This is a genomic window from Salinicola sp. MH3R3-1 (assembly GCF_001937155.1).
In the GTDB taxonomy this organism is placed as follows: domain Bacteria; phylum Pseudomonadota; class Gammaproteobacteria; order Pseudomonadales; family Halomonadaceae; genus Salinicola; species Salinicola halophyticus.
This window is the reverse complement of sequence record NZ_MSDP01000034.1, coordinates 1-53241: the sequence shown is the minus strand read 5'-3', so window position 1 is coordinate 53241 and position 53241 is coordinate 1. Positions and strand designations below refer to the sequence as shown.

Here is a 53241-nt window from a genome sequence, read left to right as displayed (position 1 = left end):
GGTTCATTCGTTTAGGGTTCTCTCCATGAGTTTAGGGGCTCCCCATGAAGAGTCCCGGTGTGCCGGCCAGATCATCGTCAGGCATCTATCCCAAACCCCAGCCAACAGGCCGGGGTTTTTTTATGGCTGATGAAAGCTCTCGAGTGAGTCGGCGGGATCGCTCCTTACACCAAGCGCCATCCAGGTCGTAATGTAGAACAGAGTATGGCGTTCATGGCGTCGAGCGTGGCGGTAGCTCGCGAAGTTACGAGGCAGGCGGGATTTCGCTAGAATGTGGCTTTTATTGGCAGGCGTTCCTAGATGAGTATCGGTGACCTGATTCGTTTGCTCGGCGACGGCAATTACCACTCCGGTCAGCAGCTGGGCCAGCACCTGGGCGTGACACGTACCGCAGTCTGGAAGCAGCTCAAGAAGCTGGAAGCGATGGGGCTACCGCTAGAGGCGGTCAAGGGGCGCGGCTATCGGCTGGTCAACGCGTTGGAATCTCTGGATGGGGCAGGTATCGTCTCACAGCTCTCTGCCGGACCCCGCCACCACCTCAAGCGCCTTTATGTAGAGGATGTGCTGGATTCCACCAATACCTTCCTGCGCGATCGCTTTCGGCACGGTGCGGGGCACGGGGAAGTCTGTCTGGCCGAAAGCCAGACGGCAGGACGAGGACGACGAGGAAAGGTCTGGAGCACCAGCTGGGGCGGAAGCCTGATTCTTTCTCTGGGTTGGCGGTTCGAGGCGGGCGTGGCTGCGCTCGAGGGGCTGAGCCTCGCGGTCGGCGTGGTGTTGGCCGAGGTCATCGAGGCCATGGGGGGTGAAGTCGCCCTGAAATGGCCTAATGACGTGCTGCTGCTCGTTGACGGCGACTGGCGTAAGCTCGCAGGCATTCTGCTCGAGGTGACGGGGGATGTCGAAGGGCCCTGCGAGGTGGTCATTGGCATTGGCGTGAATGTCTTTCTCGATGAAGCCGTTCGCCAGGCGGCAGGGCAACCTATCGCCGCGCTCTCGGAAGTTGTCGAAGGTGTCTCCCGAAACGCGCTGGCAGCCTCGTTGATCGAATCGTTACTGACGATGCTGCCGTTGTTCGAACAGCATGGTTTCAGCGCCTGGCGGGATCGATGGAACGCCCGACATGCCTATGCCGGGCGATCGATTCGAATCCATCAGGGCAACACTTCTTATGCGGCCAGGGCGAACGACGTCGACAAGAATGGTAATTTGAGAGTGGAGACTGCAAGCGGTGAGCATGCGTTGACGGGCGGTGAGATCAGCGTCCGCCCGGTGTAAGGGCCAGCCTGACGAGGAGTGCACATGGTCAGGCGATGGAGGAAATCTGTTTTTAGACTTGCATTTATAGGCCTGCTTTGAAACAATGCGCCCCGCTTTGAGCGCAAGGCCATTGGTCGATAGTTCTGTAAGTTGAGTAAAAACAGAGGCTTGACATCAATGTGTGGCAGTGTAAAATCTGCCGCCGGTATGGAGAGGTTCCCGAGTGGCCAAAGGGAGCAGACTGTAAATCTGCCGCGAAAGCTTCGAAGGTTCGAATCCTTCCCTCTCCACCAGATTTTGATGAAAACCCCGGTTTTCGTAAAGAAGAGTTGTAACGGTCTGCTTCGGCAAGCCGGAGTCAGAGCGGGTAGGCGGGTATAGTTCAATGGTAGAACCTCAGCCTTCCAAGCTGATGGTGTGGGTTCGATTCCCACTACCCGCTCCATCGATGTGGTGATGTGCAGGCTCATGTAGCTCAGGGGTAGAGCACACCCTTGGTAAGGGTGAGGTCGACGGTTCAATTCCGTCCATGAGCTCCATTTTCAGTCATCGAACTTGATGCGTGGAAAGCGAGCGTTGGCTCGCTTTTTTGGTGGTAAAAGAAAAAATGCCGGATGGGATTGCTTTTTCCGGTATCTCTTCGCTATCATAGCGCCCTCCTAATTTCCGGGTGCTTCTCGGATGTGTAGTTGCAGGCCAGTAGCTCAATTGGCAGAGCAGCGGTCTCCAAAACCGCAGGTTGGGGGTTCGATTCCCTCCTGGCCTGCCAGTCTTCCCCAGGCTGGCTTGTATTGCTATCTTGTCTTGTTTGGTTACCGCGCCTTGAGTTGAGGAGTTTTCATGAAGCACAACGCCGAGGTGCAGGAGTCACGCTACGATACCCCCAAGTGGATCGTCGTGGTGTTGCTGCTGGCAGTCGCGATCGGCGGTAACGCCTGGTTCGCGGATCAGGCTCTGCTGTATCGCGTGCTGGGCGTCGTCGTCCTCTGTGGTATCGCCGCCGCCATCGCGTTGACCACGGCAAAAGGGCAGGCGTTGATGGAGCTCGCGCGCGGATCCAAGCGCGAAATTCAGCGCGTCGTCTGGCCGACTCGACAGGAAACCATTCAAACGACGCTGATCGTGTTGGCGGCCGTTCTGGTTGTGGGTCTGTTGCTGTGGCTTATCGATACCGTCCTTGGTTGGGCGATGTCCGGAATCATTGGCTAGGAGTTTTCATGTCCAAGCGTTGGTATGTCGTTCACGCTTATTCCGGCTTTGAAAAGCAGGTGATGCGTTCGCTGCTCGAGCGCGTCAAGCTATACGGTGTCGAAGATCAGTTCGGTGACATCCTGGTTCCGACCGAGGAAGTCGTCGAAATGCGTGACGGCAAGCGTCGCAAGAGCGAGCGCAAGTTCTATCCCGGCTACGTGCTGGTCGAGATGGAAATGAACGAACAGACCTGGCACTTGGTCAAAGAGACCCCGCGCGTGATGGGTTTCATCGGCGGAACGCCGGAGAAGCCAGCTGCGATCACCCAGAAAGAAGCCGATGCGATCCTGCGCCGTGTGCAGGATGGTACCGACAAGCCGCGTCCCAAGACTCTCTTCGAGCCGGGCGAAGCCGTTCGCGTCGTCGACGGTCCGTTTGCCGATTTCAACGGCGTCGTGGAAGAAGTCAATTACGAGAAGAGCCGCTTGCAGGTCAGTGTGCTGATCTTCGGGCGCTCGACGCCGGTCGAGCTCGAATTTGCCCAGGTGGTCAAGGACTGAGCGTCGTCCAGAATCGAGTCACCGCGACGCCCGAGGGTGTCGCGATGTTAACGTTGGCAGTTTGCCAATCAACCGGGGAGCCGCAAGGCGTTCGTACCCGAAGGGAGTAAATCATGGCTAAGAAAGTTCAGGCCTACATCAAGCTGCAGGTCGCAGCTGGTAAGGCCAATCCGAGTCCGCCCGTGGGCCCTGCGCTGGGTCAGCATGGCGTCAATATCATGGAATTCTGCAAGTCGTTCAATGCCGCGACCCAAGAGATCGAGCCGGGCTTGCCGACGCCGGTCGTGATCACGGTTTATAGCGACCGCAGCTTTACCTTTGTCACCAAGACGCCGCCGGCCGCCGTGCTGCTGAAGAAAGCCGCGGGTATTAAATCCGGTTCCGGCGTGCCGAACAAGACCAAGGTCGGCACCGTGACTCGTGAGCAGCTCGAAGATATCGCCAAGGCCAAAGAGCCGGATCTGACGGCTGCCGATCTCGACGCCGCCGTTCGCACCATTGCTGGCAGCGCCCGCAGCATGGGCCTCAACGTGGAGGGCCTCTGATCATGGCAAAACTGACAAAACGCGCTCAGATGATTCGCGAGAAGGTCGAGCTGGGTAAGGTCTACTCGCTGGAAGAAGCCGTCGCGCTGCTGTCTGAAGTGTCGACCGTCAAGTTCAAGGAAGCTGTCGAAGTTTCCATCAACTTGGGTGTCGATCCGCGTAAATCCGACCAGGTCGTACGTGGCGCTACCGTGCTGCCGAATGGTACCGGTCGTGACGTCCGCGTCGCCGTATTTGCCCAGGGCGCCGCAGCGGAAGCGGCCAAAGAAGCTGGCGCCGATATCGTGGGTATGGAAGACCTCGCCGACGACGTCAAGAAAGGCAACATGAACTTTGACGTTGTCGTCGCAGCGCCGGACGCCATGCGCGTCGTTGGTCAGCTGGGTCAGATTCTCGGCCCGCGTGGCCTGATGCCGAACCCGAAAGTCGGCACCGTGACGCCCGACGTGGCGACTGCGGTCAAGAACGCCAAGGCGGGCCAGGTCCGTTTCCGTACCGACAAGAACGGCATCATTCATGCCTCTATCGGCAAGGTGGATTTTCCGGCCGAAGCACTCAAGGGCAATCTCGAAGCGCTGGTCAACGACCTCAAGCGCCTCAAGCCGAGTACTTCCAAGGGCATCTATCTCAAGAAAGTGACCCTGTCCAGCACCATGGGCCCGGGTCTGACCGTCGATCACAGCGCTTACGCGTGATCGGTGATCACCAGGCAGTAACTTTGCGGTCCCCGTGCACCGTTGTCACAGCTCCAGGGCTGTTTCGGCGGGGTGGGGCGGGGCACCGTCAAAGACCGCAGGTGTCGGCAGTCGAGCCGGCTTAATCTTCCTGGGGTTCGTCCTCAAGGGATGCCTGCGCAGATGGTGTTGCTCGCCGATTCAGGTGTGCAGCCATCGTCCAAGACTTTCGCCGAGGCAAGGCGGAAGAGATGGTAACCACCGGGTCGCGACATTGTCGCCCCCGGCATGAAGGAGTAACCACTGTGCCACTAGCACTCGAAGGCAAGAAAGCAATTGTTGCCGAGGTCAGTGAAGCCGCTAAGGACGCTCTTTCCGTCGTAGTTGCCGACTCTCGCGGTGTGACCGTTAGCGCAATGACCAACTTGCGCAAACAGGCTCGCGAGAATGGCGTCCAGATTCGTGTTGTCCGCAACACGCTGGCACGTCGCGCGCTGTCAGGGACTTCATGGGAGTGCCTGAACGAGACTTTCTCAGGCCCCACGCTGCTGGCCTTCTCCTACGAACATCCCGGCGCTGCGGCGCGGCTGTTCAAGGAGTTCGGTAAGTCGCAGAAGGAATTTGAAGTCAAGGCGCTGGCTTACGAAGGGGAGATGATCCCGGCTGCTGATATCGACCGTCTGGCGACGTTGCCGACTTACGATGAAGCGATTGCCAAGCTGATGTCCGTCATGAAGGAAGCTTCTGCCGGCAAGCTGGTTCGTACTCTTGCAGCTGTTCGCGATCAAAAGCAGGAAGAAGCCGCCTGATAGGTGGCCTGCTCGCGCAGACTGAGTCGACTATTGAATCAACGAGCACTTGGCCGACGCCGGCTGGGGCTCCGCAAAGTTTAGGAATCTGAAACATGGCACTTTCTCAAGAAGACATCATCAACGCTGTTGCCGAAATGTCCGTGATGGAAGTTGCGGAACTGGTTTCTGCAATGGAAGAAAAATTCGGCGTTTCTGCCGCTGCTGCCGTTGTCGCTGGCCCGGGTGGCGGTGATGCGGCTGCTGAAGAAGAGCAGACCGAGTTCTCCGTGGTTCTGACCGCTGCCGGTGACAAGAAAGTCAACGTCATCAAGGTCGTCCGCGAAATCACCGGTCTGGGCCTGAAAGAAGCCAAGGGTGCCGTCGACGGCGCACCGGCGACTATCAAGGAAGGTCTGTCCAAGGACGACGCTGAAGAAGCCAAGAAGAAACTGGAAGAAGCCGGCGCCTCTGTGGAGCTCAAGTAACTCCGTGCTCAAGGCTTCACGCGCTGTGTAAGCGCCACGGCTGGTGGCGGGCATGCCCGCTGCCGGCCTTTTTCTGTTTTTGCTAGCCTGGCGTTAGTACGCCTGATCGAGGGGCTTCCCCAAGATCAGGATTGTAGCCACTAGACGAATTCCGACGGCGAGCTCCCTCATTCGGGAGGCTTGCCGTCAGCGCCTAACGGGGTCAGCCCCGCTAGGGAGCGCCGAACACGCACCGGTCACCCATGGTGAACAAGCTGGGGAATACAGATGGCTTACTCATACACTGAGAAAAAACGCATCCGCAAGGATTTCGGCAAACTGCCTCAAGTAATGGATGTGCCCTACCTGCTGGCCATCCAGCTTGATTCCTATTACGACTTTCTCCAGCAGGACCGGGCGCCGGAAGAGCGTCTCGAGACCGGTCTCAATGCGGCCTTCAAGTCCGTATTCCCGATCGAGAGTTTTTCAGGCAACGCGGCGCTCGAGTATGTCAGTTATCGCTTTGGCACACCGGGCTTCGACGTCAAGGAGTGCCAGCTTCGCGGGGTGACCTATTCGGCACCGCTGCGCGTCAAGGTGCGCCTGATCATCTACGACAAAGAGTCGTCGAACAAGGCCATCAAGGACATCAAGGAGCAGGAAGTCTACATGGGGGAAATCCCCCTGATGACCGAGAACGGTACCTTCGTCGTCAACGGTACCGAGCGCGTCATCGTCTCCCAGCTTCACCGCTCGCCGGGCGTGTTCTTCGATCACGACAAGGGCAAGAGCCACTCCTCCGGGAAGCTGCTTTATTCCGCGCGGATCATTCCTTACCGCGGCTCCTGGCTGGATTTCGAGTTCGATCCGAAAGACAACGTCTTCGTGCGTATCGACCGTCGCCGCAAGTTGCCGGCCACCGTCCTGATGCGCGCGCTGGGCATGAATGCCGAGCAGATCCTCGAGACTTTCTTCGACACCAGCACGTTCCACATCGAGGCGGATGGCGTCTACGTGGAGCTGGTGCCGTCGCGCCTGCGTGGTGAAACCGCGACGTTCGAGATCAAGGACGGCGACGGTAACGTCATCGTCGAAGAAGGTCGTCGTGTTACCCAGAAGCATATTCGCCAGCTGGAAAAGGCCGGGCTCGAGCGTCTTCAGGTGCCGATGGACTATCTGTTCGGCAAGACGCTGGCCAAGGATCAGGTCGACACCAAGACCGGCGAACTGATCTGCGAATGCAACACCGAACTGACGCCGGAACTGCTCGAGAAGCTGGGACAGGGCGGTGTTACCCAGTTGGAAACGCTCTACACCAACGATCTCGACGCCGGCTCGTTCATCTCCGATACGCTGAAGGTGGATACCACCCGCTCCGCACTGGAAGCGCTGGTCGAGATCTATCGCATGATGCGTCCCGGCGAGCCGCCGACCAAGGAAGCGGCCGAGACGCTGTTCCACAACCTGTTCTTCTCCGAAGACCGCTACGACCTGTCGGGCGTCGGTCGAATGAAGTTCAACCGTCGTCTGCGTCGTGAAGGCGATACCGGATCCGGCGTGCTTGCCAACCAGGACATTCTCGATGTCCTGAAAGAGTTGATCAGCATTCGTAACGGCTTCGGTGAAGTCGACGATATCGATCACCTGGGCAACCGCCGCATCCGTTGTGTCGGCGAAATGGCCGAGAACCAGTTCCGCGTCGGCCTGGTGCGCGTCGAGCGTGCGGTCAAGGAGCGTCTCTCCATGGCGGAGAGCGAAGGCCTGATGCCGCAGGATCTGATCAACGCCAAGCCGGTGGCGGCGGCGGTGAAGGAGTTCTTCGGTTCTTCGCAGCTGTCCCAGTTCATGGACCAGAACAACCCGCTCTCCGAGGTCACGCACAAGCGTCGTGTTTCCGCGCTCGGGCCGGGTGGTCTGACCCGCGAGCGTGCCGGCTTCGAAGTGCGCGACGTTCACGCCACGCACTACGGTCGCCTGTGCCCGATCGAGACGCCGGAAGGTCCGAACATCGGTCTGATCAACTCGTTGGCGACCTATTCCAAGACCAACAGCTACGGTTTCCTCGAGACGCCGTACCGTAAGGTCGTGGATCGTCAGCTGACCGACGAGATCGTGCATCTGTCGGCGATCGAAGAGGGCGACTTCATCATTGCCCAGGCTTCGGCGACGGTCGATGAAGGCAATAAGCTGATCGACGATCTCGTCCAGGTCCGTCACAAGGGTGAAACCACCTTTATGGCGCCGGACAAGGTCACGTTGATGGACGTGTCGCCGCGCCAGGTCGTTTCCGTGGCCGCCGCGCTGATTCCGTTCCTCGAGCACGATGACGCTAACCGCGCCCTGATGGGCTCGAACATGCAGCGTCAGGCAGTGCCGACCCTGCGTGCCGACAAGCCGCTGGTGGGTACCGGCATGGAGCGCTTCGTCGCCCGTGACTCCGGCGTCTGCGCCGTGGCCCGTCGCGGTGGCGTGATCGACTCGGTCGATGCCAAGCGTGTCGTTGTGCGTGTCAGCGAAGATGAGATCATCGGCGGTGAAGCCGGGGTCGACATCTACAACCTGACCAAGTACGTGCGCTCGAACCAGAACACCTGCCAGAACCAGCGTCCGATCGTGCGCCCGGGCGACGAGGTCGCGCGTGGCGATATCCTCGCCGACGGCCCGTCCGTCGACATGGGTGACCTGGCGCTGGGCCAGAACATGCGTCTCGCGTTCATGCCGTGGAACGGCTACAACTTCGAGGATTCCATCCTCGTCTCCGAGCGCGTGGTCGAGGACGATCGTTTCACCACGATCCACATCCAGGAACTGACCTGCGTCTCTCGCGATACCAAGCTGGGCGCTGAGGAAATCACCTCCGACATTCCCAACGTGGGCGAGTCGGCGCTGGGCAAGCTGGATGAAGCCGGGGTTGTCTATATCGGTGCCGAAGTCGGCGCCGGCGACATTCTGGTCGGCAAGGTCACGCCCAAGGGCGAGACCCAGCTGACGCCGGAGGAAAAGCTCCTGCGTGCGATCTTCGGTGAGAAGGCGTCCGACGTTAAGGACACCTCGCTGCGTGCGCCGACCGGCATGCGCGGTACCGTCATCGACGTCCAGGTGTTCACCCGCGACGGCGTCGAGAAGGATTCCCGAGCACTGTCCATCGAGCAGCAGCAGCTCGACGAAGTGCGCAAGGACCTTCAGGAGACCTACCGTATCGCCGAAGACGCCACGTTCGAGCGTCTCCAGCGCACGCTGGAAGGCGAAGCTGTCAACGGTGGCCCGACGCTGAAGAAAGGCGACGTGCTCAGCAAGGACTATCTCGATGAGCTGCCGCGTCAGCAGTGGTTCAAGCTGCGCATGCAGAACGAGACCCTCAACGAGCTGCTGGCCCAGGCCGACGAACAGCTGGAAAATCGTCGCAAGGAGATGGACGAGCGTTTCGAAGACAAGAAACGCAAGCTGACCCAGGGCGACGACCTCGCGCCGGGCGTGCTCAAGATCGTCAAGGTCTACCTGGCGGTCAAGCGTCGCATCCAGCCGGGCGACAAGATGGCCGGTCGTCACGGTAACAAGGGTGTCATCTCCGCGATCATGCCGATCGAGGACATGCCGTTCGACGACAACGGTCAGCCGGTCGACGTGGTGCTCAACCCGTTGGGCGTGCCTTCACGCATGAACGTCGGTCAGATTCTCGAGACTCACCTGGGCATGGCGGCTCACGGTCTCGGCGTCAAGATCGACCGGATGTTGCGTGATGCCCGCGAGCAGCAGGTCGGCGAGATCCGCGAGTTTCTCAAGCAGGTCTACAACACTGAGGGTGCGCGTCAGGAAGATATCGACTCTCTGACCGACGACGAGATCATCACCCTGGCCAAGAACCTGCGCGGTGGCGTGCCGATCGCGACGCCGGTGTTCGACGGTGCCAAGGAGCACGAGATCAAGCATCTGCTGAAGCTTGCCGATCTGCCGGAATCCGGTCAGATGACGCTCTACGACGGGCGTACCGGTGAGTCGTTCGATCGTCCGGTGACCGTGGGCTACATGTACATGCTGAAGCTCAACCACCTGGTCGACGACAAGATGCACGCGCGCTCCACCGGTTCCTACTCGCTGGTCACGCAGCAGCCGCTGGGTGGCAAGGCGCAGTTCGGCGGTCAGCGCTTCGGTGAGATGGAAGTGTGGGCACTCGAGGCGTACGGCGCCGCCTACACCCTGCAGGAGATGCTCACCGTGAAATCGGATGACGTCGAAGGTCGTACCAAGATGTACAAGAGCATCGTGGATGGCGACCACACCATGCAGGCCGGTATGCCGGAATCCTTCAATGTGCTGGTGAAGGAAATCCGCTCGCTGGGTATCGATATCGAATTGGAAAGCTAAGACCGGCACAGTCGATCGATAGCGACGGTTTGCGGGGCGAGCGAGTGATTCGCGGCCCCGCTCATGACAACTCCGCAACGGAGCGATCCCATGAAAGATTTGGTGAAAGTCCTCAAGTCACAGGCGCAATCTGACGAGTTCGAGGCGATCAAGATCACGCTTGCCTCGCCGGAAATGATTCGCTCCTGGTCATACGGCGAAGTCAAGAAGCCGGAGACCATCAACTACCGTACGTTCAAGCCTGAACGCGACGGGCTTTTCTGCGCCAAGATCTTCGGGCCGGTCAAGGATTACGAGTGCTTGTGCGGCAAGTACAAGCGCATGAAACATCGCGGCATCATCTGCGAGAAGTGCGGCGTCGAAGTGACCAAGGCCGCGGTTCGCCGCGAGCGCATGGGTCATATCGAGCTGGCCTCGCCGGTCGCCCACATCTGGTTTCTGAAGTCGCTGCCGTCACGCATCGGCATGTTCCTGGACATGACCCTGCGTGACATCGAGCGCGTGCTCTATTTCGAATCGTTCGTCGTGATCGATCCGGGCATGACCACGCTCGAGCGCGGTCAGCTGCTCAACGACGAGCAGTATTTCGAGGCGCTCGAAGAGTTCGGCGACGATTTCGATGCTCGCATGGGCGCCGAAGCCGTTCAGGCACTGCTCAAGGACATCGATCTGGAAGAAGAGATCGATCGTCTTCGCGAGGAGATTCCGCAGACCAACTCCGAGACCAAGATCAAGAAGCTTTCCAAGCGCCTCAAGCTGCTGGAAGCCTTCTACAAGTCCGGCAACGCGCCGGCCTGGATGGTCATGGAAGTGCTGCCGGTGCTGCCGCCGGATCTGCGTCCGCTGGTCCCGCTGGACGGCGGCCGTTTCGCGACCTCGGATCTCAACGATCTGTATCGTCGCGTGATCAACCGCAACAACCGCCTCAAGCGCCTGCTCGATCTCAATGCGCCGGATATCATCGTGCGTAACGAGAAGCGCATGCTGCAGGAATCGGTCGATGCGCTGCTCGACAACGGCCGTCGCGGTCGTGCCATCACCGGCTCCAACAAGCGTCCGCTGAAGTCGCTGGCCGACATGATCAAGGGCAAGCAGGGGCGTTTCCGTCAGAACCTGCTGGGCAAGCGTGTCGACTACTCAGGCCGTTCCGTCATCACCGTCGGTCCGACCCTGCGTCTGCATCAGTGCGGTCTGCCCAAGAAGATGGCACTCGAGCTGTTCAAGCCGTTCATCTATTCCAAGCTGCAGGGCAGCGGGCAGGCGTCCACGATCAAGGCCGCCAAGAAGATGGTCGAGCGCGAGCTGCCGGAAGTGTGGGACATCCTCGCCGACGTCATCCGCGAGCACCCGGTCCTGCTCAACCGGGCGCCGACGCTGCACCGTCTCGGCATCCAGGCGTTCGAGCCGCTGCTGATCGAAGGCAAGGCGATTCAGCTGCACCCGCTGGTCTGTGCGGCCTACAACGCCGACTTCGACGGTGACCAGATGGCCGTTCACGTGCCGCTGACGCTGGAATCCCAGCTCGAAGCGCGTGCGCTGATGATGTCGACCAACAACGTGCTGTCGCCGGCCAACGGTGAGCCGATCATCGTGCCGTCCCAGGACGTCGTGCTCGGCCTCTATTACATGACCCGCGAGCGCATCAACGCCAAGGGCGAAGGCAAGGTATTTGCCAACCTCAACGAGCTGGATCGTGCTTTCGCGACCCACAACGTCTCGATGCACGCTCGGGTCAGGGTGCGTCTGACCGAGTGGCTGTCCGACGAGAAAGATGGCGAGGTCACCGAACTGACCGAAACCACCTCGATCAAGGACACCACCGTCGGCCGTGCACTGCTGTTCCGTATCCTGCCGAAGGGGATGCCGTTCGAGCTCGTCGACCGTCCGATGAAGAAGAAGGCGATCTCCGGGCTGATCAACGAGGTCTACCGGCGTACCGGGTTGAAAGACGCGGTCATCTTTGCCGACCAGCTGATGTACACCGGTTTCCGTCTGGCGACGTGGTCCGGCGCCTCCATCGGCGTCAACGACTTCGTCATTCCGGATGCCAAGGCCGAGATCGTCGATGCGGCCGAGGACGAGGTCAAGGAGATCGAAGACCAGTTCTCCTCCGGTCTGGTGACCGCGGGCGAGAAGTACAACAAGGTCATCGATATCTGGTCCAAGGCCAACGACAAGGTCGCCAAGGCGATGATGGCCGTGATCTCGAAAGAGACCGTGACCGATCGCGACGGCAACGAAGTCGAACAGGACTCGTTCAACAGCGTCTTCATCATGGCCGACTCCGGTGCCCGTGGTAGTGCGGCCCAGATTCGTCAGCTGGCCGGTATGCGAGGCCTGATGGCGAAGCCGGACGGCTCGATCATCGAGACGCCGATCACCGCCAACTTCCGTGAAGGTTTGAACGTACTCCAGTACTTCATCTCCACGCACGGCGCGCGTAAGGGTCTGGCGGACACGGCACTCAAGACCGCCAACTCCGGTTACCTGACGCGCCGTCTGGTCGACGTGGCCCAGGATCTGGTGATCACCGAAGAAGATTGCGGCACCGAGAAGGGGCTGACACTGCACCCGGTGATCGAAGGCGGCGACGTCATCGTGTCACTGGCACAGCGTGTACTGGGCCGAGTCGTGGCACAGGACGTCATCGACCCGCAGACCGACGAAGTGCTGATCGCCAAAGGGACGCTGCTCGACGAAGCCTGGTGTCAGGAACTCGACACCATGGGTGTCGACGAGATCATCGTGCGTAGCCCGATCAGCTGTGAAACGTCTCACGGCGTCTGCTCGTCCTGCTACGGCCGCGATCTTGCCCGCGGGCATCAGGTCAACATCGGGGAAGCGGTCGGCGTCATTGCTGCCCAGTCCATCGGTGAGCCGGGTACCCAGCTGACCATGCGTACGTTCCACATCGGTGGTGCGGCCTCGCGTGCTTCGGCGGTCGACAGCGTCCAGGTCAAGCATGGCGGCAGTGTCCGACTGCACAACATCAAGTCGGTCGAACGTGCCGATGGCAAGCTGATCGTGGTGTCTCGCTCGAGCGCCCTGGCCGTCGCCGACGACCACGGCCGCGAGCGCGAGTACTACAAGCTGCCCTACGGTGCCGAGCTGTCGGTCAAGGACGGCGATCACGTCGAAGGCGGTCAGGTGGTGGCGAAGTGGGATCCGCACACCCACCCGGTCGTTGCCGAAGTACAGGGCAAGGCGCAGTTCACGGACATGACCGAAGGTCTGACCATGACGCGCACGGTCGACGAGATGACCGGCCTGTCGAACATCGAAGTGATCGAGGCGGCTGCCCGTCCGGCTTCCGGCCGCGACAAGCGTCCGATGATCATGCTGGTGGGCGAAGACGGCGAGCACGTGACCCTGCCGGGTTCCAACACGCCGGTGCAGTATCTGCTGCCGGGCCGTGCCATCGTCGCGGCGGAGAACGGTACCGAGATCGGTGTGGGCGAGGTCATCGCGCGTATTCCGCTGGAAGCGTCCGGTAACAAGGACATCACCGGTGGTCTGCCGCGTGTCGCCGACCTGTTCGAGGCGCGCAAGCCGAAGGAGCCGTCCATCCTCGCCGAGATCAACGGTACGATCAGCTTCGGCAAGGAAACCAAGGGCAAGCGTCGTCTGACGATCACGCCGAAGGAAGGTGATCCGTTGGAGATGCTGATCCCGAAATGGCGTCAGATCGGGGTGTTCGAAGGCGAGACGGTCGAGAAGGGCGAGGTCATCTCCGATGGCCCGAGCAATCCGCACGATATTCTGCGGCTGCTGGGTGTGGCGGAGCTGGCCAAGTACATCACCGTCGAGATCCAGGATGTCTATCGTCTGCAGGGCGTGAGCATCAACGACAAGCATATCGAAGTCATCGTGCGTCAGATGCTGCGCAAGGTCGAGATCACCGATTCCGGCGATTCCACCTTTATCCCTGGCGATCAGGTCGAACTGGTACGCGTCCTCGAAGAGAACGCGCGTCTCGAGACGACCGAGAAATTCCCGGCCAAGTACGAGCGTCTGCTGCTGGGTATCACCAAGGCGTCGTTGGCGACCGAGTCGTTCATCTCCGCGGCATCGTTCCAGGAGACGACGCGGGTGCTGACCGAGGCGGCGGTGACCGGAAAGCGCGATTATTTGCGCGGCCTGAAGGAAAACGTGGTGGTGGGACGTCTGATTCCGGCGGGTACGGGTCTGGCTCATCACGACGAGCGGCGTCGCAAGCGCGAAGAGTCCGGGCGCACGCTGCAGCCGTCGGCATTCGATGTCGAGCAGGAGCTGGGTGCACAGCTCACCGCGCTCGATGCCGATGACGACGATCTCTAGGTCATGACCTCGGACCGCTCGTCCCACGGGGCGAGCGGTCTTGACGGGTCTCATGACAACTGATTAGAATGCGCAGCCTTTATGCAGGGGTAGTGCAACCGGCCGATGCAAAGGCCGTGCGCCAAGACCCGGGCATAAGGCAAGGCAACCCATTGGAGTCAGCTAAACACTATGGCAACGATCAACCAGCTCGTGCGCAAGCCGCGCAAGCGCCCCGTCGCCACCAGCGACGTGCCGGCGCTGCAGGCCTGCCCGCAACGCCGTGGGGTCTGTACCCGCGTCTACACCACTACGCCCAAGAAGCCGAACTCGGCCCTGCGTAAGGTGTGTCGTGTGCGTCTGACCAACGGTTTTGAAGTCAGTTCTTATATCGGCGGTGAAGGCCACAACCTGCAGGAACACTCCGTGGTCCTGATTCGTGGCGGCCGCGTCAAGGATTTGCCGGGTGTGCGTTATCACACCGTCCGCGGCGCCCTCGACACCTCCGGTGTGCAGAATCGTCGGCAGGGCCGTTCCAAATACGGCACCAAGCGTCCCAAGTCCTGATTTCGGACGCTATCACCATCCATCATCGGTCAGATAAGAGTAAGGTCGGCCGCTTTCGCTAACCAGCGATGCGCATGCCGGGTTTACCTGAACGACCCTTAACGAGAGGGCTTATCATGCCAAGAAGAAGAGTTGTCGCTAAGCGCGAGATCCTTCCGGATCCCAAGTTCGGAAGTGAGCGCCTGGCCAAGTTCATGAACCATCTGATGATCAGCGGCAAGAAGTCCGTAGCTGAGCGCATCGTCTATGGTGCGCTGGACAGGGTTGCCGAGCGTAGTAGCGAAGCGCCGCTGGACATCTTTGAAAAGGCGCTGGAAGCCATCCAGCCGATGGTCGAGGTCAAATCTCGCCGCGTTGGCGGCGCGACCTACCAGGTGCCTGTGGAAGTTCGCCCGTCACGCCGTCACGCGCTGGCCATGCGCTGGCTGGCCGATGCGGCCCGTAGCCGCGGCGAAAAGACCATGGCCCAACGTCTTGCTGGCGAAATGCTGGACGCCGCAGAAGGCAAGGGTGCTGCTGTGAAGAAGCGTGAAGACGTGCACCGCATGGCAGATGCCAACAAGGCCTTCTCCCACTACCGCTTCTAAACAACGGGGACTTCCATCGTGGCACGAAAGACACCACTCAAGCGTTATCGCAATATCGGTATCGTTGCCCACGTCGACGCCGGCAAGACTACGACCACCGAGCGTGTTCTGTTCTATACCGGCCTGTCCCACAAGGTGGGTGAGGTTCATGAGGGCGCTGCCGTCATGGACTGGATGGAGCAGGAGCAGGAGCGTGGCATCACGATCACCTCCGCGGCGACGACCTGTTTCTGGCAGGGCATGAGCAAGCAGTTCGACGAGCATCGGATCAACATCATCGATACGCCGGGACACGTCGACTTCACCATCGAAGTCGAGCGTTCGCTGCGCGTGCTGGATGGTGCGGTCGTCGTGCTGTGCGGCTCTTCCGGTGTGCAGCCGCAGACGGAAACCGTCTGGCGTCAGGCCAACAAGTACGAAGTTCCGCGCATGGTGTTCGTCAACAAGATGGACCGTGCCGGCGCCGACTACTTCATGGTCATCGACCAGCTCAAGGACCGCCTGGGTGCCAACGTCGTTCCGATCCAGATCAACTGGGGTGCGGAAGACGAGTTCAAGGGCGTGGTCGACCTCATCAAGATGAAGGCCATCCTCTGGGACGAAGACAACTTCGGCATGAACTACGAGTTGGTCGACATTCCGGCCGACCTGCAGGAAACCGCCGAGAAGTATCGCGAGCAGATGGTCGAAGCCGCGGCTGAAGCCAACGAAGAGCTGATGGACAAGTACCTCGAAGGGGTCGAGCTCTCCGAAGCGGAAATCAAGGCGGGTCTGCGGGCGCGTACCCTGGCCAACGAGATCGTTCTCGTGACCTGTGGTTCGGCGTTCAAGAACAAGGGCGTTCAGGCCGTCCTGGACTGCGTCATCGAGTACCTGCCGTCGCCGACCGAGGTCAAGGCGATCGAAGGTGAGCTGGATGACAAGGACGGTACCGTCGCGACGCGTGAAGCCGACGACAGTGCACCGTTCTCGGCGCTGGCGTTCAAGATCGCGACCGACCCGTTCGTGGGCACCCTGACCTTCATGCGCGTCTACTCGGGCGTCCTGAAGTCCGGCGACAGCATCTTCAACTCCGTGAAGTCGAAGAAAGAGCGTGTCGGCCGTATCGTTCAGATGCACGCCAACTCGCGTGAAGAGATCAAGGAAGTCTACGCCGGCGACATCGCCGCGTGTATCGGCCTGAAAGACGTCACGACTGGCGACACGCTGTGCGACCTGAACGACAAGATCGTTCTCGAGCGCATGGAGTTTCCGGAGCCGGTTATCTCCGTCGCCGTCGAGCCGAAGTCCAAGCCGGACCAGGAAAAGATGGGCGTAGCTCTGGGTAAGCTGGCACAGGAAGATCCGTCTTTCCGTGTCCAGACCGACGAAGAGACCGGTCAGACCATCATCTCGGGCATGGGCGAGTTGCACCTCGATATCCTCGTCGACCGTATGCGTCGCGAGTTCAAGGTCGAGGCCAACATCGGCAAGCCGCAGGTTGCCTACCGTGAAACCATCCGCCAGTCGGTGGAGCAGGAAGGCAAGTTCGTTCGTCAGTCAGGTGGTCGCGGCCAGTACGGTCACGTCTGGTTGCGCATCGAGCCGCTGACGGCCGAAGACAAGGGCGAGGACGAGGAGATGACCTTCAAGTTCGCGTCCGCCATTGTCGGTGGTGCGGTACCGAAAGAGTACGTGCCGGCCGTCGAAAAAGGGGCTTACGAACAGCTCAAGAACGGCGTGATCGCGGGCTACCCGATGATCGACGTCAAAGTGACGCTGTTCGACGGTTCCTATCATGACGTGGACTCCAACGAGACTGCGTTCAAGGTCGCCTCTTCCATGGCGATCAAAGAAGGTGCTCGTAAGGCTAAGGCCGTGTTGCTCGAGCCGGTGATGAAGGTCGAAGTCGTTACCCCTGAGGATTTCATGGGTGATGTGATGGGTGACCTCAACCGCCGTCGTGGCCTTGTGCAGGGCATGGATGACTCCTCTTCTGGCAAGGTCATTCGCGCCACGGTTCCGTTGGCTGAGATGTTCGGTTACGCGACCGATCTGCGTTCTCAGACCCAGGGACGCGCAAGCTACACCATGGAGTTTGCGAATTACGAAGAGGCGCCATCCAGCGTAGTTGATGCCGTCATCAATCAGAACGGTTAACCGTTAGCTAACGTAAAGAGGTTATAGCAGTGGCTAAGGAAAAATTTGAACGCTCCAAACCGCACGTCAACGTCGGCACCATCGGTCACGTCGACCATGGTAAGACGACCCTGACAGCGGCACTGACTCGTGTTTCCGCCGAAGTCTTCGGTGGCGAGTGGCGTCAGTTCGACTCTATCGACAACGCTCCGGAAGAGCGCGAGCGTGGTATCACCATCGCCACCGCTCACGTCGAATATCAGTCCGAAGTTCGCCATTACGCGCACGTCGACTGCCCGGGACACGCTGACTACGTCAAGAACATGATCACCGGTGCTGCCCAGATGGACGGCGCGATCCTGGTCTGTTCCGCTGCCGACGGCCCGATGCCGCAGACTCGCGAGCACATCCTGCTTTCGCGTCAGGTTGGTGTTCCGTACATCGTCGTGTTCCTGAACAAGGCCGACATGGTCGATGACGAAGAGCTGCTCGAGCTGGTCGAGATGGAAGTTCGTGAGCTGCTGGCCGAGTACGACTTCCCGGGCGACGACACGCCGATCATCATCGGTTCTGCACTGATGGCGCTGGAAGGCAAGGATGACAACGGCATGGGTACCACCGCCGTTGCCAACCTGATCAAGTCTCTTGACGAGTACATTCCGGAGCCGGAGCGTGCCATCGATCAGCCGTTCCTGATGCCGATCGAAGACGTGTTCTCCATCTCGGGTCGCGGTACCGTTGTGACCGGTCGTGTCGAGCGCGGCATCGTCAAGACTGGCGACGAAGTCGAAATCGTCGGTATCCATGACACCACCAAGACGATTGTCACCGGCGTCGAAATGTTCCGTAAGCTTCTCGACGAAGGTCGTGCTGGCGAGAACGTGGGTGCGCTGCTGCGTGGTACCAAGCGTGATGACGTCGAGCGTGGTCAGGTTCTGGCCAAGCCGGGCACCATCAAGCCGCATACCAAGTTCGAAGCCGAAGTCTACGTCCTGTCCAAGGAAGAAGGCGGTCGTCACACGCCGTTCTTCAAGGGCTACCGTCCGCAGTTCTACTTCCGTACCACCGACGTTACCGGTACCTGTGAACTGCCGGAAGGCGTCGAGATGGTCATGCCGGGCGACAACGTCCAGATGGTCGTGACGCTGATCGCTCCGATCGCCATGGAAGACGGCCTGCGCTTCGCGATTCGCGAAGGTGGTCGTACCGTCGGCGCCGGCGTGGTAGCCAAGATCATCGAGTAAGCGTTTCGATGATGGTTAAAGAAGGGGCGCTCACGCGCCCCTTTTTCTGTATGGGTTTGACGGTCTTCGATAGAGAGGGTGTTTGACTCTCGATCGGGGCTCTCCTATAATGCGCGTCCTTTGAACGCGTGGGTCGACGGCTCGCGCCGTCAGCATCCAGTGGAGCATAAGGTAAATGCAGAACCAGAAGATTCGCATTCGGCTGAAAGCGTTTGACCATCGGCTGATCGATCAGTCGGCTCAGGAGATCGTGGATACGGCCAAGCGCACTGGCGCTCAGGTGCGTGGCCCGATTCCGTTGCCGACGAATCGCGAGCGTTACACCATCCTGATCTCTCCGCACGTCAACAAGGACGCGCGCGATCAGTATGAGATTCGCACGCACAAGCGCGTTCTCGACATCGTCGAGCCGACGGAAAAGACCGTCGATGCGCTGATGAAGCTCGATCTCGCCGCTGGTGTAGACGTGCAGATTAAACTCGACTGAAACCAACACTAGTCACTAGCGGGCGCTGAGTTCAACAGCACCGCCGCGTCGTGAGACGCCATACAATGTGCTAGTGGAATGCTCTGGAAAGGGCAGCCATAGCGGGTGACAGCCCCGTACACTATAGGAGACTGAACATGACTATCGGTTTAGTCGGTAAAAAGGCGGGCATGACCCGTGTTTTCACCGAAGACGGTGCTTCCGTGCCCGTAACCGTTATCGAGGTTGAGCCCAACCGCATCGCCAGCGTCAAGACCGTCGAGTCTGACGGCTATCGTGCGGTGCAGGTCACGACCGGCTCCCGCAAGGCCAAACACCTCACCAAGGCGATTGCTGGTCAATACGCCAAGGCAGGTATCGAGGCCGGCCGTTCGCTGATGGAGTTCCGTCTGACAGAAGACGATGAGACTCCGGAAGTGGGTGGTTCCTTCACCGTATCCCTCTTTGAAGCTGGTCAGAAAGTCGATGTGACCGGTACGTCCAAGGGCAAGGGCTTTCAGGGCGCCGTCAAGCGCTGGAATTTCCGTACCCAGGACAATACCCACGGCAACTCGCTTTCTCACCGTGCGCCAGGTTCCATCGGTCAGTGCCAGACCCCAGGTCGTGTTTTCAAAGGCAAGAAGATGGCCGGTCAGATGGGTAACGAGCGTGTCACCGTCCAGACGCTGGAAGTGGTGCGCATCGATACCGAGCGCAATCTGCTTTTGATCAAGGGCGCCGTGCCAGGTGCACCCGGCAGTGATGTCGTTGTGCGCAGTGCCGTGAAAGCTCGCTGAGGGGACTGAGACCGATGAATCTGAATCTCGTAGGTGCCGCTGGCACCGTCGAAGTGTCCGAAGCGACCTTCGGCAAAGACTTCAACGAAGCGTTGGTGCACCAGGTCGTTACCGCCTATCTGGCGGCTGGCCGCCAGGGCACCCGTGCTCAGAAGAACCGCTCCGACGTACGTGGCGGCGGCAAGAAGCCGTGGCGCCAGAAAGGCACCGGCCGCGCGCGTGCCGGCACCATCCGTTCGCCGATCTGGCGCAGCGGTGGTGTGACGTTCGCCGCTCGTCCGCAGGATTACACGCAGAAGGTCAACCGCAAGATGTATCGTGCGGCCATGCGTTCGATCCTGTCCGAACTGATCCGTCAGGACCGTCTGGTGCTGGTCGAAGAGTTCGCCGTCGAAGCACCCAGAACCAAAGAGCTGGTCGGTAAGCTCAAGGATCTTGAGCTCGAGAAAGTGCTGATCGTCACCGAAGATATCGACGAGAAGCTCTACCTGGCCGCCCGCAACATCCCCAACGTCGATGTCGTCGATGCTGCGGCCGCCGATCCGGTCAGTCTGATTGCCTTCGACAAGGTGCTGATGACCGTCTCCGCTCTGCGTAAATTCGAGGAGAAGCTGGGATGAACCAGGAACGCGTATACAAGGTTCTGCTCGGACCTCACATGACCGAGAAGGCCGCGCTTGCCGCCGAGAACAATCAGTACGTGTTCCGGGTGGCCCAGGACGCGACCAAGCCTGAGATCAAGAAAGCCGTCGAGGCGCTGTTCGGCAAGAAAGTTGCCGGCGTCCAGGTGCTCAACGTCAAGGGCAAGACCAAACGCACTCGCTTCGGCACTGGTCTGCGCAAGGGTTACCGCAAGGCGTACGTAACCTTGGCTGCGGGCGAAACGCTCGAAGACTTCTCTGGCGCCGAGTAAGGCAGGAGTACGGATCATGGCAGTAGTCAAGACAAAACCCACCTCCGCCGGCCGTCGTCACGTCGTCAAAGTCGTCAACGACGAGCTCTTCAAGGGCCGCGCCTACGGTGCGCTGGTCGAGAAGCAGTCGAAGTCGGGTGGGCGTAACAACAATGGCCGCATCACCACGCGTCACGTGGGCGGTGGTCATCGTCAGCATTATCGTTTGATCGATTTCAAGCGCATCAAGGATGGCATCAAGGCCTCCGTCGAGCGCATCGAATACGATCCGAACCGTAGCGCCAACATCGCGCTGCTGAAGTACATGGACGGCGAGCGTCGTTACATCATCGCGCCCAAGACCGTCAAGGTCGGCGACGTGGTGGAGTCCGGTGTCAACGCCGCCATCAAGCGCGGCAACGCGCTGCCGCTGCGTAACATCCCGGTCGGCTCGACGGTGCACTGCATCGAATTGAAGCCGGGCAAGGGTGCGCAGATTGCTCGTAGCGCCGGTGCCAGCGCTCAGCTGGTCGCCCGTGAAGGCAACTACGCCACGCTGCGTCTTCGCTCCGGCGAGATGCGTCGCGTACTGTCCGAGTGCCGTGCGACATTGGGCGAAGTCGGTAACTCTGAGCACAGCCTGCGTCAATTGGGCAAGGCCGGTGCGAAACGTTGGAGAGGGGTGCGCCCGACTGTTCGCGGTGTCGCAATGAACCCGGTGGATCACCCGCACGGCGGCGGTGAAGGCCGCACCAGCGGTGGTCGTCATCCGGTCAGCCCGTGGGGTATCCCCACCAAGGGCCACAAGACCCGCAAGAACAAGCGTACCGACAAGCTCATCGTTCGTCGCCGCAAGTCCAAGTAACAGACATTAAGAGGTAACGGCTGTGCCACGTTCACTGAAGAAAGGTCCTTTCATTGACCTTCATCTGTTGAAGAAGGTCGACGTCGCAACGGAAAAGAACGATCGCAAACCGATCAAGACCTGGTCGCGTCGTTCGATGATCCTGCCGAATATGGTCGGGCTCACCATTGCGGTACATAACGGTCGCCAGCATGTCCCGGTGCATGTCTCCGAGGAAATGGTCGGCCACAAGTTGGGCGAGTTCGCTGCTACCCGCACTTATCGCGGTCATGCGGCGGACAAGAAAGCCAAACGGTAAGCCAAGAGGAATAAGAGATGGAAGTCGCTGCTAAGTTGCGTGGCGCGAGCTTATCCGCCCAGAAGGCCCGTTTGGTGGCTGACCAGGTGCGCGGTAAGCCGGTCGCCGAAGCGCTCGACGTGCTGACCTTCTCACCGAAGAAGGCCGCCAAGTTGGTCAAGAAGGTGTTGCAGTCCGCGATCGCCAATGCGGAAGAAAACAACGGCATGGACATCGACGAGCTGCGTGTCTCGACCATCTGTGTCGATGAGGGCATGACGCTCAAGCGCATTCAACCGCGCGCCAAAGGCCGTGCGGATCGCATTCTGAAGCGCACCTGCCACATCACCGTCAAGGTAGCCGAGAAGTAGGAGTCGACCAGATGGGTCAGAAAGTCAATCCAGTCGGAATCCGACTGGGCATCGTCAAGGATCACACCTCGGTATGGTATGCCGAGCGTGGTGCCTATGCCGACAAGCTGAACAGCGATCTGGAAGTGCGTCGCTACCTCGAGGAGCGTTTGAAGAACGCTTCCGTGAGCCGCATCACCATCGAGCGTCCGGCCAACAACGCCCGTATTACCATTCACACCGCCCGTCCGGGCATCGTGATTGGCAAGAAGGGTGAGGACGTCGATCGTCTGCGTCAGGAAGTCACCCGCATGATGGGTGTGCCGGTACACGTCAACATCGAAGAAGTCCGCAAGCCGGAACTCGACGCCGCTCTGGTCGCGCAGAACATCGCCGGTCAGCTCGAACGTCGTGTGATGTTCCGTCGCGCCATGAAACGAGCCGTTCAGAACGCCATGCGTCTGGGCGCCGGCGGTTTCAAGGTGCAGCTCTCCGGTCGTCTGGGTGGTGCCGAAATCGCACGTACCGAATGGTATCGCGAAGGTCGCGTGCCGCTTCATACGCTGCGTGCCGATATCGATTACGCCACTTACGAAGCCCACACAACCTACGGCGTCATCGGCGTCAAGGTCTGGGTCTTCAAGGGCGAAATCCTCGGGGGCATCGAAGAGGTGCGTGCCAAGCAGAAGCAACAGGCTCAGGCACCCGCATCGAAGAAGAAAGGTTCCAGGTAAGGGGAGACTGATCGATGTTGCAACCCAAGCGTACAAAGTTTCGCAAGGTGCAGAAAGGTCGTAACCGCGGCCTGGCGCATCGCGGCAGCAAGGTGAGTTTCGGGGACTTCGGTCTCAAGGCCACCGATCGCGGCCGCATCACCGCACGTCAGATCGAGGCGGGTCGTCGTGCCATTACCCGTCACGTCAAACGTGGTGGCAAGATCTGGATCCGTGTATTCCCGGACAAGCCGATTACCAACAAGCCTCTCGAGGTTCGTATGGGTAAAGGTAAGGGTTCCGTCGAGTACTGGGTCGCCCAGATTCAGCCGGGCAGAGTGCTTTACGAAATTGAAGGTGTTTCCGAAGAGCTGGCGCGCGAAGCCTTCTCTCTGGCGGCCCAGAAAATGCCCATCTCCACCACCTTTGTGAAACGGACGGTGATGTGATGAAAGCCAACGAAATGCGTGAAAAGTCAGTCGATGCGCTGCAGGAGCAGCTTTTCGAACTGCTCCGCGAGCAGTTCAACCTGCGCATGCAGAAGGCCACCGGCCAGCTGAGCCAGACGCATCTGCTGAAGCAGGTTCGTCGCGACATCGCTCGCGTCAAGACTGTGCTCAACCAGAAGTCAGGTGACCAATGATGGCTGAAGCAAGCAAAGCACGTACGCTCACCGGCAGGGTGGTGAGCGACAAGATGGAAAAATCGATTGTCGTATTGATCGAGCGCCGTGAGCGCCATCCGATCTACGGCAAGTACATGAAGCGCTCCACCAAGCTGCACGCCCACGACGAGACGAATCAGGCCAAGGCCGGCGATCTGGTATCCATTCAGGAATGCCGTCCGCTGTCCAAGAAGAAGGCCTGGGCGTTGGTCGAGGTGGTCGAGCAGGCCAAGGGCTGAGCCCGACAGGCGCCTTCTGAACCAGTGCAGTCAGATTAGGTTTGGAGAAAACCAATGATTCAGACGCAGACAATGCTGGATGTCGCGGACAACAGCGGCGCGCGCCGGGTGCAGTGCATCAAGGTGCTGGGCGGTTCACACCGCCGTTACGCTCGCGTTGGCGACGTCATTAAAGTGACGGTCAAAGAAGCCATCCCGCGGGGCAAGGTCAAGAAAGGCCAGGTCCTCAAGGCGGTGGTGGTGCGTACGCGCAGCGGTGTCCGTCGTAACGACGGTTCGCTGATCCGCTTCGACGGAAATGCGGCGGTTCTGTTGAACAACACCAACGAACAGCCGATCGGCACCCGTATCTTCGGACCGGTAACTCGTGAACTGCGTAACGAAAAGTTCATGAAGATCATTTCCTTGGCGCCCGAAGTGCTGTAAGGAGCGAGGCGGATATGCACAAGATCAAACGTGACGACGAAGTTATCGTCATCGCCGGCAAGGACAAGGGCAAGCGTGGCACGATCAAGCGCGTCCTCGAAAACGATCGTTATGTCGTTTCGGGCGTGAACATGATCAAGCGCCACACCAAGCCCAATCCTATGGTTGGCAACCCGGGGGGTATCGTCGAGCGTGAGGCTCCGATCCATGCGTCTAACGTGGCGATCTTCAATGCGGAGACCGGCAAAGCGGATCGCGTCGGCTTCCAGCTGCAGGAAGACGGTACCAAGGTACGTATCTACAAGTCGACGCAGAAGCAGATCGACGCCTAACGCGAGTCGGGTAGCAAAATGGCGAACTTGAAAGAACGTTATCAAAACGAAGTCATGGCTCAGCTCAAAGAGCAGTTCAGCTATGCCAACGTTATGCAGGTGCCCCGGATCACCAAAGTGACCCTGAACATGGGCATCGGCGAAGCGACCAGCGACAAAAAGCTGATCGACAATGCTGTCGGCGACCTGGAGAAGCTCTCCGGGCAGAAGCCGGTAGTGACCAAGGCGCGCAAGTCCATCGCAGGCTTCAAAGTCCGCGAAGGCTGGCCGATTGGCGTCAAGGTGACGCTGCGCCGCGAACGGATGTGGGAATTTCTGGACCGGCTGGTCAACATCGCGATTCCTCGCGTACGTGACTTCCGCGGCCTGAACCCGAAATCCTTCGACGGACGTGGCAACTACTCCATGGGCGTACGGGAGCAGATCATCTTTCCGGAGATCGAATATGATAAGATCGACCGGATTCGTGGTCTGGATGTCACCATTACGACCAGCGCCATCACCGACGAAGAAGGTCGTGCGCTGCTCAGCGCGCTGAACTTCCCGTTCAAGCAATAAGGGTGGATTCATGGCAAAGAAAAGCATGATTGAGCGTGAGCTCAAGCGCGCGAAGCTGGTCGACAAATACGCCGCCAAGCGTACCGCGCTGAAAACCGTCATTTATGACGTCAATGCTTCTGACGAAGAGCGCTTCGACGCTCAGCTGAAGCTGCAACAGTTGCCGCGGGACTCCAGTCAGGTCCGTCAGCGCAACCGCTGCCGCATTACTGGTCGTCCGCACGGTTACTATAACAAGTTCGGACTGGCCCGTAACAAGCTGCGCGAAGCTGCGATGCGTGGCGACGTCCCTGGACTGAAGAAGTCCAGCTGGTAAGCCACGTCGAGGAATTCAGGAGCGCAATGTAATGAGCATGCAAGATACTCTGGCGGATATGTGTACTCGTATCCGTAATGCGCAGATGGCCACCAAGGAGACGGTTACCATGCCGTCTTCCAAGCTCAAGGTTGAAGTGGCCCGCGTACTCAAGCAGGAAGGCTACATCACCGACGCTACGGTCACTGAAGGCGCCAAGCCCGAATTGACCGTGACCCTCAAGTACTTCGAGGGCAAGCCGGTCATCGAGCACCTCCAGCGTATGTCCAAGCCGTCACTGCGGATCTACAAGGGCAAGAGTGAACTGCCCAAGATCGCGGACGGTCTGGGTGTGGCGATCGTCACCACCTCTCAGGGTGTCATGACCGATCGTGCCGCACGCCAGGCGGGTGTCGGTGGTGAAGTCATCTGCACCGTATTCTAGGAGTGAGAAATGTCTCGCGTAGCCAAGTATCCGGTTAAACTGCCCAGCGGCGTCGAAGCGAAGCTCGACGGCGACCAGCTGTCCGTCAAGGGCGGCCAGGGCACGCTTGAACTGACCGTGCATCCCGACGTGAAGATCACTCAGGAAGACGGTCAGCTGGTTTTCGTCCCGAGCGAAACGGCGAAAACTTGGGCCATGGTCGGCACCACGCGTGCCCTGGTCCAGAATATGGTCACCGGCGCCTCCGAGGGTTTCACTCGGTCGCTGGAAATCAATGGCGTCGGCTATCGTGCCCAGGCTAGTGGCAAGACGCTGAACCTAACACTCGGTTTCTCACATCCGATCGACTACACACTGCCCGAAGGTGTCACGGCGGAAACGCCCAAGAACACCGTGATTGTGCTGAAAAGCGCGGACAAGCAGAAGCTCGGTCAGGTGGCAGCGGAAATTCGTGCGTTCCGTCCGCCGGAGCCCTACAAGGGCAAAGGGGTGCGGTACAGCGACGAACGTGTCCGCCGCAAAGAAGCCAAGAAGAAGTAAGGCAGGGTTATGAACGCGAAGAAAGAATCTCGTCTCCGTCGTGCCCGCCGCGCCCGTGCCAAGATCCGCGACTTGGGTGTGTTTCGCCTGTGCGTCAACCGCACCCCGCGACACATGTATGCGCAGATCATCTCACCGGACGGCGGCCAGGTACTGGCCAGCGCTTCCACGCTGGACAAGAGCCTGCGCGAAGGTGCCACGGGCAACGCTGACGCGGCTGCCAAGGTGGGTGCTCTGATTGCCGAGCGCGCCAAGGATGCCGGCATCTCTCAGGTTGCTTTTGACCGCGCCGGGTTCCAGTACCACGGGCGTGTCAAAGCGTTGGCTGATGCCGCACGCGAAGGCGGTCTGCAATTCTAAAGGGTTTTACGATGGCGAATAACGAACAGAAGGGCGGAGATCTGCAAGAGAAGTTGGTGCAGGTCAACCGCGTCGCCAAGGTGGTCAAGGGTGGCCGTATCTTCGGTTTCACCGCGCTGACCGTCGTTGGCGATGGCAATGGCCGGGTTGGCTTCGGTCGCGGCAAGGCACGCGAAGTGCCGGTCGCGATCCAGAAGGCCATGGACCAGGCTCGCCGCAACATGGTCAAGGTCAGCCTCAGCGGCAGCACGCTGCAGTACCCTGTGCGCTCCCGTCACGGTGCGTCCAAGGTCTACATGCAGCCGGCTTCCGAAGGTACCGGCATCATCGCCGGTGGCGCGATGCGCTCCGTGCTCGAACTGGCCGGTGTGCATGACGTTCTGGCCAAGTGCTACGGTTCCACCAACCCGGTGAACGTGGTTCGTGCCACGATCAAGGGGCTCGAATCCATGCAATCTCGGGATGACATCGCCGCCAAGCGTGGCCTGTCTGTCGAAGAGCTGGCGGGGTAACGGACCATGGCACAGACGATCAAAATCACTCAGACCCGCAGCACTATCGGTGTTTTGCAGAAGCACAGGGCGACAATGACCGGTCTCGGTCTGCGTCGAATTGGGCACTCGGTCGAGCTGGAAGACACCCCCGCCGTTCGCGGCATGATCAACAAGGTCAACTACCTTGTTCGAATCGAGGGAGAGTAATCCATGAAACTCAATAGCTTAAGCCCGGCTCCGGGTTCCAAGCACGCTGAAAAGCGTCTTGGTCGCGGTATCGGTTCTGGCCTGGGCAAGACCGGTGGCCGTGGTCACAAGGGCTTGAAGTCTCGCTCTGGTGGCTCGGTCAAGCCGGGCTTCGAGGGCGGTCAAATGCCTTTGCAGCGTCGTCTGCCGAAATTCGGTTTCACCTCGCGCAAGTCGCTGGTGTCCGAAGAAGTCCGCCTTGCCGAACTGGGCAAGGTCGAAGGCGACGTCGCTGATCTCGCCAGTCTGAAGAAGGCCAACGTGCTCAAGAACGCAACCGAGTACGCCAAGGTCGTTCTTTCCGGCGAGTTGAGCAAAGCGGTTACCGTGCGTGGCCTCAAGGTCACCAAAGGTGCGCGTGCTGCGATCGAAGCGGCCGGTGGCAAAGTAGAGGACTAAATGGCTAAGTCAGGAAACATGCCGGCGAACAAGGGTAGTGGTCTCAGCGAGCTGTGGGCACGCCTGCGTTTCGTCTTTATCGCGATCGTGGTGTACCGCATTGGTGCCCACATCCCCGTCCCCGGCATCGATCCTGACCAGCTGGCTGCCCTGTTTCGGGAGAACCAGGGCACCATCCTGGGCATGTTCAACATGTTCTCGGGGGGTGCGCTGCAGCGCATGAGTATCTTCGCGCTGGGGATCATGCCGTACATCTCCGCGTCGATCATCATGCAGCTTCTGACCGCGGTATCGCCTCAGCTCGAAGCGCTGAAGAAGGAAGGCGAGGCCGGGCGTCGCAAGATCAACCAGTACACCCGCTACGGCACGGTGTTGCTGGCGCTGATCCAGGCGACCGGCATGTCAGTTGGTCTGGTCAGTCAGGGCGTTGCTTACTCTGGTGACATCAGTTTCTATTTCACCGCCGTCGTGACCTTCGTGGCCGGTGCGGTATTCCTGATGTGGCTGGGCGAGCAGATCACCGAGAAAGGGATCGGCAACGGCATTTCGCTGATCATCTTTTCCGGCATCGTGGCAGGCCTGCCCAACGCGATCGGTCAGTCGTTCGAGTTGGCGCGGAACGACGGCGCCTGGAACGTACTGCCGCTGTTGGCGTTGGCGATTCTGGGTATCGCGACGATTGCCTTCGTGGTGTTCATCGAGCGTGGACAGCGCCGTATCACGGTGAACTATCCGCGTCGTCAGGTCGGCAATAAGATGTATGCCGGTCAGAGCAGCTATCTGCCGCTGAAGGTCAACATGGCGGGTGTCATTCCGCCGATCTTCGCGTCCAGCATTCTGCTGTTTCCCGGTTCGATCGGCCAGTGGCTGGGCCAGAGCGATGGCTTCGAGTGGCTGCAGGTTGCCTCTCAACAGCTCGCCCCGGGTGCGCCGCTGTACATCATCCTGTTCGCGGCGGCAGTGCTGTTCTTCTGCTTCTTCTATACGGCGTTGGTGTTCAATCCGAAGGATGTCGCCGACAACCTGAAGAAGTCCGGTGCCTTTCTGCCGGGGATTCGTCCGGGAGAGCAGACCGCACGCTACGTCGACAAGGTGATGACGCGTCTGACCCTGTTCGGGGCGCTCTACATCACGCTGGTCTCGTTGATGCCGCAGTTCCTGATGGTGGCCTGGCAGGTGCCGTTCTACTTTGGCGGTACGTCGCTGCTGATCGTGGTGGTGGTAATCATGGACTTCATGGCCCAGGTTCAGTCTCATCTGATGTCTCATCAGTATGAGTCGGTGATGAAGAAATCGAACCTGAAGGGCTACGGTAGCGGTGGCCTGACGCGCTGAGCCTCCGCCAGAGAGCATTTGGAGAGAACGATGAAAGTTCGAGCTTCTGTAAAGAAAATGTGCCGTAACTGCAAGATCATTCGGCGCAATGGCGCGGTTCGTGTAATTTGCACCGAACCTCGTCACAAGCAGCGTCAGGGTTAATTCGATCCCTACGCTGTGAGTAAAAAGCGGGCCATTGGCATACCCCTTGCCTTGAGAGAGGTCAGGGGGTATGCTATTGCGCCCTTCGTGGAAGACTAACGAGCAAGCCGCTCAACATTCGGAGTAAGCTGATGGCCCGTATTGCAGGCGTCAATATCCCGGACAACAAGCATGCGGCGATCTCGCTGACCTACATCTACGGGATTGGCCGCACGCGCGCAGAAGCAGTTTGCGTTGCTGCCGGTATCGCACCGACCACTAAGGTCCAGGAACTGTCTGGCGAAGAGCTCGACGTCCTGCGTACCGAAGTGGGTAAGTACACCGTAGAAGGCGACCTTCGCCGTGATGTGACGCTGAATATCAAGCGCCTCATGGACTTGGGTTGTTACCGAGGTCTGCGCCATCGTCGTGGTCTACCGCTGCGTGGTCAGCGTACCAAGACCAATGCGCGTACCCGTAAGGGACCGCGTAAACCGATTCGTAAGTAATTAACGTTCCGGCGTTTAAGATCAGGATACATCAACATGGCTAACCCGCGTAGTAACCGTAAAAAGGTTAAAAAGCAGGTTGTGGACGCCGTCGCGCACATCCACGCCTCTTTTAACAATACGATCGTGACGATCACAGACCGCCAGGGCAATGCGCTTTCTTGGGCAACAGCCGGTGGTTCGGGTTTTCGTGGTTCTCGCAAGAGCACCCCGTTCGCAGCTCAAGTAGCGAGTGAACGTGCAGCGACTGCTGCAGCCGAGTATGGTGTGAAAAACGTCGACGTGCTGGTCAAGGGCCCAGGTCCTGGCCGTGAGTCTGCCGTGCGAGCACTCAATGCCGCCGGCTTCCGTGTACAGAGCATTACTGACGCGACGCCGATCCCGCACAACGGTTGCCGTCCGCCGAAGAAACGCCGCGTCTAAGGAGACTGACTCATGGCTCGTTATCTAGGTCCCAAGTGTAAACTGTCTCGTCGTGAAGGTACCGACCTCTTTCTCAAGAGCGGTGTCACTCCCTTCGAGAAGAAGTGCAAATCCGAGCAGATCCCGGGTGTGCACGGCCAGCGCCGTCAGCGTCTTTCCGACTACGGCTTGCAGCTTCGTGAGAAGCAGAAAGTACGTCGCATCTATGGCGTACTCGAGAAACAGTTCCGCAACTACTACAAGGAAGCCGCTCGCCTGAAAGGGGCGACCGGTGAATCCTTGCTGCAGCTGCTGGAATGCCGACTGGACAACGTGGTCTATCGCATGGGCTTCGGCTCCACGCGTAACGAATCACGCCAGTTGGTCAGCCACAAGGCGATTATGGTCAATGGCCGTACCGTCAACGTGGCGTCCTATCAGGTGCGTCCCGGCGACGTCGTGTCTGTTCGCGAGAAGGCCAAGAACCAGGCCCGTATCCAGCAGGCCCTGTCCATCGCTGCCAACCGTGGCGACGTGACGTGGATCGACATCGATTCGAAGAAGATGGAAGGCACTTTCAAGGCTGTCCCGGAACGCGGTGACCTGTCTGCCGACATCAACGAAAACCTGATCGTCGAGCTGTATTCCAAGTAAGTCTGGGATCGGGTCGCTAGCGCGGCCCGACTCCAGCCTGGAGTACCGAATTTCGTTTGGCAGCCTGGGAAGGTGTTCATATGCAGCGTTCAGTGACAGAGTTTCTCCGTCCCCGCGACATCAAGGTCGAAGAGGTCAGTGCACATCACGCAAAGATCGTGCTGGAACCCTTCGAACGTGGTTTCGGCCATACCCTGGGGAATGCGCTGCGTCGCATCCTGCTCTCTTCGATGCCCGGCTGCGCCGTGGTCGAAGCGGAAATCGAAGGCGTGTTGCATGAATACAGCGCCATCGAGGGTGTTCAGGAAGACGTCATCGAGATTCTGCTGAATCTCAAGGACGTGGCCATCAGGATGCACGGCCGCGACGAAGCCGTTCTTACCTTGAACAAGCAGGGCCCCGGTGTAATGACCGCAGGTGACATTGCCGTCGGTCATGACGTCGAGATCGTCAATCCGGAGCATGTAATCGCTCACCTCAACGATGGCAGCGAGCTGAAAATGCAGCTGAAGATCGTTCAGGGTCGCGGTTACGAGCCCGCGGATGCGCGGCTCTCCGACGAGGACGAATCTCGCGCCATCGGTCGTCTGCAGCTGGATGCGACATTCAGCCCCGTTCGCCGTGTGTCCTACTCGGTGGAAGCGGCTCGTGTCGAACAGCGCACCGACCTCGATAAGCTGGTCATCGATCTCGAAACTGATGGCACCCTGGACCCTGAAGAAGCGATTCGCCGTAGCGCGACCATTCTTCAGGAGCAGTTGGGCGCCTTCGTCGACCTCGAAGCCGACAGAGAGCAGGAAATCGAAGAGGAAGAAGATCAGATCGATCCGATTCTTCTGCGTCCCGTGGATGATCTCGAACTCACGGTTCGCAGCGCCAACTGCTTGAAGGCCGAGAATATTTACTACATTGGCGATTTGATTCAGCGCACGGAAGTCGAGCTGCTCAAGACGCCGAACCTTGGCAAGAAGTCCTTGAACGAGATCAAGGACGTGTTGGCTTCGCGCGGTCTTTCGCTGGGCATGCGGCTGGAAAGCTGGCCGCCCGCGAGTCTGAAAGACGACAAGGCTTCAGCCTAGAGGCGATAGCGCCGGAGTTCCGGCTCCGGCGCCGTCTTCCAGCGTGCCGACTCGAATCACCAGTTTGGTAAGGAATAGCAATCATGCGTCATCGTAAGAGTGGTCGTCATCTGAATCGGACCAGCTCGCACCGGCACGCCATGTTCAAGAACATGTGCATCTCGCTGGTCGAGCATGAAGTGATCAAGACTACCCTGCCCAAAGCCAAGGAGCTGCGTCGTCATATCGAGCCGCTGATTACCTTGTCAAAGCAGGATAGCGTGGCGAATCGCCGTCTGGCGTTCAGCCGCACCCGCTCCAAGGAAGCCGTTGGCAAGCTCTTCAACGAGCTTGGTCCGCGTTACGTCAATCGCCCGGGCGGCTACGTCCGTGTGCTGAAGTGCGGTTTCCGCACCGGCGACAACGCACCAATGGCCTACGTCGAGCTGGTCGATCGTCCGGTCGTGGAAGAAGCTGTCGGGGAAGAATAAGCCCTCAGCTTGTCGCACGACAACAAACCGGCTGCCCAAGTAATTGGGCAGCCGGTTTTTTTTGGCCAGGTGCTGGCTGGAGTCGGCAGGGTATTGCCTGAATGCTGATTGAACCCCGGGCCCGTTAATGCAGCCCGGCGATATCAGGTCGAGAGTGCAGTATCGACGGCGGCGCCGTTCGGCGCCGCCCATGAGCCGTCAGGCGCGTTTCGCCTTACGGACTTTGGGCTCGGGCAGCAGTGGTGCCAGGAAGCGCCCGGTGTGGGATTGCTCGAGCGCGGCCACCTGCTCGGGCGTTCCTTCGGCGATGATGCGGCCGCCACCTGAGCCACCTTCCGGGCCGAGATCGATCACCCAGTCGGCAGTCTTGATCACGTCCAGGTTGTGTTCGATCACCACCACCGTGTTGCCATGATCGCGCAGCCGGTGAAGAACGCCCAGCAGCTGACGAATATCCTCGAAGTGCAGGCCCGTCGTCGGCTCATCGAGGATATACAGCGTCTGCCCGGTATCGCGCTTGGCCAGCTCGCGAGCCAGCTTGACGCGTTGCGCTTCGCCGCCGGAGAGCGTCGTGGCGCTCTGGCCCAGGCGGACGTAGGAGAGCCCCACGTCCATCAGCGTCTGCAGGCGCCGTGCGATCGCCGGCACCGGGCTGAAGAACTCCAGCGCTTCCTCGATGGTCATCTCAAGCACTTCGTGGATGCTCTTGCCCTTGTAGTGAATCTCCAGGGTCTCGCGGTTGTAGCGTTTGCCCTTGCAGACGTCGCAGGGCACGTAGATGTCCGGCAGAAAATGCATCTCCACCTTGATCATGCCTTCGCCCTGACACGCCTCGCAGCGGCCGCCCTTGACGTTGAAACTGAACCGCCCCGGCTTGTAGCCGCGGGCGCGGGCTTCCTGCGTCCCCGAGAATAGTTCGCGGATCGGGGTAAAGATGCCGGTGTAGGTGGCCGGGTTGGAGCGCGGCGTCCGGCCGATCGGGCTCTGGTCGATATCGATGATCTTGTCGAGCTGATCGAGCCCCTCGATGCTGCGGTAGGGGGCCGCCGTCAGCGTGGTCGCGCGATTGAGCTCACGCGCCGCGATCGGCATCAGCGTCGAGTTGATCAGCGTCGACTTGCCGGAGCCGGAAACGCCGGTCACGCACACGAACAGTCCCAATGGCAGCGCCAGATCGACGTCCTGCAGGTTGTTGCCGCTGGCGCCGCGCAGATGAAGCTGCTTCTCCGGATTGCCCGGGATTCGATACGGCGGCACTTCGATACGGCGCTTGCCGGACAGATACTGCCCGGTCAGCGAGTCCGGGGTGGCCTCAATATCGGCGGGCGTGCCCTGAGCGACGATCTGGCCGCCATGAACCCCGGCGCCCGGGCCGATATCCAGCACATGATCAGCGGCGCGAATGGCGTCTTCGTCGTGCTCGACCACGATCACCGTGTTGCCCAGATCGCGCAATCGAATCAGCGTCTGCAGCAGGCGCTCGTTGTCACGCTGGTGAAGGCCGATCGACGGCTCATCGAGGATGTACATCACCCCGACCAGGCCAGCCCCGATCTGGCTGGCCAGGCGGATGCGCTGCGCCTCGCCGCCGGAAAGCGTGTCGGCGCTGCGCTCCAGGGTCAGATAGTCGAGACCCACGTTGACCAGGAATTCCAGACGCGCGTGGATTTCGTGAACGATCTTGACCGCAATTTCGCCCTTGCGGCCCGGCAACGTGACCTGGCGGAAATACTCCCAGGCCTCGCCCACCGGCATACGGGTCAGAGTCGGCAGATTGTTGCCGTCGATGAAGACGTGACGAGCTTCGCGCTTGAGGCGAGTACCGTCGCAGGTCGGGCAGGGACGCACCGCCAGATATTTGGAGAGGTCGTCGCGCACCATCGACGACTCGGTTTCCCGGTAGCGCCGCTCGAGATTGGGCAATACGCCTTCGAAGGGGTGTTCGCGGGTGACCTTGCGGCCCCGATCGTTGACATAGCTGAACGCGACTTCGTCCTTGCCGCTGCCGTTGAGCACCAGGTCGCGCTCGTGCCGGGCGAGTTCGCTCCACGGCGTGTCCAGCGTGAAGCGATAATGCTCGGCGACCGCCTGCAACTGGCTGAAATAGTAGATGCTGCGACGGTCCCAGCCCTTGATCGCCCCTTCGGCCAGCGATAGCTCCGGATGACTGATCAGCTTGTCGGGATCGAAGAACTGACGCACGCCGAGGCCGTCGCAGGTCGGGCAGGCGCCGGCGGGGTTGTTGAACGAGAACAGCCGCGGCTCGAGCTCGGAGAGCGAATAGCCGCAGATAGGGCAGGCGAAACGCGACGAAAAGGCCAGATTTTCCTGCTCGCCGTCCATGAAGTGGATGATCGCGGTGCCGTCGGCCAGATTGAGCGCGGTCTCGAACGATTCCGCCAGACGCTGCTGCAGATCGGGGCGAACCTTGATGCGATCGACCACCACGCTGATGTCGTGCTTGCGCTTCTTGTCGAGATCCGGCACATCGTCGAGCTCGACGGTATGGCCGTCGATCACCGCGCGCACGAACCCCTGGGCGCGCAGCTCGCTCAGCAGCTGGAGATGCTCGCCCTTGCGGCCTTTGACCACTGGCGCCAGCAGCATCAGCCGGCTGCCTTCCGGCAGCGTCAGCACCTGATCGACCATCTGCGAGACCGTCTGGGCCTCGAGCTCCTCGTCGTGATCGGGACACCGCGGCGTACCGGCACGGGCGAACAGCAGGCGCAGATAGTCGTAGATCTCGGTGATCGTGCCCACGGTGGAGCGCGGATTGTGCGAAGTCGATTTCTGCTCGATGGAGATGGCCGGCGACAGTCCTTCGATATGGTCGACGTCGGGCTTTTCCATCATCGACAGGAACTGGCGGGCGTAGGTTGACAGGGACTCGACGTAACGTCGCTGTCCTTCGGCGTAAAGCGTGTCGAATGCGAGTGAAGACTTACCCGAACCGGAGAGACCGGTTACCACGATCAACTTGTCGCGCGGCAGTTCGACATCAATGTTCTTCAGGTTATGGGTCCGTGCGCCCCTGACCAGAATGCTGTCCATGACTACCTCGTGCTGCGACGCGGGAAACGACCATTATAGGTCGCGGATCAAATGCCCGGCAAAGCCGGCTGCTTTCACTGGCGGAACGCGAGCGGTAAAATGCGTCGCTCATTCCGAACCACCCTCGGCCTGGCCGAGTTCACCCAATATTGTGACCTCCATGACTTCTCGCTTTCTCGTTACCGAACGACGTGCCATCGTCGGGCTGGCCAGCCTCTATGCTTCGCGCATGCTGGGCCTGTTCATGGTCCTGCCGGTGCTGGCGCTCTATGCCGACCATCTCGATGGTGCCACGCCGTTGCTCATCGGCATGGCTCTGGGCGGCTACGGCCTGACCCAGGCCATCCTGCAGATCCCTTTCGGTCTGCTCTCCGACCGCATTGGCCGTAAGGCGGTCATCGCCGGCGGCATCGTGCTTTTCATCATCGGCAGTATCGTGGCCGCCAGCGCCACATCCATCACCGGTATCATCGTCGGTCGCTGCCTGCAGGGCAGTGGTGCGGTCGCCGGCGCCATCATGGCGCTGCTGGCCGACCAGACCCGTGAGGAGATCCGTACCGCGGCGATGGCCACTATCGGGCTTTCCATCGGCGTGGCCTTCGCCATCGCCATGGTCGTGGGCCCGCTGGTGGCCAATATCGGCGGGCTCGCCGGCGTATTCTGGTTTACCGCTGTGCTGGCCGCCTGTGGGTTGCTGATTCTGTGGAAACTGGTGCCGAAAGCGCCACAGCGGATGCCGCATCGCGATGTCGGCATCGATCGGCGTCAACTGCGCGCGACGCTCGCTCAAAGCGATCTGCTACGGCTGGACTTCTCGATCTTCGCCCTGCACCTGATCCTGACTGCGTGCTTCACGGCGTTGCCGTTTCGCCTGGAAGCCCTGGGATTTGCGCCGGCTGATCATGGCTGGGTCTATCTGCCGGTGATGGCGCTGGCGTTTCTCGGCATGATTCCGCTGGTCATCGTGGCCGAGAAGTATCGCAAGATGAAGCCTATCTTCGTCGGTGCCGTCGCGGCGATGACGCTGATCCTGCTCGGCTTCGGGGAACTGGCGAACGACCGGGTCACTCTGATCACCCTACTTTGGGGCTTTTTCGTCGTCTTCAATCTGTTGGAGGCGACATTGCCGTCGATGATCAGCAAATTGGCGCCGGCTGGCGCCAAGGGCACCGCCATGGGTGTCTATTCGACCAGCCAGTTCTTCGGGGCTTTCCTCGGCGGTACGCTGGGCGGGGCCCTGTCCCAGGGGTTCGGCGTCCAGAGCGTGTTCCTGGGCGCGGCGATCGTCGGCGCGATCTGGCTGGCGGTGGTGTGGAAAATGCCGGCTCCGCGTCATCTCTCGAGCGAGATCGTCGCACTCGACGAGCAATCGATGGACAGGCTCGATACACTACTCGAGCGTTTTGCCTCGGTGGCCGGTGTCGAGGACGTCATGGTCGTACGCGAAGAGCGTGTCGCCTATCTCAAGGTCGACCGCCAGCGCCTGGATGTCGACGCGCTGGCCGGTATTGCAGGCAATCAATGGCAACGAACCGACGCCTGAAGGCGTCGCAACGCAGGAATGCGAGGAGACAACGATGGCCCGAGGTGTAAACAAAGTCATCCTGATCGGCAACCTGGGACAGGATCCGGAAGTCCGCTTCCTGCCCTCGGGAAATCCGGTGTGCAACCTGCGCATCGCCACGACCGATAGCTGGACCGACCGTCAGAGCGGTCAGCGTCAGGAGCGCACGGAATGGCACAGTGTGGTGCTGTTCAACAAGCTGGCGGAGATCGCTCAGCAGTACGTCAAGAAAGGTTCGCGGATCTATATCGAAGGCCGGCTGCAGACCCGCAAGTGGCAGGGGCAGGACGGCCAGGATCGCTACTCGACCGAAATCGTCGGCAACGACATGCAGATGCTGGATTCCCGCGCCGGCGGCGGCCAGGGTGGCGACTATGCCCAGCCCCAGGGACAGTACGGCGGCCAGGGCGGCTACGACCAGCAGCCCCAGCAGGGTGGCTATGATCAGCCGCCGCAGGGCAGCCAGGGCGGTCAGCCACAGCCCCAGCAGCCCCCGCCGCAGTCAGGGCAGCCCCAGCAGCGTCCGCCGCAGCCAGGCCAAGCCGCACCGCAGCCCAATCAGAATCCGAACTACGGGGCCCCGAATCCGGGCAGTTTCGATGACTTCGATGACGAGATCCCGTTCTGAGGTCTTTAGAACGATGAGCTGTTTGCCGTCGACTTTTGGCGCCCCGCAATGCGGGGCGTTCTTGTCACTGGCCTCGAAAAGGTCTGAGGCCAGGGCAGGGAATAGATCAATCAATCGAGGGCTATTGGAGCGCAAGCCTCTGTAACAAAAAGTTTCTACACTTTATTTTGCGCATCGTTCTGGCATCGTTCGCGGTTGAAGATTCCCTCGTTCCTCTGCGGGTGATTAAAAAACGCCATACAAAATAGTGGCCTATGAAAAACCGGGATCAGCGATCGTCATCTGTCAGAGAGATCAGTCGCTTTCAGGAGCACTCACTGAATGCTGGCGAGTAAATATATCAATGTTTACTAATTTGTAAGATCTCGTTCTGACTTCTAAGTTGACCTAGCTTCCCGGAGCCTCACTCAAAGGAATTGAGTGCTCTCGCAACAGAGTGTTAACGGAAATAACGGTGGTTCAATCCTGTAATGCGAATATCCTGCTTCCGCGGTCGGACCGCGAGGGCTGTCGAAGGTCGTGTCTTTTCGATGGACTCGCGGACTGGCTCAGGTCGAGCTCGTGCCTGTCTTCTTCATGCCCCGCTTGCGCTTTGTCTATTGTCGTTGACGCCTGCAGTTCAGGCGGCCGAACGGTTTCCCGAGGGTCGTTTGCCGGCGCCTGACGCGCCGGCGTCCGCCTATGGCGATGATGTGCGTGCCGGGCCTTCCGGGCAGCCCAATGCCGATGATCTGGCCGGCATCGCCGAGCGCCAGCGTCAGCAGGGCCACCCCGCGACCGCGCTGCGTCTTACCCAGCGTGTCTTGGAATACGCCCCGCACAACCCTCAGGCCATCCAGACCCAGATTTCCAGCCTGGCCAATCTGGGCGCGCATCGCCGCGCCGAGCAACTGCGCGAGCGGTATCAGCCGGATTGGCCGCAGGCCACGCAGGATCGCTTCGAGGCCGATGTGGTGACGGTGGCGATCCGCAATGGCACGCAGGAACAGACCCGGCTCGAGCGGCGACACTACTATGCGAGGAGCGATGTCGAATTGACGCGATCGCTCGAGTCGCTGAATGCCAATCTCGTCCGTTTTCCGTCGGCTAGCGAGGCCAGCCTGCGGACGCGCTTCGATCGGCTGGTAGTGCTGCGCCAGCTGAATCGCTTCGAGGCGGTGATCGATGACTATGAAGCTCTACAGCGTGACGCGGCCAGCGTGCCGACCTACGCCAAGAGCCCCGTCGCCGATGCCTACCTGGCGCGTCGCCAGCCCGAAACCGCGGCAGGTCTCTATCGTGAAGTGATCGACGCCAGTCCTCAGGCGCCGCTGTCGGTGCGCACCGGGTACTACTACGCGCTGGTGGAGAGTGAAGACTACGCCGCCGCAACCGACGTGCTTCAGCAGATGGATGCCGATACGCCGACCTGGCGTTCTCGTCCGAATTCGAAAGCCTCGCCGGTGCCCAATTGGGAGCGTAGCGAGGTCGATCGTCTGCAGGTACTCGATGCCACTTACCGCCATCATGAAGCGGACGCCTTGAATCAGGCCAAAGGTCTCTATCGGCAGGCGCCGCGCAATACCGACGTGATCAACGATCTGGCCACCGCCCAGCGATCGAGAGGGTGGTACCAACAGGCCCAGGCGACCGCCGAGCTGGCGGCTGCCTATGCGCCCAGCGATCAGGCGACCCGGCTGAACATTGCCGAGAATGCCCAGGACCTCGAGAACTTCCCACGCTGGCAACACACCATCGAGCCGCTGGCCGCGCAATTTCCGACCGACAGCGCGATCCGGCGCAATCGTCTCGAGTGGCAGGATCGACAGCACTTTTCCGTCGAGGGGCAGGGCCGTTTGGGCCGCTCTCATGGCGGCAACGCCGTCAACGGTAGCCAGGATGGCGAGTACCAGCTTCGTCTCAACTCGCCCTGGAGCGAGGGCGGTTATCGGGCCTATGTCGAGCACTCCTATCGCTGGGGCGATTACGAAGAGGGCGCCGAGCGTCACGACCGCGAAGGTGTCGGCGTCGAGCGCCAATGGCTGCGTCGACACTGGTGGGCGGGGCTGAGCGGCGAGCACTTCAGCGACGATCTCGGCCTCGAGCTGGGCTGGTCGCAGTGGCTCGACGATCACTGGCAGTATCAGCTGCGCACTCAGACGCAGTCTCCTGAAACGCCGCTGCGCGCCGAGCGTGACGATCTGGACGGGCGTCTTTATCAGGCCCAGGTCACCTGGCGCCAGAACGAATCCCGCCAAGCCACGCTTACGCTAGGGGCGCTCGATATCAGCGACGGCAACCTGCGCAGCGATGCGGCCGCCGATCTGACCCAGCGCATTCAGGCCAGCGCCCATCACCAGACACGGCTGATCGGCTCGCTCTCCGCCGAGCACAACAGCCAGGTCGACAGCGACTACTACAACCCCGAGGACACTCACGCAGTGGGGCTGGCGCTCGAACACGATTGGCTCACCTGGCGGCGCTACCATCACTCGCTCACCCAGAACCTGTCGTTGGCAGCCGCGTCCGAATGGGAGACCGGTTACGGCAGTGCGCCCGGCTACGATGTCACCTACGGTCACACCTGGCAGCTGACCCGGACCTGGTCGATCAACTACGGCGTTGGCTGGGGACAGCACGATTACGAGGGCGAACGCGAGGAGCGTTGGTTGGGTCAGTTCGGTTTCGAAGGGGTGCTGTAATGAGTCATGTGATGCGATCGATCATTGCCCGTTCGCTGCTGGCGGCGACACTGGCGGGATGCGGGGTGCCAGCGGCGATGGCGCAAGACTCGGCCTCGAGCGCGCCGGCCACGAGCGCGCCGGCCTCGAGCGCGACGGACTCAGCCCCGTCCGATGCGACGGCGGGTATTCAGCGCGGCGAGCCTGGTGAGGATGCGCCGAATACGGCCACGCTGCAGATCCCTGCCGGTCATTTCGTGACGCTGGGTTTTCACGATGTGCGCGATGATACCCAGGCCGCGGTGGATCACGACCCCTACGCCATCAATACCCAACGGCTGGCGGCGCTATTCGACTGGCTAACGGCCAACGACTGGCATCCCATCTCGCTGGACGACGTCCAGGCTGCCCGTGACGGCGAGCGCGCGCTGCCGCACAACGCGGTGCTGCTGAGCTTCGACGACGGCCTGGAAAGCTTCTACACCCGAGTGTTTCCGCTGCTGCAGGCGTTCGACTACCCGGCCCTGTTCGCGGTGGAGACCGGCTGGATCGAACGCGTCGGACGCGGCGAGACCGTGACGGCGGACGACACCGATCCGGTCGCCTCACCGCTCCAGGAAGGCGCGGTCATTGGTGGTGAAAGCGACACCGCGAACGAGGTGCGCTACAACGGCCGCGAGCGCGGCAGTGCCGGGTTCGTCGACTGGGGTCAGGTACGCGAAATGCAGACCTCGGGTCTGGTGGAAGTCGCCTCGCACACCGACGATCTGCACAAGGGGATCGTGGCCAATCCGCAGGGCAACGTCGAACCCGCGGCTTTGACGCGGCGCTATGATGCTTCCCGCGGTGGGTACGAGAGTGACGACGACTATCGCCAGCGGGTTCATGACGATCTGGTGCGTAGCGCCGACATCATCGAACACAACACCGGTATTCGTCCGCGCACGCTGGTCTGGCCTTACGGCGCGACCAATGCCAAGACCGAGACGATCGCCAGAAAGGCGGGCTACCGATTCACGTTCAGTCTCGGCGATCAGCGCCTGTCGACGCCCTCCAGCGGCCCGGATTTCGGTCGCTTCCTGGTCATGGACGACCCTGACCCCGTTGCCGTCGAGTCCCAGATCGCCCAGACCGTCGCGCCGCCCAAGCGTATTCAGCGCGCCGTTCAGGTGGATCTCGACTATCTCTATGATGCCGACCCCGAACAGGTCAATGCCAACCTCAGCGCGCTGCTGGACCGCATCCAGGCGATGCAGGTGCGCACGGTCTATCTGCAGGCCTTCGCCGATCCGGATGGCGACGGCACCGCGTCGGCGCTCTATTTCCCCAACGATTATCTGCCCATGCGCGCCGATCTGTTCAATCGCGTCGCCTGGCAGCTCAAGACCCGTGCCGGAGTCGACGTCTACGCCTGGCTGCCGCTGCTCGCCTTCGACCTGCCGGATGGCGCGCGCCAGCAGCAGCTGGCCGTGCAGACGCGTGGCGTCGATGGAGATCGTCAGGTCGCGGATCGCGACTATCGACGGCTGAGCCCGTTTCGCCCCGGTGCACTGGCGATCGTGCGCGGCATCTATGCCGATCTGGCGCGCAACACCTCGGGTATCAACGGCATCCTGATCCATGACGACGCCTATCTGGCGGCCGACGAAGACGCCCAGGCGTGTGCCCCCGAGGCGCGCTGGCCCGGCAGTCAGCGGGCGATCACTGACTGTGACCTGAGCGCTCGCGACAAGACCCGGGCGCTGATCGATTTCAGTCATCAGGCGATCGCCGGCGCACGGGAATACGTCAATCTCAGCAATCGCTTTCGGGTGGCCCGCAACATCTATCCACGAGTGGTGCTCGACCCCGATGCCGAGTCGCGTTTCGCCCAGGCGCTGGGGCCGTTCCTCGACAACTACGACGAAGTGGCGCTGATGGCGATGCCCTATCTCGATGAGGCGGGCATGGCGCGTGACGGCGCTACCGCTAGCCGCTGGCTGGATACGCTGGTCGATCGGGTGATGCGCCATCCTGACGGGCTCGAGAGGACGGTATTCGAGCTGCAGGCGTACGACTGGGCGCGCAAGCGCTGGATCGAGCCACAGCGCTTCAAGGGGTGGATGCACCAGCTGGTACGTCGGGGCGCGCTGAATCTGGCCTACTATCCGGATGATTTCATCGCCGGCAAACCGGCCTTCCAGCCGACGTTCGAGGGCATGAGCCTGAACGAATTTCCCTACTCGACCTTCCCCCTCCGGAGCCAGCCATGATTGCCGATATCGAAGCCTGGATCGGGTCCATCGACTGGCGGGACGCGATGTTCGCGTTCGCGTTCTATTACCCGATATTCATGGCCTGGATGTGGATCATCGGCGGGCTCTGGTTCTACCTGCGTCGCGAGCGCGGCAGAGACATGACCCCGCGGCTCGAGAAGCTGGGGCCGGAGGCGCCTCATGTCAGCATCATCGTGCCGTGCTTCGACGAAGAGGAGCAGGTCGAGCAGACGATCCGCTATGCGCTGGCCACACGCTATCCGGATTTCGATGTCATCGCCGTCAACGATGGCAGCAGCGACGAGACCGGCCCGATCCTCGACCGTCTGGCGGACAAGTACGAACGCCTGCGCGTGATTCATTTCGCCACCAACCAGGGCAAGGCGGTGGCGCTGCGAGCCGGCGCGCTGGCGGCGCCCTCGGACTACCTGGTGTGTATCGACGGCGATGCGCTGCTGCATCCGTTCGCGGTCTACTGGATGATGCAGCATCTTACCGGCGGGCCGCGTGTCGGCGCGGTCACCGGCAATCCGCGCATTCTCAACCGCTCGACGCTGCTGGGCAAGATTCAGGTAGGCGAATTCTCCTCGATCATCGGCCTGATCAAACGGGCTCAGCGCACCTATGGCCGCATCTTCACCGTCTCCGGCGTGATCACGGGCTTCAATCGTGCAGCGCTGGACAGCATCGGTTACTGGCGTTCGGACATGGTGACCGAGGATATCGACGTCTCGTGGCGGTTGCAGATCAACCACTGGGATATCCGTTTCGAGCCTGAAGCGCTCTGCTACATCTATATGCCGGAAACCCTGAAAGGGCTGTGGCAGCAGCGGCTGCGCTGGGCCCAGGGTGGCGTCGAAGTCATGCTGCGCTACGGCAGGCGGCTGCTGTCCTGGCGCCAGCGGCGTTTCTGGGGCGTCGCGCTCGAGTATCTCACAAGCCTGGTGTGGGCCTACGTCATGCTGACCATCGCCGTGCTGTTCTGCGTCGGCTTGTTCGTGCCGCTGCCGGCGCGCTGGCATGTCGCGACGCTGTTGCCGCAGTGGAATGGTCTGCTGCTGGGGGCCACCTGTCTGATCCAGTTTCTGGTCAGCCTCAGCATCGACCAGCGCTATGAACGGGCCGGGTTCCTGCGTCATTACTTCTGGGTGATCTGGTATCCGTTGCTCTACTGGACATTATCGACGTTGACCGCGGTCGTCGCCGTGCCCAAGACACTGCTGGCCTCGCGCCGACAGCGGGCGCGCTGGAAAAGCCCGGACCGCGGGATTCAACCCTGACAGGAGCTTGCGCCATGCAAGAGTCTCATCACGATATCCATCGGCAGCGGGGCGCCATCAGACTGCCTCGAATCATTCATCGTCCCGATCTGCAGACACGGGGGCAGAGAAGCGTATTCGCGCTGATAGCGGGCATCGGCTGGCTGCTGTGGCTCTATCTGTTCCTGCCTCTGGCCACGATCGCCAGCTGGATATTCGGCGGGCATCGGTTCGACGCCTACGTCATCAACAACCATGGTCATAGCTGGTCCTCGCTGACGATCTACGCGGTCACCATCGCTCTGGCGGGGGCTGCGCTGTTGATCTGGGCGTTCTACAACTACCGTCGATTTCGGCATGCCGATCGCCGCCGGCCGGCTTTACCGGTGACTTCCGAACGACTGGCGCTCTCCTTCGGCGTGAGCTCGGACCAGGTCGCCGAGCTGCACCGCTCCCGTCACATGACGCTCCGGCACGATGCGCAGGGCAACATCGTCGGGACTTCCGAGGGCGAAGGCGCTCGCCCGGCATGACGTAAGGCACGCCCGCTGTGCGGGCCTCGACGAGAGCGCTCGCGGATTCTAGAATAGCGCTCTCGATAGGCATCTAATGATTTGCGCGTGCAGAAAATACGACGCTTCGCGCCTTCGCTCTCCCCGGTGAAGGCGCGCTGCGTTTTTCGCCGCCCCATGCGCCAATCCCTTTATGTCAGTTCCTGTACGTCAGCTCCCTTTACGTCTACTCCCTTCACGTCAGCCCTTTTACGCCAGAGTGTTTCCATGTCACAACGCATTCCCGATGAAGCACGCCTGCCCGAGCTGACGCTGCGGGGCGTCATTCTCGGTGCCGTCATCACGCTGTTGTTCACCGCCTCCAACGTCTATCTAGGGCTCAAGGTCGGCTTGACCTTTGCCTCGGCGATTCCGGCCGCAGTCATTTCGATGGCCGTTCTGCGTCGCATGAAAGGGGCCAACAAGCTCGAGAACAACATGGTCCAGACTCAGGCGTCGGCGGCGGGGACGCTCTCGGCGATCATCTTCGTGCTGCCGGGACTGCTGATGATCGGCTACTGGCAGGGCTTCCCGTTCTGGCAGACGACGGCGATCTGCGCCATCGGCGGCATTCTCGGGGTGCTCTACACCATTCCGCTTCGCCGGGTGATGGTGGTGCAGAGCGATCTTCCCTATCCCGAAGGCATCGCGGCCGCGGAAATCCTCGAGGTGGGCAGCCGCAGTTCCCGGGCGTCGGCTGAACCAGAATCCGTCGATCAACGCTCGGATGACCAAAGCGCCGTCGGCGCAGGCCCGGTCGTCACAAGCCCGCAGCAGGCGAGCGCGGACCCAAGCCGGACGCGCCAGGACGAGAGCCAGACCGCTGGCGAACCCGGTGCCAGAGAGATTCTATTGGGGGGCATCGTCGCGGCGGCGTTTTCGATCGCCAGCGGTGGCCTACGCGTGTTGGGAGAGAGCGTCAGCGTATGGTTCTCGGCTGGCCGAGCGGCCTTTCAGCTTTCCACCGGCTTTTCGCTGGCGCTGATCGGCGCCGGCTATCTGGTGGGCATCGTCGGCGGCATGGCGATGTTGATCGGCACGCTGATTGCGTGGGGCATCGCGGTACCGTGGCTGACCAGCATCACGCCGTTGGAAGCGGGGCAGTCACTGGCCGACGCTGGCATGGCATTGTGGTCGGACAAGGTTCGTTTCATCGGTGCCGGCACCATCGGTATCGCCGCGGTCTGGACCCTGGCGACACTGTTCAAGCCGATGCTGGTCGGCATTCGCACCTCGCTCGGCGCGATGCGTGGAGATCAGGGCGCCTTCCGTGAGCAGCCGCGTACCGACCGCGATCTGCCGGCAGGTATCATTCTGGCATTGACCGGCGTGCTGCTGGTGCTATTGACCGGGGTCTTCGCGATCTTTCTGCATCAGGCCGCGCCGCAGCTGGACGGGGGCGCATTCTGGGTATTGACGCTGGGCAGCGTGATCTTCGCCGGCGTGTTCGGCTTTCTGATCGCCGCGGCCTGCGGTTACATGGCCGGGTTGGTCGGATCGTCGAGCAGTCCGATTTCTGGGATCGGCATCGTCGCGGTCATCCTGGTATCGCTGTTGCTGCTCGGCTTCACCGCTGTCAGCAATGCCTTCGACGCCTTGGATCCCGAAGTCGCCCGCATGCTACCCACGGCGCTGGCGCTGTTCGTGACCTCGGTCATTCTCGCCGTGGCGGCGATCTCCAATGACAATCTGCAGGATCTCAAGACGGGTTATCTGGTCGGCGCCACGCCGTGGCGTCAGCAGGTGGCACTGATCATCGGCTGTCTGATCGGCGCCATGGTGATTCCGCCGGTACTGTCGCTGCTCTACAACGCCTACGGCTTCGTCGGCGCGATGCCGCGCGAGGGAATGGATCCCGGCCAGGCATTGGCGGCACCACAGGCGTCGCTGATGACGGCCATCGTGCGCGGCGTGTTTTCCCACGATCTCGAATGGACGATGATCATCATCGGTGTGGCGATCGGTGCCGCCTTGATCGGCGTCGACGAGTGGTTACGCAAGCGGGGCTGTAGCGCCCGGTTGCCGGTGCTGGCGGTGGGGATCGGCATCTATCTGCCGCCGAGCATCAACATGCCGCTGGTGATCGGCGCCGTACTCGGCTGGCTGATCGACCGCCGCCTGCGAGCCCGGGCGCTGGCGCGGGGCGACGATGTCGAGCGCGTCTCGGAGCTGCCGCGCCGCCGCGGTGTGCTGCTCGCCTCCGGGCTGATCGTCGGCGAGAGCCTGGTCGGCGTGGTGCTGGCCGGCGTCATTGGTCTGAGCGGAGCGCCGGCGCCGTTGGCGCTGGTCGGCGATGACTTCGCCGGCACCGCGCAATGGTTGGGGCTGGTGGTGTTCATCGCCGTCTGCATCGGTTTCTATCGACGCGTGCTGGCATCGCCCAGAACCGGATAATACCGCGGACTCAGAGCGTCGAATCGTTGGGCAGGATCACCGGCGTGGTGGCGATGCCGCCGATCTCGACGTCGATCTCGAACAGCGCGCCCGCCAGCGGTTCGTCGGAGCAGCCGGTGGCGGCCGAAGTGACGAACAGGCGTTCGAGTGTCTCGCCGCCAAAGGTGCAGGACGTGGGGCGGGACACGGGCAACTCGACCTCCCGGTCGAGCGAGCCATCGGCGTGATAGCGCGCGATGCGGCCGCCGTCCCATAGCGCGATCCACAGTCCCCCTTCGCGATCGCAGGTCATGCCGTCCGGATAGCCGGCGCCTGGCGCCAGTCGAATGTGCTCGCGCCGATTCGTCAGTTCGCCGTCGTCATCGAGATCGAAAGCGAACACGATCTGGCGTGCGCTGTCGTTATGATAAAGTGTGCCACCGTCGGGACTGATGGCGGGGCCGTTGGTGACGTGGTATTCGCTGTCCATCTCGATCAGGCCGCGGCTATCGAGGCGGAACAGGTGACCACGCACCTCGGCCTCGGCGTCGTCCATGGAGCCGAACCACAGCCGGCCGTGACTATCGCTTCCGGCGTCGTTGAGGCGGTCGCCGGCCGGCAGCCATTCGATTGGTGTCAGGCGTTTGCCGATACGCAGGCCGTGATCGTCGAGTTCGAGTTCGGCCACGCCGGAAAGCAGACCGGCGACGAAGCCGCCACCCTCGCGGGGCAGCAGCCAGCAGCAGGCCTCGTCGAGATCCCAGCTCTGGCGTTGGTCGTCGTCGGGATAGTAGGCGTGCAGTCTGGCCTGGCGGATGTCGACGAACAGCAGCGCGCGAAGGCTGTCGGACCAGATGGGGCCCTCGCCGAGTTCGGCGCCGATCTTCCAGACGACCGTTGCATCCTTGTGCATGAGGGTTCTCTCCAAAGGCTAGTGAAGTGTCGGTCGGTGTTGGTATCCGTCTCTCTCAGGATTGATACTGTGATGTTCATTGAGGCCGTTGTCACCGCCTTCGTTAGCATAGTGGCGGTGTCGATGAAGGAAACAGGGTTTTTGAAACGAGCAAGGATCCAAGAGCGATGAGGCGTGTCGAGGTGCCATCGTGAAGTGTCTGGTGTTGCAAGCGGAGCACTGCCTGAATCTGGCGCTGCGCGACACCGCGGCGCAGCGTAGTGATATCGCCTATGTGTCGGCGCCCGAGGCGGTCGATGTCGAGGTGCTGGCGTCAATCAAGCCGGAGGTGGTGATCGTGCCGCCGCTGGCGGACCCCGGCCGCTGCGAGCCGGCGGTGGTGTATGCGCACGCCAATCGGGTCGAGGCGCTGCTCGAGGCGTGTCAGACGTTACGAATTCCGCTGGTCTGGTGCGTCTCGGATGCGGTCTACGAGGATGGCGCGGAAGGGCCGATCGACGAGGCAGTCGTGCCGCGGCCGCGCGACACCGCGATGCGGCGTCTCGTTGCCGTCGGTGAGGGCGTGCGCCGATACCCGCAGCACCTGATACTGCGTCTGGGGCCGCTGTTCGGCAGTGAAGGCGACGATGCCTGGTTGAGTGACCTGGTGACGGCATTGATGCACGGCGAAACGGTGCGCGCGCCTCAGGATCTGGTGCTGTGCCCGACCTCGGTCACGGCCGTGGCGCGGGCGTTGACGGGGATGCTGCTACAGCTCGCCAGTGGCGCCGGAGCCTGGGGGACCTACCATCTCTGCGGCACCGAGCCGGTCAGCGTCTTCACCTTCTGCTCCGTGGTCCGGACCCAGCTCGAGACGCGCCTCGAGGGGGTTGGCGTGTCCATGACACTTGGCGAATTGCAGGCGCTCAATCAGCACCACGATACGCCGTTGCGGCGAGTGCTCGATTGTCGCCGGCTGCTCGATGTCTTCGGGATACACCAGAAGTCCTGGCGGGTAGAGCTGGGCCTGATGCTGGATGCCTGGTGTCAGCAGAACTTTCCCGATCGGGAAGAGGCCGATAATGGCAGTCCAGGCACTAGCAGGGGAGAAACGGCCCGCGCATGAAAGTCTTTCGCAGTTTGATCTTTTACATCGGTTATTTTCTGGCGATTCTGGTTTCCGGCCTGTTGATGCTGCCGATCGGTTTCGCGCTCCCGGTGCGTTCACGATTCCAGCTATTCAATTGGCATAACCGGTTTATCGTCAGCTGGCTGTCGCTGACCTGCGGCGTCCGCTACCACGTGCAGGGCCGCGAAAGAGTGCCCGAGGGGCCGTGCGTGGTACTGGCCAACCATCAGAGCGAGTGGGAGACCGTCTACCTGCAGTTGCTGAAGACGCCGATCTGTACCGTGCTCAAGAAGGAGCTGCTCAGCATCCCTCTGTTCGGTTGGGGCGTGCGTCTGCTGAAACCGATTCCGCTGGACCGTTCGAGGCCATCGGCCGCGATGCGTCAGGTCCTTTCCCACGGCAGACAGCGTCTGGAGGAGGGGCTGTCGGTACTGATCTTCCCCGAGGGGACGCGCGTGCCGCCGGGAGAGCGCCGCCGCTTCAACAAGAGCGGCGCGGTGATCGCGTGTCGGACGGGTGTACCGGTGCTTCCTGTCGCCCACAATGCCGGCGAGCGCTGGGGGCGCCACTGGGTCAAGCAGCCCGGCGTGCTCAACGTGGTCGTGGGAGAGCCGATCGCTACCGTGGGTCGCCGGCCTGAAGAGGTGATGGCCGAGATGGAGGCCTGGATCGAGCGTACACTGGACGAGATCTCCGAAGTCCCGCGTCCGCCGCTGCCGGAAAAAGCCCCGCCGGCAGAGCTTCCCTCCTGAGCGATGAAGGGCGCGATCGGTATGAGATAGTCATGAAAAAGGCGCCCCGCGGGGCGCCTTTGGGTTGGTGACGATGATCGCTCGGGCTCAGCTCTCGAAGCGATCCAGCACCAGACAAGCGTTGGTACCGCCAAAACCGAAGCTGTTGGACAGCACACGCCGGACATCGACATCGTCGCGACGTTGGCGAACGATATCGAAACCGTTGGCCTGCTCGTCGAGCGTGTCGATATTGGCCGAGGCGCAGATGAACCGGTTCTGCATCATCAGCAGCGAGTAGACCGCCTCCTGCACGCCGGTAGCCCCCAGCGAGTGACCGGTCAGCGACTTGGTCGAACTCATCGCCGGCGTGCTGTCGCCGAACACTTCGCGAATCGCCTTGAGCTCGGCGACATCGCCCACCGGCGTCGAGGTGCCGTGGGTGTTGACGTAGTCGACCTTGCCTTCCAGCCCGGCCAGCGCCTGACGCATGCAGCGTGCCGCGCCTTCGCCGGAGGGCGCGACCATGTCATGGCCGTCCGACGTGGCACCGTAGCCGGTGATCTCGGCATAGATCTTGGCGCCGCGGGCCCTGGCGTGTTCGAGCTCTTCGACCACCAGCATCCCGCCACCGCCGGCGATGATGAAACCGTCGCGATCCACGTCGTAGGGCCGCGAGGCCTTTTCCGGGGTGTCGTTGTAGTGGGTGGTCAGCGCTCCCATTGCGTCGAACAGGCACGACAGCGTCCAATGCTCTTCCTCTCCGCCGCCGGCGAACACCACATCCTGCTTGCCGAGCTGGATCTGCTCGACGGCGCTGCCGATGCAATGGGCCGAAGTGGCGCAGGCGGAAGAGATGGAGTAGTTGATACCTTTGATCTTGAACGGCGTTGCCAGGCAGGCCGATACCGTGCTGCCCATGGTCCGGGTGACCCGGTAAGGGCCGACGCGACGCAGGCCTTTCTCGCGCATCACGTCCGCGGCTTCGACCTGATTGGCGCTGGAAGCGCCGCCGGAGCCGGCGATCAGACCGGTGCGCGGATTGGAGACGTCATTGGCCTCCAGCCCGGCGTCGTCGATAGCCTGCTGCATGGCGATGTAGGCGTAGGCTGCCGCATCGCCCATGAAGCGCAGCTGCTTGCGATCGACCAGCGCTTCGATATCGATGTCGACCACGCCTGCGACCTGACTACGAAAGCCGAGTTCGGCATATTCCGGTTTGAAACGGATACCGGAGCGCCCCTGGCGCAGGGAATCGAGGACCTGTTGGGCGTCGTTGCCCAGGCAGGAAACGATACCCAGGCCGGTGACTACCACTCGTTTCATGGAAGCCTCCCGCTCAGAATTTCTCAGTATTGGTGAACAGACCCACACGCAGATCATTGGCCTGGTAGATATCCTGGCCGTCGACCGATAGCGTGCCGTCGGCGATGCCCAGCACGAGGCTTCGAGTGATCACGCGCTTGATCTGGATGTGATACGAAACCTGGCCGGCGGTTGGCAGAATCTGCCCGGAAAACTTGACCTCGCCGCAGCCCAGCGCGCGTCCGCGGCCGGGATTGCCGAGCCAGCCGAGATGGAAGCCCACCAACTGCCACATGGCATCCAGGCCGAGACATCCGGGCATGACCGGATCGCCCGGGAAATGGCACTGGAAGAACCACAGGTCGGGGTGGATATCCAGTTCGGCGATGATCTCGCCCTTGTGGTATTTGCCACCATCCTCATTGATCCGCGTGATGCGATCGAGCATCAGCATGTTGGGAGCGGGCAACTGGGCGTTGCCGGGGCCGAACAGTTCCCCCCGGCTGCATTTCAGCAGATCGTCTTGGCTGAAAGAGTGCTGTCTGGTCACTGGCGCATTCCGAGAATCGAAAAAGAGTTTACCTCGAGGCTTCCGAGGCGCGGCCAGTCTAATGGCTGCGGGCACTGATTGCACGTCGGCTGCAGCCTAGTCGCGTGTAGCGCAGGGCGCAATGATCGGTATCACGCTTGCTCTGGCGAATGCCGCCGGGGCATGATGCCCGAACGGGACAGGGATCTCCGCGATAGCCGCCGGGCTAACCATAACGACGATAAACGACGAGCTATGTGGCCTTACTTTACGCTGAATCGACCGCTGATCTGGTTGGCAGTAGCGGCACTGGCTGCCGCTAGCGTACTGCCGTTGCTGCCTCTTCGAATGGCGGTGCTGGCACTCGTGGCCATTGGCGTGGCCGATGGCTGGCGCCAGATCCGACGCGAACATCAACGTCGTCGCCTGAGCGAGCAGGCTCTCGAGCTCTCTCAGGACGGCGTGATGATCACCAACGCCGCCAATCGCATCGTCACCATCAATCCCGCCTTCACACAGATCACCGGCTATACCCTCGACGAGATTCGAGGGCTCGACCCGTCCTCGCTCTCCGCCGGTCGCCATGACAAGACTTTCTATGATCGCTACTGGCAGTCGCTGAAGACCACCGGACACTGGGAAGGCGAAATCTGGAACCAGCGCAAGCACGGCGACCAGTATCCGGAATGGGTGCGGATCCAGGCGTGTCACGACGGCAAGGGACGGGTATCCCATTATGTCGGCATATTCACCGATATCAGCCGGCACAAGGCGCGCGAGCAGGATCTGCGCCGTATTGGTTTCGAGGATCCGTTGACCGGCCTGCCCAACCGGCGAAGGCTGCACGATCTGTTGGCCTCGCGGCTGCGCCATCTGCGCGCCGGGGAAGGCCTGGATCTGGCGCTGATCGACATCGATGCTTTCAAGTCGATCAATGACAGTTTGGGTGTCGACAGCGGAGATCGCCTGCTGTCCCGATTCGGCCAGCGTCTGGCCGCGCAGGTGGCCGGTGGCATCGTCGGGCGCCTGGGCGGCGATGAATTTCTGGTCATTCGCACCACCACATTCGACGATCACGAGAAGTGGGTAGCCAGCCTGCGCGAACACCTGAGCGAACCCTTCGAGATCGATGAAAGCTCGTTACGACTGGGTCTGACCATCGGCAGCTGCCGGGCACCCGAGGATGGCAGTGACCCCAACGTGCTGTTTCAGCGACTGGAATCGGCGCTCTACAGCGCCAAACGTCACGGCCGGAATCACGATCGACGCTTCCGGCCCTCGCTGGATATCGACACCGACCGCCAACTGATCATTCTCAACGATCTACGCCAGGCTCTGGCTCAGGGCTCGCAGTTGGAAGTCTATTATCAGACCCAGCATCGTCTCGATGACGGCGGCATGGTGGGTATGGAAGCCCTGCTGCGCTGGCATCATCCCGAGCATGGCATGATTCCGCCCAGCGAATTCATCCCGTTGGCGGAACGCCATGGATTGATGTCGGCGCTGGGGAGCTGGGTCATCGACCAGGCCGTGGCGCAGTTGGCAGCCTGGCGAGGCCAGGGGCTCGACGTGCTACCCATCTGGGTCAATCTCTCGGCGCTGCAGCTGATTCAGGGCGACCTGGAATCCCACCTGATCTCGACACTGAATCAGTACCGGGTGCCGACGCGGCTGCTGGGTCTGGAGTTGACCGAATCGGTGCTGCTCGACGAGCGCGCCGGC

At 61.0% G+C, this 53241-nt stretch carries 55 protein-coding genes and 4 tRNA genes; 55 read left to right on the top strand and 4 right to left on the bottom strand.

What is annotated here, in order from left to right; genetic code table 11:
* Positions 1-300: 300 nt before the first annotated feature.
* The 45 genes from BTW08_RS17005 (at position 301) to rplQ (ending at position 32592) form a co-directional block, all read left to right on the top strand.
* Positions 301-1278, top strand: coding sequence for a biotin--[acetyl-CoA-carboxylase] ligase (locus BTW08_RS17005; RefSeq protein ID WP_075563697.1), 978 nt, complete (start codon positions 301-303; stop codon positions 1276-1278).
* Between the two features lie 191 nt (positions 1279-1469).
* Positions 1470-1553 (top strand) — tRNA-Tyr (locus tag BTW08_RS17000).
* 78 nt (positions 1554-1631) lie between these two features.
* Positions 1632-1705: transfer RNA gene (locus tag BTW08_RS16995), tRNA-Gly, on the top strand.
* Between the two features lie 19 nt (positions 1706-1724).
* Positions 1725-1799: transfer RNA gene (locus BTW08_RS16990), tRNA-Thr, on the top strand.
* A gap of 154 nt (positions 1800-1953) precedes the next feature.
* Positions 1954-2029: transfer RNA gene (locus tag BTW08_RS16985), tRNA-Trp, on the top strand.
* 71 nt (positions 2030-2100) lie between these two features.
* Complete coding sequence (gene secE, locus BTW08_RS16980) at positions 2101-2469, top strand: preprotein translocase subunit SecE (protein WP_075563696.1); 369 nt, start codon at positions 2101-2103, stop codon at positions 2467-2469.
* Between the two features lie 8 nt (positions 2470-2477).
* A complete protein-coding gene (nusG, locus tag BTW08_RS16975) occupies positions 2478-3011 on the top strand; it encodes a transcription termination/antitermination protein NusG (RefSeq protein WP_075563695.1) in 534 nt (177 codons plus the stop codon).
* A 113-nt stretch (positions 3012-3124) separates the two neighbouring features.
* The gene (rplK, locus tag BTW08_RS16970; protein ID WP_075563694.1) at positions 3125-3556 is read left to right on the top strand and encodes a 50S ribosomal protein L11; all 432 of its coding nucleotides are present in this window, start codon (positions 3125-3127) and stop codon (positions 3554-3556) included.
* 2 nt (positions 3557-3558) lie between these two features.
* Entirely contained in the window at positions 3559-4251 is a 693-nt protein-coding gene (rplA, locus tag BTW08_RS16965) for a 50S ribosomal protein L1 (protein WP_075563693.1), read from the top strand.
* Positions 4252-4535: 284 nt separating this feature from the next.
* Positions 4536-5039, top strand: a complete 504-nt coding sequence (gene rplJ / locus BTW08_RS16960; RefSeq protein ID WP_075563692.1) for a 50S ribosomal protein L10 — start codon at positions 4536-4538, stop codon at positions 5037-5039.
* Between the two features lie 95 nt (positions 5040-5134).
* Positions 5135-5506 (top strand): 50S ribosomal protein L7/L12, encoded by a 372-nt coding sequence (gene rplL, locus BTW08_RS16955; protein WP_075563691.1) that lies wholly within the window; start codon positions 5135-5137, stop codon positions 5504-5506.
* A gap of 267 nt (positions 5507-5773) precedes the next feature.
* Entirely contained in the window at positions 5774-9850 is a 4077-nt protein-coding gene (gene rpoB, locus BTW08_RS16950) for a DNA-directed RNA polymerase subunit beta (RefSeq protein ID WP_075563690.1), read from the top strand.
* A gap of 90 nt (positions 9851-9940) precedes the next feature.
* On the top strand, positions 9941-14167 hold the full coding sequence (gene rpoC / locus BTW08_RS16945; protein WP_075563689.1) for a DNA-directed RNA polymerase subunit beta': 4227 nt from the start codon (positions 9941-9943) through the stop codon (positions 14165-14167).
* A gap of 171 nt (positions 14168-14338) precedes the next feature.
* Positions 14339-14713 (top strand): 30S ribosomal protein S12, encoded by a 375-nt coding sequence (gene rpsL, locus BTW08_RS16940; protein WP_075563688.1) that lies wholly within the window; start codon positions 14339-14341, stop codon positions 14711-14713.
* A 116-nt stretch (positions 14714-14829) separates the two neighbouring features.
* Positions 14830-15300 (top strand): 30S ribosomal protein S7, encoded by a 471-nt coding sequence (gene rpsG, locus BTW08_RS16935; RefSeq protein ID WP_075563687.1) that lies wholly within the window; start codon positions 14830-14832, stop codon positions 15298-15300.
* A gap of 18 nt (positions 15301-15318) precedes the next feature.
* Positions 15319-17439, top strand: a complete 2121-nt coding sequence (gene fusA, locus BTW08_RS16930) for an elongation factor G (protein ID WP_075563686.1) — start codon at positions 15319-15321, stop codon at positions 17437-17439.
* 29 nt (positions 17440-17468) lie between these two features.
* A complete protein-coding gene (tuf, locus tag BTW08_RS16925) occupies positions 17469-18662 on the top strand; it encodes an elongation factor Tu (RefSeq protein WP_075563685.1) in 1194 nt (397 codons plus the stop codon).
* Positions 18663-18837: 175 nt separating this feature from the next.
* Positions 18838-19149, top strand: a complete 312-nt coding sequence (gene rpsJ / locus BTW08_RS16920) for a 30S ribosomal protein S10 (RefSeq protein WP_035470365.1) — start codon at positions 18838-18840, stop codon at positions 19147-19149.
* A 137-nt stretch (positions 19150-19286) separates the two neighbouring features.
* Positions 19287-19925, top strand: coding sequence for a 50S ribosomal protein L3 (gene rplC / locus BTW08_RS16915; protein WP_075563684.1), 639 nt, complete (start codon positions 19287-19289; stop codon positions 19923-19925).
* Between the two features lie 14 nt (positions 19926-19939).
* Positions 19940-20545, top strand: a complete 606-nt coding sequence (gene rplD, locus BTW08_RS16910) for a 50S ribosomal protein L4 (RefSeq protein WP_075563683.1) — start codon at positions 19940-19942, stop codon at positions 20543-20545.
* On the top strand, positions 20542-20838 hold the full coding sequence (gene rplW / locus BTW08_RS16905) for a 50S ribosomal protein L23 (protein WP_075563682.1): 297 nt from the start codon (positions 20542-20544) through the stop codon (positions 20836-20838). Before rplD ends, rplW begins: the two co-directional genes overlap by 4 nt.
* Positions 20839-20854: 16 nt before the next feature.
* Entirely contained in the window at positions 20855-21682 is an 828-nt protein-coding gene (rplB, locus tag BTW08_RS16900) for a 50S ribosomal protein L2 (RefSeq protein WP_075563681.1), read from the top strand.
* A gap of 22 nt (positions 21683-21704) precedes the next feature.
* Positions 21705-21980: a 30S ribosomal protein S19 gene (gene rpsS, locus BTW08_RS16895; RefSeq protein ID WP_075563680.1), complete on the top strand. Its 276-nt coding sequence runs from the start codon at positions 21705-21707 to the stop codon at positions 21978-21980.
* Between the two features lie 17 nt (positions 21981-21997).
* Positions 21998-22330, top strand: a complete 333-nt coding sequence (rplV, locus tag BTW08_RS16890) for a 50S ribosomal protein L22 (RefSeq protein ID WP_035470378.1) — start codon at positions 21998-22000, stop codon at positions 22328-22330.
* Positions 22331-22341: 11 nt separating this feature from the next.
* On the top strand, positions 22342-23043 hold the full coding sequence (gene rpsC, locus BTW08_RS16885; protein ID WP_075563679.1) for a 30S ribosomal protein S3: 702 nt from the start codon (positions 22342-22344) through the stop codon (positions 23041-23043).
* Between the two features lie 14 nt (positions 23044-23057).
* Complete coding sequence (rplP, locus tag BTW08_RS16880) at positions 23058-23471, top strand: 50S ribosomal protein L16 (RefSeq protein WP_071230712.1); 414 nt, start codon at positions 23058-23060, stop codon at positions 23469-23471.
* The gene (gene rpmC / locus BTW08_RS16875; RefSeq protein ID WP_075563678.1) at positions 23471-23665 is read left to right on the top strand and encodes a 50S ribosomal protein L29; all 195 of its coding nucleotides are present in this window, start codon (positions 23471-23473) and stop codon (positions 23663-23665) included. Before rplP ends, rpmC begins: the two co-directional genes overlap by 1 nt.
* A complete protein-coding gene (gene rpsQ, locus BTW08_RS16870; RefSeq protein WP_075563677.1) occupies positions 23665-23925 on the top strand; it encodes a 30S ribosomal protein S17 in 261 nt (86 codons plus the stop codon). The genes rpmC and rpsQ overlap by 1 nt, the downstream gene beginning before the upstream one ends.
* Before the next feature lie 54 nt (positions 23926-23979).
* The gene (gene rplN / locus BTW08_RS16865) at positions 23980-24351 is read left to right on the top strand and encodes a 50S ribosomal protein L14 (protein ID WP_035470387.1); all 372 of its coding nucleotides are present in this window, start codon (positions 23980-23982) and stop codon (positions 24349-24351) included.
* 14 nt (positions 24352-24365) lie between these two features.
* Complete coding sequence (gene rplX / locus BTW08_RS16860) at positions 24366-24683, top strand: 50S ribosomal protein L24 (protein WP_075563676.1); 318 nt, start codon at positions 24366-24368, stop codon at positions 24681-24683.
* An 18-nt stretch (positions 24684-24701) separates the two neighbouring features.
* Positions 24702-25241, top strand: coding sequence for a 50S ribosomal protein L5 (rplE, locus tag BTW08_RS16855; RefSeq protein WP_075563675.1), 540 nt, complete (start codon positions 24702-24704; stop codon positions 25239-25241).
* A 10-nt stretch (positions 25242-25251) separates the two neighbouring features.
* Positions 25252-25557 carry a 30S ribosomal protein S14 gene (gene rpsN / locus BTW08_RS16850; protein WP_075563674.1) on the top strand — a complete coding sequence of 102 codons (306 nt, stop codon included), beginning with the start codon at positions 25252-25254 and terminating at the stop codon, positions 25555-25557.
* 31 nt (positions 25558-25588) lie between these two features.
* The gene (rpsH, locus tag BTW08_RS16845; protein WP_075563673.1) at positions 25589-25981 is read left to right on the top strand and encodes a 30S ribosomal protein S8; all 393 of its coding nucleotides are present in this window, start codon (positions 25589-25591) and stop codon (positions 25979-25981) included.
* A gap of 9 nt (positions 25982-25990) precedes the next feature.
* Positions 25991-26521, top strand: a complete 531-nt coding sequence (gene rplF, locus BTW08_RS16840; protein WP_075563672.1) for a 50S ribosomal protein L6 — start codon at positions 25991-25993, stop codon at positions 26519-26521.
* Between the two features lie 9 nt (positions 26522-26530).
* A complete protein-coding gene (rplR, locus tag BTW08_RS16835; protein ID WP_075563671.1) occupies positions 26531-26881 on the top strand; it encodes a 50S ribosomal protein L18 in 351 nt (116 codons plus the stop codon).
* Between the two features lie 11 nt (positions 26882-26892).
* The gene (rpsE, locus tag BTW08_RS16830; RefSeq protein ID WP_075563670.1) at positions 26893-27393 is read left to right on the top strand and encodes a 30S ribosomal protein S5; all 501 of its coding nucleotides are present in this window, start codon (positions 26893-26895) and stop codon (positions 27391-27393) included.
* A gap of 6 nt (positions 27394-27399) precedes the next feature.
* On the top strand, positions 27400-27582 hold the full coding sequence (rpmD, locus tag BTW08_RS16825) for a 50S ribosomal protein L30 (protein WP_075563669.1): 183 nt from the start codon (positions 27400-27402) through the stop codon (positions 27580-27582).
* Positions 27583-27585: 3 nt separating this feature from the next.
* Entirely contained in the window at positions 27586-28020 is a 435-nt protein-coding gene (gene rplO, locus BTW08_RS16820) for a 50S ribosomal protein L15 (protein WP_075563668.1), read from the top strand.
* Positions 28021-29355, top strand: a complete 1335-nt coding sequence (secY, locus tag BTW08_RS16815; protein WP_075563667.1) for a preprotein translocase subunit SecY — start codon at positions 28021-28023, stop codon at positions 29353-29355.
* A gap of 30 nt (positions 29356-29385) precedes the next feature.
* Positions 29386-29499, top strand: coding sequence for a 50S ribosomal protein L36 (rpmJ, locus tag BTW08_RS16810; RefSeq protein WP_031384759.1), 114 nt, complete (start codon positions 29386-29388; stop codon positions 29497-29499).
* Positions 29500-29630: 131 nt separating this feature from the next.
* Complete coding sequence (rpsM, locus tag BTW08_RS16805) at positions 29631-29987, top strand: 30S ribosomal protein S13 (RefSeq protein ID WP_075563666.1); 357 nt, start codon at positions 29631-29633, stop codon at positions 29985-29987.
* A gap of 36 nt (positions 29988-30023) precedes the next feature.
* On the top strand, positions 30024-30410 hold the full coding sequence (gene rpsK / locus BTW08_RS16800) for a 30S ribosomal protein S11 (RefSeq protein WP_009723883.1): 387 nt from the start codon (positions 30024-30026) through the stop codon (positions 30408-30410).
* 12 nt (positions 30411-30422) lie between these two features.
* A complete protein-coding gene (gene rpsD / locus BTW08_RS16795) occupies positions 30423-31043 on the top strand; it encodes a 30S ribosomal protein S4 (RefSeq protein ID WP_075563665.1) in 621 nt (206 codons plus the stop codon).
* Positions 31044-31123: 80 nt separating this feature from the next.
* Positions 31124-32122, top strand: coding sequence for a DNA-directed RNA polymerase subunit alpha (rpoA, locus tag BTW08_RS16790; protein WP_075563664.1), 999 nt, complete (start codon positions 31124-31126; stop codon positions 32120-32122).
* 83 nt (positions 32123-32205) lie between these two features.
* Complete coding sequence (rplQ, locus tag BTW08_RS16785; protein WP_075563663.1) at positions 32206-32592, top strand: 50S ribosomal protein L17; 387 nt, start codon at positions 32206-32208, stop codon at positions 32590-32592.
* A gap of 198 nt (positions 32593-32790) precedes the next feature.
* On the opposite strand, the gene uvrA is transcribed toward rplQ, so the two are convergent.
* Positions 32791-35643 carry an excinuclease ABC subunit UvrA gene (gene uvrA, locus BTW08_RS16780; protein WP_075563662.1) on the bottom strand — a complete coding sequence of 951 codons (2853 nt, stop codon included), beginning with the start codon at positions 35641-35643 and terminating at the stop codon, positions 32791-32793.
* Positions 35644-35803: 160 nt separating this feature from the next.
* On the opposite strand from uvrA, the gene BTW08_RS16775 reads away from it, so the two are divergent.
* From BTW08_RS16775 to BTW08_RS16745, 7 genes are all read left to right on the top strand, one after another.
* Positions 35804-37186: an MFS transporter gene (locus tag BTW08_RS16775; RefSeq protein WP_075563661.1), complete on the top strand. Its 1383-nt coding sequence runs from the start codon at positions 35804-35806 to the stop codon at positions 37184-37186.
* A 34-nt stretch (positions 37187-37220) separates the two neighbouring features.
* Positions 37221-37835, top strand: a complete 615-nt coding sequence (ssb, locus tag BTW08_RS16770; RefSeq protein WP_075563660.1) for a single-stranded DNA-binding protein — start codon at positions 37221-37223, stop codon at positions 37833-37835.
* Between the two features lie 650 nt (positions 37836-38485).
* Positions 38486-40516 (top strand): poly-beta-1,6 N-acetyl-D-glucosamine export porin PgaA, encoded by a 2031-nt coding sequence (gene pgaA / locus BTW08_RS16765; protein ID WP_075563659.1) that lies wholly within the window; start codon positions 38486-38488, stop codon positions 40514-40516.
* A complete protein-coding gene (gene pgaB, locus BTW08_RS16760; RefSeq protein WP_083627945.1) occupies positions 40516-42747 on the top strand; it encodes a poly-beta-1,6-N-acetyl-D-glucosamine N-deacetylase PgaB in 2232 nt (743 codons plus the stop codon). Before pgaA ends, pgaB begins: the two co-directional genes overlap by 1 nt.
* Positions 42744-44030, top strand: a complete 1287-nt coding sequence (gene pgaC / locus BTW08_RS16755) for a poly-beta-1,6-N-acetyl-D-glucosamine synthase (protein ID WP_075563657.1) — start codon at positions 42744-42746, stop codon at positions 44028-44030. The genes pgaB and pgaC overlap by 4 nt, the downstream gene beginning before the upstream one ends.
* Before the next feature lie 14 nt (positions 44031-44044).
* Positions 44045-44542: a poly-beta-1,6-N-acetyl-D-glucosamine biosynthesis protein PgaD gene (gene pgaD, locus BTW08_RS16750; protein ID WP_075563656.1), complete on the top strand. Its 498-nt coding sequence runs from the start codon at positions 44045-44047 to the stop codon at positions 44540-44542.
* Positions 44543-44788: 246 nt separating this feature from the next.
* Positions 44789-46954 carry an oligopeptide transporter, OPT family gene (locus BTW08_RS16745; RefSeq protein ID WP_075563655.1) on the top strand — a complete coding sequence of 722 codons (2166 nt, stop codon included), beginning with the start codon at positions 44789-44791 and terminating at the stop codon, positions 46952-46954.
* A 10-nt stretch (positions 46955-46964) separates the two neighbouring features.
* Here the strand turns inward: BTW08_RS16745 and BTW08_RS16740 are convergent, their stop codons facing one another.
* Entirely contained in the window at positions 46965-47846 is an 882-nt protein-coding gene (locus BTW08_RS16740; protein WP_075563654.1) for an SMP-30/gluconolactonase/LRE family protein, read from the bottom strand.
* A gap of 202 nt (positions 47847-48048) precedes the next feature.
* Here BTW08_RS16740 and BTW08_RS16735 point away from each other — a divergent pair, with 202 nt between their 5' ends.
* Positions 48049-48951: a sugar nucleotide-binding protein gene (locus tag BTW08_RS16735; RefSeq protein WP_246837781.1), complete on the top strand. Its 903-nt coding sequence runs from the start codon at positions 48049-48051 to the stop codon at positions 48949-48951.
* Entirely contained in the window at positions 48948-49706 is a 759-nt protein-coding gene (locus BTW08_RS16730) for a lysophospholipid acyltransferase family protein (protein ID WP_075563652.1), read from the top strand. Before BTW08_RS16735 ends, BTW08_RS16730 begins: the two co-directional genes overlap by 4 nt.
* Before the next feature lie 87 nt (positions 49707-49793).
* Here BTW08_RS16730 and fabB read toward each other — a convergent pair whose 3' ends face one another.
* Positions 49794-51011, bottom strand: coding sequence for a beta-ketoacyl-ACP synthase I (gene fabB / locus BTW08_RS16725; protein ID WP_075563651.1), 1218 nt, complete (start codon positions 51009-51011; stop codon positions 49794-49796).
* A gap of 13 nt (positions 51012-51024) precedes the next feature.
* Positions 51025-51540, bottom strand: coding sequence for a 3-hydroxyacyl-[acyl-carrier-protein] dehydratase FabA (gene fabA, locus BTW08_RS16720; RefSeq protein ID WP_075563650.1), 516 nt, complete (start codon positions 51538-51540; stop codon positions 51025-51027).
* Between the two features lie 234 nt (positions 51541-51774).
* Between fabA and BTW08_RS16715 the strand changes: the two genes are divergently transcribed.
* A partial coding sequence (locus tag BTW08_RS16715; protein WP_075563649.1) for a GGDEF and EAL domain-containing protein occupies positions 51775-53241 on the top strand: 1467 nt, incomplete at its 3' end.

Coding starts and splice junctions, on each gene's coding strand:
- BTW08_RS16745 (WP_075563655.1), top strand. CDS start 44,789: ATGTCACAACGCATTCCCGATGAAGCACGCCTGCCCGAGCTGACGCTG.
- rpsH (WP_075563673.1), top strand. CDS start 25,589: ATGAGCATGCAAGATACTCTGGCGGATATGTGTACTCGTATCCGTAAT.
- rplK (WP_075563694.1), top strand. CDS start 3,125: ATGGCTAAGAAAGTTCAGGCCTACATCAAGCTGCAGGTCGCAGCTGGT.
- secY (WP_075563667.1), top strand. CDS start 28,021: ATGGCTAAGTCAGGAAACATGCCGGCGAACAAGGGTAGTGGTCTCAGC.
- rplQ (WP_075563663.1), top strand. CDS start 32,206: ATGCGTCATCGTAAGAGTGGTCGTCATCTGAATCGGACCAGCTCGCAC.
- rplA (WP_075563693.1), top strand. CDS start 3,559: ATGGCAAAACTGACAAAACGCGCTCAGATGATTCGCGAGAAGGTCGAG.
- rplX (WP_075563676.1), top strand. CDS start 24,366: ATGCACAAGATCAAACGTGACGACGAAGTTATCGTCATCGCCGGCAAG.
- rpsM (WP_075563666.1), top strand. CDS start 29,631: ATGGCCCGTATTGCAGGCGTCAATATCCCGGACAACAAGCATGCGGCG.
- rplL (WP_075563691.1), top strand. CDS start 5,135: ATGGCACTTTCTCAAGAAGACATCATCAACGCTGTTGCCGAAATGTCC.
- rpoA (WP_075563664.1), top strand. CDS start 31,124: ATGCAGCGTTCAGTGACAGAGTTTCTCCGTCCCCGCGACATCAAGGTC.
- rplV (WP_035470378.1), top strand. CDS start 21,998: ATGGAAGTCGCTGCTAAGTTGCGTGGCGCGAGCTTATCCGCCCAGAAG.
- BTW08_RS17005 (WP_075563697.1), top strand. CDS start 301: ATGAGTATCGGTGACCTGATTCGTTTGCTCGGCGACGGCAATTACCAC.
- rpsL (WP_075563688.1), top strand. CDS start 14,339: ATGGCAACGATCAACCAGCTCGTGCGCAAGCCGCGCAAGCGCCCCGTC.
- rplW (WP_075563682.1), top strand. CDS start 20,542: ATGAACCAGGAACGCGTATACAAGGTTCTGCTCGGACCTCACATGACC.
- rplP (WP_071230712.1), top strand. CDS start 23,058: ATGTTGCAACCCAAGCGTACAAAGTTTCGCAAGGTGCAGAAAGGTCGT.
- nusG (WP_075563695.1), top strand. CDS start 2,478: ATGTCCAAGCGTTGGTATGTCGTTCACGCTTATTCCGGCTTTGAAAAG.
- rpsC (WP_075563679.1), top strand. CDS start 22,342: ATGGGTCAGAAAGTCAATCCAGTCGGAATCCGACTGGGCATCGTCAAG.
- rpmJ (WP_031384759.1), top strand. CDS start 29,386: ATGAAAGTTCGAGCTTCTGTAAAGAAAATGTGCCGTAACTGCAAGATC.
- rpmC (WP_075563678.1), top strand. CDS start 23,471: ATGAAAGCCAACGAAATGCGTGAAAAGTCAGTCGATGCGCTGCAGGAG.
- rplO (WP_075563668.1), top strand. CDS start 27,586: ATGAAACTCAATAGCTTAAGCCCGGCTCCGGGTTCCAAGCACGCTGAA.
- rplN (WP_035470387.1), top strand. CDS start 23,980: ATGATTCAGACGCAGACAATGCTGGATGTCGCGGACAACAGCGGCGCG.
- rplF (WP_075563672.1), top strand. CDS start 25,991: ATGTCTCGCGTAGCCAAGTATCCGGTTAAACTGCCCAGCGGCGTCGAA.
- rpsK (WP_009723883.1), top strand. CDS start 30,024: ATGGCTAACCCGCGTAGTAACCGTAAAAAGGTTAAAAAGCAGGTTGTG.
- rpsN (WP_075563674.1), top strand. CDS start 25,252: ATGGCAAAGAAAAGCATGATTGAGCGTGAGCTCAAGCGCGCGAAGCTG.
- rplC (WP_075563684.1), top strand. CDS start 19,287: ATGACTATCGGTTTAGTCGGTAAAAAGGCGGGCATGACCCGTGTTTTC.
- pgaC (WP_075563657.1), top strand. CDS start 42,744: ATGATTGCCGATATCGAAGCCTGGATCGGGTCCATCGACTGGCGGGAC.
- rplR (WP_075563671.1), top strand. CDS start 26,531: ATGAACGCGAAGAAAGAATCTCGTCTCCGTCGTGCCCGCCGCGCCCGT.
- ssb (WP_075563660.1), top strand. CDS start 37,221: ATGGCCCGAGGTGTAAACAAAGTCATCCTGATCGGCAACCTGGGACAG.
- secE (WP_075563696.1), top strand. CDS start 2,101: ATGAAGCACAACGCCGAGGTGCAGGAGTCACGCTACGATACCCCCAAG.
- rplE (WP_075563675.1), top strand. CDS start 24,702: ATGGCGAACTTGAAAGAACGTTATCAAAACGAAGTCATGGCTCAGCTC.
- rpsJ (WP_035470365.1), top strand. CDS start 18,838: ATGCAGAACCAGAAGATTCGCATTCGGCTGAAAGCGTTTGACCATCGG.
- BTW08_RS16740 (WP_075563654.1), bottom strand. CDS start 47,846: ATGCACAAGGATGCAACGGTCGTCTGGAAGATCGGCGCCGAACTCGGC.
- rpsD (WP_075563665.1), top strand. CDS start 30,423: ATGGCTCGTTATCTAGGTCCCAAGTGTAAACTGTCTCGTCGTGAAGGT.
- pgaD (WP_075563656.1), top strand. CDS start 44,045: ATGCAAGAGTCTCATCACGATATCCATCGGCAGCGGGGCGCCATCAGA.
- rplB (WP_075563681.1), top strand. CDS start 20,855: ATGGCAGTAGTCAAGACAAAACCCACCTCCGCCGGCCGTCGTCACGTC.
- rpoC (WP_075563689.1), top strand. CDS start 9,941: ATGAAAGATTTGGTGAAAGTCCTCAAGTCACAGGCGCAATCTGACGAG.
- rpsE (WP_075563670.1), top strand. CDS start 26,893: ATGGCGAATAACGAACAGAAGGGCGGAGATCTGCAAGAGAAGTTGGTG.
- BTW08_RS16775 (WP_075563661.1), top strand. CDS start 35,804: ATGACTTCTCGCTTTCTCGTTACCGAACGACGTGCCATCGTCGGGCTG.
- rpoB (WP_075563690.1), top strand. CDS start 5,774: ATGGCTTACTCATACACTGAGAAAAAACGCATCCGCAAGGATTTCGGC.
- rpsG (WP_075563687.1), top strand. CDS start 14,830: ATGCCAAGAAGAAGAGTTGTCGCTAAGCGCGAGATCCTTCCGGATCCC.
- fabB (WP_075563651.1), bottom strand. CDS start 51,011: ATGAAACGAGTGGTAGTCACCGGCCTGGGTATCGTTTCCTGCCTGGGC.
- rpsQ (WP_075563677.1), top strand. CDS start 23,665: ATGGCTGAAGCAAGCAAAGCACGTACGCTCACCGGCAGGGTGGTGAGC.
- rpmD (WP_075563669.1), top strand. CDS start 27,400: ATGGCACAGACGATCAAAATCACTCAGACCCGCAGCACTATCGGTGTT.
- pgaB (WP_083627945.1), top strand. CDS start 40,516: ATGAGTCATGTGATGCGATCGATCATTGCCCGTTCGCTGCTGGCGGCG.
- uvrA (WP_075563662.1), bottom strand. CDS start 35,643: ATGGACAGCATTCTGGTCAGGGGCGCACGGACCCATAACCTGAAGAAC.
- BTW08_RS16730 (WP_075563652.1), top strand. CDS start 48,948: ATGAAAGTCTTTCGCAGTTTGATCTTTTACATCGGTTATTTTCTGGCG.
- rplD (WP_075563683.1), top strand. CDS start 19,940: ATGAATCTGAATCTCGTAGGTGCCGCTGGCACCGTCGAAGTGTCCGAA.